The sequence below is a fragment of the Bacillus yunxiaonensis genome (assembly GCF_037104695.1).
GTDB lineage: Bacteria > Bacillota > Bacilli > Bacillales > Bacillaceae_G > Bacillus_A > Bacillus_A yunxiaonensis.
In genome coordinates this window covers 173014-230684 of the sequence record NZ_JBAWSV010000007.1, presented here as the reverse complement: position 1 = coordinate 230684, position 57671 = coordinate 173014, and the positions used below count along the sequence as shown (strand labels likewise).

At 36.0% G+C, this 57671-nt stretch carries 53 protein-coding genes, 3 pseudogenes and 1 riboswitch (2 of these 57 only partly in view); of the genes and pseudogenes, 41 read left to right on the top strand and 15 right to left on the bottom strand.

The features are described 5' to 3' along the window. The 4 genes and pseudogenes from WAX78_RS19700 to WAX78_RS19685 form a co-directional block, all read left to right on the top strand. Positions 1 to 63, top strand: partial view of a methyl-accepting chemotaxis protein gene (locus tag WAX78_RS19700; protein ID WP_336483699.1) — the final stretch only. The gene continues 1920 nt to the left of window position 1, outside the view; 63 of the gene's 1983 nt are visible here — the last part of the coding sequence; the start codon falls outside the window, past its left edge; its stop codon occupies positions 61 to 63. A gap of 412 nt (positions 64 to 475) precedes the next feature. Beyond that, positions 476 to 985 (top strand): MepB family protein, encoded by a 510-nt coding sequence (locus tag WAX78_RS19695; RefSeq protein ID WP_090914631.1) that lies wholly within the window; start codon positions 476 to 478, stop codon positions 983 to 985. 252 nt (positions 986 to 1237) lie between these two features. Beyond that, a pseudogene (locus tag WAX78_RS19690) lies at positions 1238 to 1513 on the top strand (GIY-YIG nuclease family protein); the annotation flags it as partial. Positions 1514 to 1662: 149 nt separating this feature from the next. Next, positions 1663 to 2616, top strand: a complete 954-nt coding sequence (locus tag WAX78_RS19685; RefSeq protein WP_336483698.1) for a TRM11 family SAM-dependent methyltransferase — start codon at positions 1663 to 1665, stop codon at positions 2614 to 2616. 915 nt (positions 2617 to 3531) lie between these two features. On the opposite strand, the gene WAX78_RS19680 is transcribed toward WAX78_RS19685, so the two are convergent. Beyond that, on the bottom strand, positions 3532 to 4563 hold the full coding sequence (locus tag WAX78_RS19680; RefSeq protein ID WP_336483697.1) for a serine hydrolase domain-containing protein: 1032 nt from the start codon (positions 4561 to 4563) through the stop codon (positions 3532 to 3534). Between the two features lie 260 nt (positions 4564 to 4823). Then, positions 4824 to 5306, bottom strand: coding sequence for a CcdC family protein (locus WAX78_RS19675; protein ID WP_336483696.1), 483 nt, complete (start codon positions 5304 to 5306; stop codon positions 4824 to 4826). A gap of 296 nt (positions 5307 to 5602) precedes the next feature. Here WAX78_RS19675 and WAX78_RS19670 point away from each other — a divergent pair, with 296 nt between their 5' ends. The 11 genes and pseudogenes from WAX78_RS19670 to WAX78_RS19630 all read left to right on the top strand — a co-directional run bounded on the left by WAX78_RS19670 (position 5603) and on the right by WAX78_RS19630 (position 16635). Beyond that, on the top strand, positions 5603 to 7186 hold the full coding sequence (locus tag WAX78_RS19670; RefSeq protein WP_336483695.1) for a phospholipase C: 1584 nt from the start codon (positions 5603 to 5605) through the stop codon (positions 7184 to 7186). Positions 7187 to 7597: 411 nt separating this feature from the next. Further along, positions 7598 to 9991: an immune inhibitor A domain-containing protein gene (locus tag WAX78_RS19665; protein WP_336483694.1), complete on the top strand. Its 2394-nt coding sequence runs from the start codon at positions 7598 to 7600 to the stop codon at positions 9989 to 9991. 234 nt (positions 9992 to 10225) lie between these two features. Next, a complete protein-coding gene (locus WAX78_RS19660; protein WP_336483693.1) occupies positions 10226 to 10426 on the top strand; it encodes a sporulation YhaL family protein in 201 nt (66 codons plus the stop codon). Positions 10427 to 10676: 250 nt separating this feature from the next. After that, a pseudogene (locus WAX78_RS25240) lies at positions 10677 to 10832 on the top strand (hypothetical protein); the annotation flags it as partial. A 55-nt stretch (positions 10833 to 10887) separates the two neighbouring features. Continuing rightward, the gene (tnpB, locus tag WAX78_RS19655) at positions 10888 to 11046 is read left to right on the top strand and encodes an IS66 family insertion sequence element accessory protein TnpB (RefSeq protein WP_336483692.1); all 159 of its coding nucleotides are present in this window, start codon (positions 10888 to 10890) and stop codon (positions 11044 to 11046) included. Further along, positions 11018 to 11116, top strand: coding sequence for an IS66 family insertion sequence element accessory protein TnpB (tnpB, locus tag WAX78_RS25235; RefSeq protein ID WP_413789212.1), 99 nt, complete (start codon positions 11018 to 11020; stop codon positions 11114 to 11116). Before tnpB (WAX78_RS19655) ends, tnpB (WAX78_RS25235) begins: the two co-directional genes overlap by 29 nt. A 109-nt stretch (positions 11117 to 11225) precedes the next feature. Next, positions 11226 to 11590 (top strand): annotated as a pseudogene (locus WAX78_RS19650) (IS66 family transposase); the annotation flags it as partial. A 201-nt stretch (positions 11591 to 11791) separates the two neighbouring features. Further along, positions 11792 to 12745, top strand: coding sequence for a phospho-N-acetylmuramoyl-pentapeptide-transferase (mraY, locus tag WAX78_RS19645; RefSeq protein ID WP_336483691.1), 954 nt, complete (start codon positions 11792 to 11794; stop codon positions 12743 to 12745). A 250-nt stretch (positions 12746 to 12995) separates the two neighbouring features. Further along, on the top strand, positions 12996 to 13829 hold the full coding sequence (locus WAX78_RS19640) for a GNAT family N-acetyltransferase (RefSeq protein WP_336483690.1): 834 nt from the start codon (positions 12996 to 12998) through the stop codon (positions 13827 to 13829). A gap of 143 nt (positions 13830 to 13972) precedes the next feature. Beyond that, on the top strand, positions 13973 to 14773 hold the full coding sequence (locus WAX78_RS19635) for an ABC transporter ATP-binding protein (protein ID WP_336483689.1): 801 nt from the start codon (positions 13973 to 13975) through the stop codon (positions 14771 to 14773). Then, complete coding sequence (locus WAX78_RS19630; protein ID WP_336483688.1) at positions 14758 to 16635, top strand: hypothetical protein; 1878 nt, start codon at positions 14758 to 14760, stop codon at positions 16633 to 16635. Before WAX78_RS19635 ends, WAX78_RS19630 begins: the two co-directional genes overlap by 16 nt. A 457-nt stretch (positions 16636 to 17092) precedes the next feature. Here WAX78_RS19630 and WAX78_RS19625 read toward each other — a convergent pair whose 3' ends face one another. Further along, positions 17093 to 17758 carry a DUF1801 domain-containing protein gene (locus tag WAX78_RS19625; protein ID WP_336483687.1) on the bottom strand — a complete coding sequence of 222 codons (666 nt, stop codon included), beginning with the start codon at positions 17756 to 17758 and terminating at the stop codon, positions 17093 to 17095. A 437-nt stretch (positions 17759 to 18195) separates the two neighbouring features. Between WAX78_RS19625 and WAX78_RS19620 the strand changes: the two genes are divergently transcribed. Further along, on the top strand, positions 18196 to 18753 hold the full coding sequence (locus tag WAX78_RS19620) for a cysteine hydrolase family protein (protein ID WP_336483686.1): 558 nt from the start codon (positions 18196 to 18198) through the stop codon (positions 18751 to 18753). Positions 18754 to 18897: 144 nt separating this feature from the next. On the opposite strand, the gene WAX78_RS19615 is transcribed toward WAX78_RS19620, so the two are convergent. Beyond that, positions 18898 to 19257 carry a nuclear transport factor 2 family protein gene (locus WAX78_RS19615; protein ID WP_336483685.1) on the bottom strand — a complete coding sequence of 120 codons (360 nt, stop codon included), beginning with the start codon at positions 19255 to 19257 and terminating at the stop codon, positions 18898 to 18900. Between the two features lie 929 nt (positions 19258 to 20186). On the opposite strand from WAX78_RS19615, the gene WAX78_RS19610 reads away from it, so the two are divergent. Then, positions 20187 to 20714: a GNAT family N-acetyltransferase gene (locus tag WAX78_RS19610; RefSeq protein WP_336483684.1), complete on the top strand. Its 528-nt coding sequence runs from the start codon at positions 20187 to 20189 to the stop codon at positions 20712 to 20714. A 404-nt stretch (positions 20715 to 21118) separates the two neighbouring features. Here the strand turns inward: WAX78_RS19610 and WAX78_RS19605 are convergent, their stop codons facing one another. Continuing rightward, a complete protein-coding gene (locus tag WAX78_RS19605; RefSeq protein ID WP_336483683.1) occupies positions 21119 to 21991 on the bottom strand; it encodes an RNA polymerase sigma-70 factor in 873 nt (290 codons plus the stop codon). A 17-nt stretch (positions 21992 to 22008) separates the two neighbouring features. Then, on the bottom strand, positions 22009 to 23292 hold the full coding sequence (locus tag WAX78_RS19600; RefSeq protein ID WP_336483682.1) for a phytoene desaturase family protein: 1284 nt from the start codon (positions 23290 to 23292) through the stop codon (positions 22009 to 22011). Between the two features lie 507 nt (positions 23293 to 23799). Here WAX78_RS19600 and WAX78_RS19595 point away from each other — a divergent pair. Both WAX78_RS19595 and WAX78_RS19590 read left to right on the top strand, forming a co-directional pair. Then, the gene (locus WAX78_RS19595; RefSeq protein ID WP_336483681.1) at positions 23800 to 25047 is read left to right on the top strand and encodes an esterase-like activity of phytase family protein; all 1248 of its coding nucleotides are present in this window, start codon (positions 23800 to 23802) and stop codon (positions 25045 to 25047) included. A 545-nt stretch (positions 25048 to 25592) separates the two neighbouring features. Continuing rightward, positions 25593 to 26312, top strand: coding sequence for an SDR family NAD(P)-dependent oxidoreductase (locus WAX78_RS19590; protein WP_336483679.1), 720 nt, complete (start codon positions 25593 to 25595; stop codon positions 26310 to 26312). A 351-nt stretch (positions 26313 to 26663) separates the two neighbouring features. Here WAX78_RS19590 and WAX78_RS19585 read toward each other — a convergent pair whose 3' ends face one another. Further along, positions 26664 to 27032 carry a winged helix-turn-helix transcriptional regulator gene (locus WAX78_RS19585; RefSeq protein WP_336483678.1) on the bottom strand — a complete coding sequence of 123 codons (369 nt, stop codon included), beginning with the start codon at positions 27030 to 27032 and terminating at the stop codon, positions 26664 to 26666. A gap of 170 nt (positions 27033 to 27202) precedes the next feature. Between WAX78_RS19585 and WAX78_RS19580 the strand changes: the two genes are divergently transcribed. Together WAX78_RS19580 and WAX78_RS19575 are read left to right on the top strand one after the other, a co-directional pair. Beyond that, a complete protein-coding gene (locus tag WAX78_RS19580; RefSeq protein WP_336483677.1) occupies positions 27203 to 27832 on the top strand; it encodes a hypothetical protein in 630 nt (209 codons plus the stop codon). A 332-nt stretch (positions 27833 to 28164) separates the two neighbouring features. After that, complete coding sequence (locus WAX78_RS19575; RefSeq protein WP_336483676.1) at positions 28165 to 28734, top strand: dihydrofolate reductase family protein; 570 nt, start codon at positions 28165 to 28167, stop codon at positions 28732 to 28734. Between the two features lie 285 nt (positions 28735 to 29019). Here WAX78_RS19575 and WAX78_RS19570 read toward each other — a convergent pair whose 3' ends face one another. After that, a complete protein-coding gene (locus WAX78_RS19570; RefSeq protein ID WP_336483675.1) occupies positions 29020 to 29496 on the bottom strand; it encodes a hypothetical protein in 477 nt (158 codons plus the stop codon). A 348-nt stretch (positions 29497 to 29844) separates the two neighbouring features. On the opposite strand from WAX78_RS19570, the gene WAX78_RS19565 reads away from it, so the two are divergent. Next, complete coding sequence (locus tag WAX78_RS19565) at positions 29845 to 31479, top strand: FAD-dependent oxidoreductase (protein WP_336483674.1); 1635 nt, start codon at positions 29845 to 29847, stop codon at positions 31477 to 31479. Positions 31480 to 31581: 102 nt separating this feature from the next. On the opposite strand, the gene WAX78_RS19560 is transcribed toward WAX78_RS19565, so the two are convergent. After that, on the bottom strand, positions 31582 to 31995 hold the full coding sequence (locus tag WAX78_RS19560) for a VOC family protein (protein WP_336483673.1): 414 nt from the start codon (positions 31993 to 31995) through the stop codon (positions 31582 to 31584). A 280-nt stretch (positions 31996 to 32275) separates the two neighbouring features. On the opposite strand from WAX78_RS19560, the gene WAX78_RS19555 reads away from it, so the two are divergent. From WAX78_RS19555 to WAX78_RS19520, 8 genes are all read left to right on the top strand, one after another. Then, entirely contained in the window at positions 32276 to 32704 is a 429-nt protein-coding gene (locus WAX78_RS19555) for a VOC family protein (RefSeq protein WP_336483672.1), read from the top strand. A gap of 178 nt (positions 32705 to 32882) precedes the next feature. Further along, positions 32883 to 33443 carry a glycerol-3-phosphate responsive antiterminator gene (locus tag WAX78_RS19550; protein WP_336483671.1) on the top strand — a complete coding sequence of 187 codons (561 nt, stop codon included), beginning with the start codon at positions 32883 to 32885 and terminating at the stop codon, positions 33441 to 33443. 219 nt (positions 33444 to 33662) lie between these two features. Next, positions 33663 to 34484, top strand: coding sequence for an MIP/aquaporin family protein (locus WAX78_RS19545; protein WP_336483670.1), 822 nt, complete (start codon positions 33663 to 33665; stop codon positions 34482 to 34484). A 13-nt stretch (positions 34485 to 34497) separates the two neighbouring features. After that, complete coding sequence (gene glpK / locus WAX78_RS19540) at positions 34498 to 35988, top strand: glycerol kinase GlpK (protein WP_336483669.1); 1491 nt, start codon at positions 34498 to 34500, stop codon at positions 35986 to 35988. Positions 35989 to 36121: 133 nt separating this feature from the next. Further along, positions 36122 to 37804: a glycerol-3-phosphate dehydrogenase/oxidase gene (locus tag WAX78_RS19535; protein WP_336483668.1), complete on the top strand. Its 1683-nt coding sequence runs from the start codon at positions 36122 to 36124 to the stop codon at positions 37802 to 37804. A gap of 183 nt (positions 37805 to 37987) precedes the next feature. Next, positions 37988 to 38326 carry a hypothetical protein gene (locus tag WAX78_RS19530; RefSeq protein WP_336483667.1) on the top strand — a complete coding sequence of 113 codons (339 nt, stop codon included), beginning with the start codon at positions 37988 to 37990 and terminating at the stop codon, positions 38324 to 38326. A 202-nt stretch (positions 38327 to 38528) separates the two neighbouring features. Then, entirely contained in the window at positions 38529 to 38993 is a 465-nt protein-coding gene (locus tag WAX78_RS19525; protein ID WP_336483666.1) for a hypothetical protein, read from the top strand. 171 nt (positions 38994 to 39164) lie between these two features. Then, entirely contained in the window at positions 39165 to 40373 is a 1209-nt protein-coding gene (locus tag WAX78_RS19520) for a cytochrome P450 (RefSeq protein WP_336483665.1), read from the top strand. A gap of 93 nt (positions 40374 to 40466) precedes the next feature. Here the strand turns inward: WAX78_RS19520 and WAX78_RS19515 are convergent, their stop codons facing one another. Beyond that, a complete protein-coding gene (locus WAX78_RS19515; RefSeq protein ID WP_336483664.1) occupies positions 40467 to 41276 on the bottom strand; it encodes an N-acyl homoserine lactonase family protein in 810 nt (269 codons plus the stop codon). A 140-nt stretch (positions 41277 to 41416) separates the two neighbouring features. On the opposite strand from WAX78_RS19515, the gene WAX78_RS19510 reads away from it, so the two are divergent. The 7 genes from WAX78_RS19510 to WAX78_RS19480 all read left to right on the top strand — a co-directional run bounded on the left by WAX78_RS19510 (position 41417) and on the right by WAX78_RS19480 (position 46577). Next, a complete protein-coding gene (locus WAX78_RS19510; RefSeq protein ID WP_336483740.1) occupies positions 41417 to 41932 on the top strand; it encodes a hypothetical protein in 516 nt (171 codons plus the stop codon). Between the two features lie 135 nt (positions 41933 to 42067). Beyond that, positions 42068 to 42802: a response regulator transcription factor gene (locus tag WAX78_RS19505; protein ID WP_336483663.1), complete on the top strand. Its 735-nt coding sequence runs from the start codon at positions 42068 to 42070 to the stop codon at positions 42800 to 42802. Beyond that, positions 42802 to 44115, top strand: a complete 1314-nt coding sequence (locus WAX78_RS19500) for a GHKL domain-containing protein (protein WP_336483662.1) — start codon at positions 42802 to 42804, stop codon at positions 44113 to 44115. Before WAX78_RS19505 ends, WAX78_RS19500 begins: the two co-directional genes overlap by 1 nt. A gap of 108 nt (positions 44116 to 44223) precedes the next feature. Beyond that, positions 44224 to 44907, top strand: coding sequence for a YhfC family glutamic-type intramembrane protease (locus tag WAX78_RS19495; RefSeq protein WP_336483661.1), 684 nt, complete (start codon positions 44224 to 44226; stop codon positions 44905 to 44907). After that, positions 44904 to 45290, top strand: a complete 387-nt coding sequence (locus WAX78_RS19490) for a DUF3887 domain-containing protein (RefSeq protein WP_336483660.1) — start codon at positions 44904 to 44906, stop codon at positions 45288 to 45290. Before WAX78_RS19495 ends, WAX78_RS19490 begins: the two co-directional genes overlap by 4 nt. 260 nt (positions 45291 to 45550) lie before the next feature. Further along, positions 45551 to 45886 (top strand): YrdB family protein, encoded by a 336-nt coding sequence (locus tag WAX78_RS19485; RefSeq protein WP_336483659.1) that lies wholly within the window; start codon positions 45551 to 45553, stop codon positions 45884 to 45886. 232 nt (positions 45887 to 46118) lie between these two features. Then, on the top strand, positions 46119 to 46577 hold the full coding sequence (locus tag WAX78_RS19480; protein WP_336483658.1) for a GNAT family N-acetyltransferase: 459 nt from the start codon (positions 46119 to 46121) through the stop codon (positions 46575 to 46577). 112 nt (positions 46578 to 46689) lie between these two features. Here WAX78_RS19480 and WAX78_RS19475 read toward each other — a convergent pair whose 3' ends face one another. Both WAX78_RS19475 and WAX78_RS19470 read right to left on the bottom strand, forming a co-directional pair. After that, positions 46690 to 47037: a VOC family protein gene (locus WAX78_RS19475; protein ID WP_336483657.1), complete on the bottom strand. Its 348-nt coding sequence runs from the start codon at positions 47035 to 47037 to the stop codon at positions 46690 to 46692. Between the two features lie 489 nt (positions 47038 to 47526). Next, a complete protein-coding gene (locus tag WAX78_RS19470; protein ID WP_336483656.1) occupies positions 47527 to 48405 on the bottom strand; it encodes a LysR family transcriptional regulator in 879 nt (292 codons plus the stop codon). 196 nt (positions 48406 to 48601) lie between these two features. Between WAX78_RS19470 and WAX78_RS19465 the strand changes: the two genes are divergently transcribed. The 3 genes from WAX78_RS19465 to WAX78_RS19455 all read left to right on the top strand — a co-directional run bounded on the left by WAX78_RS19465 (position 48602) and on the right by WAX78_RS19455 (position 52468). Beyond that, complete coding sequence (locus WAX78_RS19465; RefSeq protein WP_336483655.1) at positions 48602 to 49810, top strand: MFS transporter; 1209 nt, start codon at positions 48602 to 48604, stop codon at positions 49808 to 49810. A gap of 371 nt (positions 49811 to 50181) precedes the next feature. Beyond that, a complete protein-coding gene (locus tag WAX78_RS19460) occupies positions 50182 to 50826 on the top strand; it encodes a LytTR family DNA-binding domain-containing protein (protein ID WP_336483654.1) in 645 nt (214 codons plus the stop codon). A 127-nt stretch (positions 50827 to 50953) separates the two neighbouring features. Next, complete coding sequence (locus tag WAX78_RS19455; protein WP_336483653.1) at positions 50954 to 52468, top strand: acetyl-CoA hydrolase/transferase family protein; 1515 nt, start codon at positions 50954 to 50956, stop codon at positions 52466 to 52468. A gap of 291 nt (positions 52469 to 52759) precedes the next feature. Here the strand turns inward: WAX78_RS19455 and gntP are convergent, their stop codons facing one another. From gntP to gntR, 3 genes are all read right to left on the bottom strand, one after another. Beyond that, entirely contained in the window at positions 52760 to 54106 is a 1347-nt protein-coding gene (gene gntP, locus WAX78_RS19450; protein WP_336483652.1) for a gluconate permease GntP, read from the bottom strand. A gap of 116 nt (positions 54107 to 54222) precedes the next feature. Continuing rightward, positions 54223 to 55758, bottom strand: a complete 1536-nt coding sequence (gene gntK / locus WAX78_RS19445; protein WP_336483651.1) for a gluconokinase — start codon at positions 55756 to 55758, stop codon at positions 54223 to 54225. After that, the gene (gntR, locus tag WAX78_RS19440) at positions 55751 to 56482 is read right to left on the bottom strand and encodes a gluconate operon transcriptional repressor GntR (protein WP_336483650.1); all 732 of its coding nucleotides are present in this window, start codon (positions 56480 to 56482) and stop codon (positions 55751 to 55753) included. The genes gntK and gntR overlap by 8 nt, the downstream gene beginning before the upstream one ends. 421 nt (positions 56483 to 56903) lie before the next feature. Further along, positions 56904 to 57008, top strand: a riboswitch (SAM riboswitch). Positions 57009 to 57089: 81 nt separating this feature from the next. Between gntR and mmuP the strand changes: the two genes are divergently transcribed. Continuing rightward, a protein-coding gene (gene mmuP / locus WAX78_RS19435) for an S-methylmethionine permease (protein WP_336483649.1) crosses the window boundary here: on the top strand, positions 57090 to 57671 show its 5' end (the start). The gene runs 828 nt beyond the window's last position; 582 of the gene's 1410 nt are visible here — the first part of the coding sequence; the start codon lies at positions 57090 to 57092; the stop codon falls past the right edge of the window.

The window sequence follows — 57671 nt, the reverse complement described above, 5'->3', positions numbered from 1 at the left end:
GCTCAAAATTTAGCGCAAATGTCAGAGGAATTGCAACTTATGATTCAAAATTTTAAATTATAATACACTAGGAGTAAGGTAATTATCATTGCCTTACTTCTTTTTTGTTTTTAGGGATATCGCCACATTGCTATCAAGCTAAGCTTATGCAAAGTCAATTTTAGGCGAGATTGTTTCTTTTTTCTAAAGGGCAAGTGTAGGTGATTGAAAGATTTGCATACGAAATAAACCCTAACGGATTTCACTTTTTTGAATTAAGCGGCTTGATTATCAGACATGGTACAATTGTAAACGACACCTAATATATCAAAGACCGTTTTTTTCTCATATCGATGAGATTTGTTATTATTTCAGTTTTCCTTCTTCCACAAACGGTTAGTTCAATAGCTTTATTTGGGCATTGCGTTCAAATTAAGATAATATTGATTTGAAAGGCGTTGGAATTAGTAGTATAAAAAATAGGGGATGCAAAGCAGTGAATGAATTTTATAATGCGTTAACATATGTAAATAAAATGTTTTATGAACCCAATCACTTAACCATAAAAGCTGTCCGAGAAGAAGCTCAAAATTCAGATTATGGGGCTGGTATATTTCAGCTAAATTCAAAATCGATTAGATTTAGGGTCGCAAAAATAACACCTACCAAGATAGGACAGTTTGTTGCTTTTTGGGAAAAAGATGGGGATAATAAAAACCAAGCCTTTTCATATGAAAAAGCTACTGATTTATTGGTTATCAATACTTTTACTAGAAATAATAATTTTGGACAATTCGTTTTTCCAAAAGAAGTACTTGTAAAACAAAATATCCTTAAAACAGCCACTACAAAAGGAAAAATGGCAATTAGAGTTTACCCTAGTTGGGAAAATCCCACTAGCAAACAAGCTATCGAAACACAGAAATGGCAATTAGAATATTTTGTTGGGATGAACAATACAAATAGTTTACCAATACAAGAACTATTAAAGCTATACTCTAACTAAAATTGGATAGCCCTAAATGTGGTTTTAAAATAAAGTTCGATAATTTAAAACAAAATATTCCATTTCCGTAAACAGGTGCGTTAGTGGAATAAGGAGTATTAAAATAATCAAACTTTTTTATAAAAATTTCATACTTAGTTAAAAAGAGAAACTCCATTTTGATCAATCTTTTTTCAAAATGAAGTTTTTATATTTGCTTTTAAATAAGGATTAAAACACATTTTTTAATCAAACTTTATTGCAAAGCTACAGTTTACTGATTTTCACCTAATTCCTAGAGATAAAGGTGGAATCTTTATGTTTTATAACAACAAGAATGAACTAATGTTTGTTGGTAAGGCAAAAAAGTTAAGACCAAGAAAAAAACATTTTGAAGATACTGTATCAGTAATCAAAGACCATAGAGATGAAGTAATCAAAATTGATGTTTGTCTTGTAGAAAACGCCATGGAAAGAGAAATTTATGAAACATATATCGCTAATAAACAAAAGTCGAAATATAATGTAGACAAAGTGTTCTTTAAATAAGTAAAAGCTCATAAAAAGGACTAATAAAATGAGACAACTTTGCCTCGGCTTATTAGTCCTTTTTTACCGCTTGCAACGTTACGTTGCACAATGATACGGATATCATTTGAGAGAAAGAACAATTTGATACGATAAAGGATGGGAATAGATTGGATAATCATAGCCAAACACCGACGTACATATATACGTATGCATTTCGCGAAGAGGAACGTTCTTTATGTTATATGGAGATGCGCTCACTTTTTGGAACGGAATCGCACTCTAATATATTGAAAAGCACAATCAAAGTTGATCCGAGCCGAAGCCCGTTTATTAAAGAACGGATTGACGTAATGTATGAAGGAGATGAACTGCCAGATATTTTGAAGCAGGTCGAACAGATTGATTTGTCTGGATCCACGTTCAAAGTCATCTTCGTTAAAATTAATGATCTTGATAAATCGAAAAAAATAGAATACGGAGAACGCCGCCTTATTGAGCGAGATATCGGCATGCATATTGAAGGTGAAGCCGATGTGCATCATCCAGAGCGTGTATTTGGCATTGTAATCATTGGCGGACGTTGGTACTTCGGAACATATATGGAAAGCGAGGCTGTTTGGTTCCATCACGTGAAAAAACCACGCAGCTATTCTACGTCACTAAGCACACGTGTAGCGAGAGCTGTTGCGAATATCGCTGTGCCAAATCCTGATGGAGTCAAAGCGATCGATCCATGCTGTGGTATTGGAACGGTAGTGGTAGAAGCACTCTCTATGGGCATTGACATCGTTGGCCGTGATATTAACCCGCTTGTCGTAATCGGATCAAGAGAAAACATCGCGCATTTTGGTTTTGAAGGAGACGTAACGGTAGGACCTATCGAAGACATTCAGACAAACTACGATGTAGCAATTATCGATATGCCGTACAATCTATTTACGTGCGCAACACCAGAAGATCAATTCTCGATTTTAAAACATGCGCGCCGTATTGCAAAAAAAGTAGTAGTTGTAACAAGCGAAACAATGGATCACATGATCGAAGAAATTGGATTTGAAATTACAGACCGCTGCGTAACAAGAAAAGGAAACTTTTCTCGGCAAATTCTTGTTTGTGAATAGGGAAGTAAGGGAAGACCAATGGGTGCATTGGTCTTTTTTGTTTACTTTTCATTTTTAATGGTACAATTTCACTTTGAGGGTAAGGGAGGGATACAGCCGAGATACGTGTAAAATTAGGCTATAGTAATACATTTTTTACCAAACGTTATTTTTCGGTGATATTTGTAACAAAAACATTCATTTTTGTTACGTTGTATATTTGAAAATTAGAAACGCCCTCATCGTTGAATTAGGCCTAGTTCCAGCGTTCCTGTAACCAGGGGCAAAGTATCTATTGAGAACACAGTGTTTTAGTGGTTAGCCCGACTTAATTCGTAGGAAAAACCAATGATTTTACAGTAACAAAAACGATCAGTTTAGATACAGTGTCAATTTGTACAGAATTATCGTTTGGGGGTAGTCCTAAATCCTTAGCTTGATGGGCATGGGATATCGCCACATTGCCATCAAGTTAAGAAATTCGTTGTTCCCTAAAACGAAAAAAATGAACTGAACTCTAAAAATTAGAGAGTTTGTTTTTTGACTACCAAGTTCAATAATCATTTACTTTTTTTTAAAAACTGATAAAACCATTAAAACTGCTACACACAACATACTTATACTCAATAAGGCAGGGTAATATGCAGGTGGTGATTTATCGGGTTGTTGCATACAACTATATGAAACATAAATAAGCATTAATGGAAATATAATACTTATCATCATTACCATCGCTTTTACCTTAGAAAACATTATTAGCACCTGCCTTTTTTTAAAATCATTGAGAGCGCATATAATCATATGTATTCGGAAATTTTGTACCCTAAGCGAATTTCAACCTGAAAAAGTCGAATTCCTGTACGCTAAGGAACTGCCTTTTTTTGATTGGTTTATTCAACTAAAGCTCTCATTGAAGAACAAAACTAGCATCATCTCTCAACTATTTATTTTTTCTAAACAGCCCATAACAGTATCTCCGAATGACCTAACATCAGATAAATAATCGTAACCTTCCGGTGAACCAAAGCTATTAAACATTCGAACTGCAACCAAGTTTTCTTGTGGAATTACTAGTAAAGTTACTCCAGTATAGCCTAGGATTTGAAATGAACCCTTAGGGACTTCTTCACCTATTTCTGTTTTCTTAGCAGGTAAATCTTTTACAAACCACAAAAAACCATTTTGAGGTAAGTCTTCATCTATACTTGTTGGACTCTGAATAGATGTTGCCATCTGTATGATTTCTTTGGGAACAATCTGTTTTCCATTTATATTACCTTCTTTTAGGTGTAAATAACCCCACATAGCTAACTCACGTGCGGACACATACATATTCATCTTGTTGCCTTCTGTACTATCACTTGTTTTCCAATCTTTATCTCCTTCATATCTAAGGATTACATCAACAAGTTTTTCATTTTTGTTGGCATACCAATTTGATTCGGAAAAACCTAATGGCAAAAAAACTTGCTCATGCAGAATATCAGAAATCGTTTTATTAGTTGTTCGTTTTACAATATTAGTTAAAGTCTGTATTCCGACTTGTTTATATGTCCAGCTTTCCCCTACAGGATATTCGCGATATGTAGTTTCTTCCTTTTGGTTTAATCCATGAGTATGAGTTAATAAATGTCTTATTGTTGTATCCTTCCAACTACTCTCTTCAAGCTCTGGTAAATAGGTTAATACAAAGTCATCTATACTTTTTATATAACCATAAAAAACGGCATATGCCACAGCAAATCCAATATAGCTTTTTCTTACTGAAGCTACATGGAACTGAGTATCAGGCTGTACAATCCTTGCATTAGGTTTATCTGACTGCTTTCCTATATATTCTTCTAACACAATAAAATCATTATGAATCACTATAGTTGAGGCCCCCGAACAAATTACTTGGTTAAATGTGTTTAAAACGTGATTTAATATAGGAGAAAAATCTTTATTACTATGATAATTAAGAAACAATTTAAACCCTCCAGAACAGAACTGATTAGATTTAGATGAGTTACAATTCTATAAATCCAGGTAATACTCCTTTTTTATAACCTTGTATATAATCTTCTTCAATATCGGCAATAACTCTTTTAAAATAAGCAAGGCAATCTCTTATAAGAGATTGCCTTGCTGTAAGCTTTATAGAAAAAGCTCAATTATTGTGTACTGCTTTAGATTTAGTTCTTACCGGATGCGTTTTTGCTAGTTGTTTCCCTTATTCTGAATACAGGCTATTGGATACTAATTTGATCCTTCAATTTAAGAATCCTTTTAAATTTTATATAACAAGCGATTCGCCAAGGAATCAAATAACAAATCACAATTAAGAATATTAACATATTGAGTGTACCTGGATTGATGGTAGAGAGGTGTTGACGAAAATAATATCGTAAAGCGATCATAAGTAAAAATGTTACAATAAAAGCTGGACTTTTTTTTGTATAAATGAAACCATCTTCTCGTATTTCATAGTTTGATAACATAATAAGAGGTATTGAGAGAAGAATCCCCAGAAGAATACTTATAAAGATTTGTAGATATGTTGTGTGACCCGGATTAAGAAAAAATACAAGACCTGGAATTAAAAATAAGAGCGGAAAGAGTATTCGTTTTCCATTTCCTTTAGTTGGCTTGTGCATAGATCGGACTCTACGTAATAAAATAAGAGCACCAATAAATAAAAATAAAGAAGTAGCTGGTATTACAGGTTGCATAGATATGTTTCCTCCATAAATTAAATATTATTGAAATTTTTTACTAATTTTCAACAAAAGAACATTTTTATATTAACATAAATAAATAATGTTGTTAAACTCTTGTAAAGTGAATGTATAATTAGCCTAAATTAATATAGATACAATTTCGTTTTAGCTTGATGGCCATGAATTGTGACCTCCAATAGGACCCATGGCGCCACTTTTTACAGAAAATTAATATTATTTCAATCTCTGCTTAACAATGGGAACCTACTATTAACATTGTTAAAAATATTTTAGTGGAGCTGAGAGTAATGAAGAAGAAAACAGTGGCAGGTCTTGTTGCAGGAAGTGTTGTGGCGTTAAGTTCCATTTTTGCAGGATCTACATATTCACTCGCATTTGCTGATCAAAAAAAGAACGATGATACTATAGTTTCGAAAGAAAAGAAATCTGTCGAAACAACAACACCAATTAAACATGTAGTAGTTATTTTTAGCGAGAATGTTTCCTTTGATCATTATTTTGGCACCTATCCAAACGCGAAAAACCCAGCGGGCGAGCCAAAATTCCAAGCAAAGGCTAATACACCTTCCGTCAACGGATTGACGAATGAACTTTTAAATCATAACCCGAACCAGTTTAATCCGAAACGTCTCGATCGTTCTCAAGCAATGACGGATGATATGGACCATGAATACACGGATGAACAAAAAGCGTTTAATAGCGGGAAAATGGATAAGTTTGTAGAGTATACTTCTGGTGGATCAGATAAGTCTTTAGTCATGGATTATTATGATGGAAATACGGTAACTGGGTTATGGAACTACGCCCAAAATTTTGCTATGAGCGATAACTCATTTGGTACAACGTTCGGCCCATCAACTCCAGGTGCACTGAATTTGATTTCTGGACAGACTCATGGAGCAGCAGGATACGAAAACGGCCAAAAATTAGGAGATATTGAGGATAATGTGGTCAATGGAACGATCATAGGTGATCCGGATCCTTACTTTGATAAAGCTTCAAATCCAAAACGTGCCCAAGCTGAACTAGCTGGAAAAAATATTGGGGATTTATTAAATAAAAAAGAATTAACTTGGGGTTGGTTCCAAGGAGGATTTCGCGATACAACTGCACAACATAAGAATATCGCAGGTAAATCCGTCACAGACTATAACCCGCATCACGAACCATTCCAATATTATAAATCTACATCAAACCCAGATCATTTGCCGCCTTCTTCAGTTGCTATGATTGGCCGCACCGATCAGGCGAACCATCAATATGATTTGGATGATTTTTGGAAAGCGGCAGACACTGGAAATCTACCAGCAGTAAGCTATCTGAAAGCAGCAAACTATCAAGATGGACATGCTGGCTATTCTGATCCGTTAGATGAACAACATTTCATAGTGGATACGATCAATCGTATTCAAAGTTTACCAGAATGGAAGGATACAGCAGTTATTATTGCTTATGATGATTCGGACGGTTGGTATGATCATGTGATGCCTCAAATCGTAAATGGATCAAATGATGCTAAAACAGATGCCTTATACGGACCTGGTGACGCTGGGAAACCGAGACTTGGCGAGTATCTAAATCGTGCAGGGTATGGTCCGAGATTACCACTTTTAGTTATTTCTCCTTACGCGAAGAAGAATTTCGTAGACCATACATTGACCGATCAAACCTCTATCTTACGTTTTATTGAGGACAACTGGAACTTAGGGAGAATTGGTGATTACTCTTTTGATGCTGTAGCAGGTACTTTAAACAATATGTTTGATTTTAAACATAAGCCTAACAAGGAGAAGCTATTCTTAGATCCGATCACGGGTGAACGAATCAATCATTATCAATTTGATAAACAACACGATGATAAGCAAAATTGATTTACTCATAAAAATAGACTGCGAATTGATGAATGATTCATATTTAAAGATTAGATGAAAAAAAGACAGTTAAGACTGTCTTTTTTTGTTATTTGTATGTGAATTTCTATTCATTCGTTCACATTGGAAATGGGAAGTTTTCCCTGTTTTGTTGGTTGAGGCACGATTCCCGTCAAGATTTTTTGTAAAAGAAAAAGCCGCCATTAATTTTGAATAACTTTATTATTCATTCCACAGGTGAAGATGATTTGAAACAACCCTCATTTCTTTAGGGATTTTATGATCCTAACATGGAATTTACATATAATTTTCTATATATTACAAAAATATTGAAAATTCCATCAATCGATAATAATATGTAAATATCGACAAAAAAGTCGACAACTTATACACGATAGGGGAGGAACTGCGTTGAGAAAGAACAGAAAATTAAAAACTTTTTCAGTGTTGGCGACAGGGGCTGTGCTAAGTTCTATGTTTGCCTTCGGTGGTCATTCTGCTTATGCTGAATTATCATCAGAGCCATCTAGTTTCATAGATGAGCATTTAATACCGGAGGAACGTTTGGCAAATGCGCTGAAGGAGCGCGGGGTCATTGATCCATCTGCATCACAAGCAGAAACGTCAAAGGCTCTAGAAAAATATGTAGAGAAAAAGAGAGGCGAAAACCCTGGAAAGGAAACAACGCCAGAAGACAGCCTTACTCAGGAAGCTACTGATTTTATGAAAAAAGTAAAAGATGCGAAAATGGAAGAGAAAGAGAACCAGCATCAGTCAAAGAATGGTCCATTAGCTGGGCAAGTGCCTGGATTAAATGGAAAGATACATGGAAATGGTAAAGTGCCGACGTCTTCAGCGCAGCAAGCGCAATATAACGGGTCTGTTCGCAAAGACAAGGTTCTTGTGTTACTTGTAGAATATAGTGATTTTAAACATAACAATATCGATCAAGAACCAGGATATATGTATGCGAATGATTTTAATCGTGAGCATTATCAAAACATGTTATTTGGCGATAAGCCATTTACGTTATTTAATGGTTCGAACATTAAAACATTCAAGCAATATTATGAAGAGCAATCTGGCGGCAGCTATACAGTTGATGGAACTGTAACAGAATGGTTGACTGTTCCGGGTAAAGCTGCAGATTACGGCTCTGATGCTGGAACTGGTCATGATAATAAAGGACCCTTAGGGCCACGTGATTTAGTAAAAGATGCGTTAAAAGCAGCAGTAGCAAAAGGAATTAATTTAGCTGATTTTGATCAATACGATCAATATGATTACAACGGTAACGGTAATAAAAATGAACCAGATGGAATTATTGATCATTTAATGGTTGTTCACGCTGGAGTTGGACAAGAAGCTGGCGGCGGAAAATTGAAAGATAATGCAATTTGGTCTCATCGCTCAAAACTTGGATCAAAGCCATATGCAATTGATGGAACGACAGCATCTGTACCAAACTGGGGCGGAAAGATGGCTGCATACGATTACACAATTGAGCCTGAAGACGGTGCAGTTGGTGTATTTGCTCATGAATTTGGTCATGATTTAGGTTTACCAGATGAGTACGATACAAAGTATTCAGGACAAGGTGAGCCGATTGAAGCTTGGTCTATTATGAGCGGCGGCAGCTGGGCTGGAAGAATTGCAGGAACAGAGCCAACAAGTTTCTCTCCGCAAAACAAAGAGTTTTTCCAAAAGAATATGCAAGGGAACTGGGCGAATATTGCAGAGGTAAACTACGATAAACTTGGCACAGGTATCGGATTTTCGACGTATTTAGATCAAAGTGTTACAAAATCAAAACGCCCAGGAATTATTCGTGTAAATTTACCGGATAAACAGTTGAAAAATATTGAACCTGGTTTTGGAAAGAAATTTTATTATAGTACAAAAGGAAATGATATACATACAACATTAGAGACGCCAGTATTCGATTTAACAAATGCAACGAATGCAAAATTTGATTACAAAGCATTCTACGAACTGGAAGCAAAATATGATTTCCTTGACGTATACGCTATTACGGAAGATGGAACGAAAACAAAGATTGATAGAATGGGTGACAAAGACATAAAGAATGGCATGGACACAACGAATGATAAGTGGATTGACAAGTCTTATGATTTAAGTCAATTCAAAGGGAAGAAAGTAAAACTACAATTTGAATATTTAACAGATGTTGCTGTAGCTTACAGAGGCTTTGCGCTTGATAATGCTACTTTAACAGTAGACAATAAAGTTGTTTTCTCTGATGATGCAGAAGGACAACCAAGCTTTACTTTAAAAGGATTTACTGTTTCTGATGGATTTGAGCAGAAGAAAAATAATTATTATTTAGAGTGGAGAAACTATGCGGGTTCTGACGAAGCGCTGCAATATGGACGCGGTCCAGTTTACAATACAGGACTTGTTGTATGGTATGCAGATCAAAGCTTTACAGATAACTGGGTTGGCGTGCATCCAGGTGAAGGATTCCTTGGGGTAGTAGATTCTCATCCAGAAGCGATTATTGGAACATTAAATGGTCAACCAACTGTGAAGAATAGTACTCGTTATCAAATTGCAGATGCTGCGTTCTCATTTGATCAAACGCCAGCATGGAAAGTAAATTCACCAACGCGCGGAATCTTTGATTATAAAGGATTACCAGGTGTGTCTAAATTTGATGATTCTAAATCATATATTAATAGTGTAATTCCAGATGCAGGACGAAAACTTCCGAATCTTGGAATTAAAATTGAAGTAGTAGGTCAAGCTGATGATAAATCAGCAGGGGCAATTTGGGTTCATCGATAAGTTGAAACTCTCCTTAGAAAGTTATTAGTTTACTATAATTCATATGCAACTTAGAAATAAGAGTAGTTATTTAACTACTCTTATTTCTTTTGTTTTAGTACTTCCAACTAGTTTTATCCCACCTTAGCGGGCGATATATAAGACAATCTAGATTAAATATAGTAGTCATAAAACCTTCCTTTCATTCATACAGTGAAACTAACAAAGCTTGTCTTATGAAAGGAAGGAATTTGAATGGAAACTTTACCATGGTGGATTTATCTTATTATTATCGGTATCGTTGTGAGCGGTTATATGGTCTTATATACGTCGAAAAAAGAGCAAGAAATTGATAATGAGTTTATTGAAAAAGAAGGCGAAATATATATGAGACGTTTAGCAGAAGAACGGGAACGACGCTATCAGGATAAGGATGAGGATTCTGTATTGCTATAATAGTTGTGTGTTAGAGGATGAGTAGCCGAATGGTTGCCATCCTTTTTTTATGGTATATCCGTAAGCGTCAAATATTCCCCGCCTACTATTTGTAAATAACTCATGAGATAATCTCCTTACACACTACATGTGAAGGTTTTTTATGAAAAGACACCGATTAAAGAAAGAATGGGAAACTTATATTTAAGACTATAAAAACAGTGGATTATCCAAATTTGCCTGGTGTCAAAAACAGAACCTACCGGTTTATCGGCTATATTACTGGTTGAAAAAATTATCACCTGAAATTGAAGATCAAAACGAAAATGAGCGTGTGAATTGGATTTCTATGAATGTCCCTGTCGCAGAAGAAAACATACATGCCACGCGATTCGAATTCACATTCAAGAAGCAACCATTGAATTAGATGTACCTTTTACCCCGCAAGTGCTCCTACAAGTGATGCAGGTGGTGAAGCAACAATGATATCAGAAATCGCGATTGAAAAAGTATATCTTGCACAAAGGGCAACAGATTTACGTAAATCAATTGATGGACTAGCGGCTATTGTAAAAGAAGAATGTGAGTTAGACCCCTTTTCTTCTTGTTTATTTGTTTTTTTGCAATCGATCACGCGATAAACTAAACATTCTGGTTTGGGAACATAATGGCTTCTGGTTGCACTATCGCAGATTAGAAAAAGGAATTTGAATGATTTTGCCGAATGGATTTATCTATGAAAACAACACTCTCACATTCAAACCAACCCACAGTTGAATCACTTCAAGCTCAAGTAGAGGAACTCACGGCAAAAGTGACCTTGTATGAAAGGATGAATGAACATCTACTTACTCGAACCATCCTTCATGTAGACGAAACAACTTTCCAAGTTTTAAGCGAACCTGGGCGGGCCGCAACAGCCAAGTCCTATTTGTGGTTATACCGTACAGGAGATATCTCTATCGTTCTCTATGACTATCAACCCACAAGAACAGGGGAACATCCGAAACGTTTTTAACTGGTTTTCAAGGGTATTTACAAGTAGATGGATATAGTGGTTATCATCAAGTGCCGGATGTTACCCTTGTGGGATGTTGGGCGCATGCCAGACGGAAGTTTGATGAAGCATTAAAGGCTTTACCTGATTCACAGAAGGGGAAGAAAGTGAAGGCGAGCGAAGATTTACACTAACTCTACTCGATTTAAACGATAAAGAAGAAATTGATAAAGTCTTGCCGTGGTCAACGGATTTACCGTCTAGATGCAGAGTGCTGAAAAAAAGTGAAGTAAACAAAAAATAACCAAAAAATCAACTTTTATTGTATATTTTGTAGTTGCTTGACATTTACAAATATATTGAAAACGCAAGGAGTTGGTGAATAAATTATGCTAATAGAGCTGAAACTAGTCATACTATCATTTATTTTAGTCGCTATTATTACACCATTTATTCTCTTTATTTTGAAAAAAATCAACTTTACGCAACCCATTCGAAAAGAGTTACCCCCTGACCATCAGACAAAAAAGGGAACTCCTCTAATGCTGGGGATTGTTTTTTACATTGGAGTAATTATTTGTCTATATTATAATCATTCTCCTTTCATGATACTCTTATGTTCTACATTTATACTATTTGGACTTATTGGATTTCTTGATGATTTTTGGAAAGCATATAATCAAGATCCTGGTGGGATATCTAGCAAAACTAAATTAATTTTACAGTTCATGTTTACTAGTTACATTCTTTATACTTTAATAATGAACTTTAATTTTGAATTTAAGATTTCTCTTACTCAAGATAATACTTTTTATTTACCTAGTTTTGTATACATCATTCTTATTACATTATTCATTGTAGGCACAGCCAATGCAATAAACTTCACTGACGGAATGGATGGACTTCTAGCTAATGTCTCCATACCTTCTTTTTTATTTTTTTTCTTAATAAGTGAGCATCAAGAAATAAGGATTTTTTCATTAGTGATGATTGGATGCCTAGTAGGTTTTTTAATTTATAACCTATACCCTGCAAAAGGATTTATGGGTGATACAGGTTCTCTTGCAATTGGTGGAATTTTAACCTTCTTTTCTGTTATTGAACACGTAGAGATTCTAGTACCATTATTATTTATTATTTATTTCGCAGAACAATTCTCAGTAATTATACAAGTCTATTATTTCAAAACAACCGGGTCCAGATTATTTAAAATGACCCCTATACACTATCATTTCGCTTTAAAATATGGTTGGCGCGAAAATCAAATTGTAAGTATATTTGGGGTGATTTCTTGGATAACTATGCTGATTTGCTTTGTTTATTATAAATCATTTTTGATTTGATAAATAAATTTCATAATTCCCCCCTTAACTTTTTGGGGCACGAAAGAGGAGGTATCTTTGGTACCTCCTCTTCCTATTATGCGACAAGGGATGCTTTTTTTCTTATGAAGCGACCTCCACCTTGTTAAGGTTTGTAGTGAAACGGATGTTCTAAGTGCATTTTCATGTCTTTTGTAGGAAATTAAAGTATTCTAGAGAATACTTTAATGTTGGGGAGTGAGACGAAATTTCAATTTGAGGAGAATTTTATATGATAAGGGAATGTAAGTTTGAAGATTTAGAGCAGCTTATAAAAATGAGTAGTATGGAAGTAATAGATTATGATTTGAATAATATGATGAAAATTTTTAGGGGTGCTAAAAATTTTTTAGTGTGGAATGAATTAGGAGTAAAAGGCTTTGCTTATGTGATTATAAGAAATGAAGAGAAAAGAGAGTGGGATATTCAAGTTTATGTAGATCCAAGAGAAAGAAGAAAAGGAATCGGTACGTTACTTCATCAAGAAATTTATAAGATTATAGAAAGTGAAAATCCGAGTATTTTAGTAACCGAAGTGAGAGTAGATAAGGAAAATCCAGCTGCTTTTTACGAAAGGTACGGGTATAAAAAGTGGTTTGGATCACCAAGTATGTGTTATACGGGAGGAGTTCAACCAGAGGTAGATATTGAATTCATTCCCTATGAAGATAAGTTTTACGAACAATATGCCGAGTGCAGGGCAGAATGTTTTTATGAAATGGCTGTGAAAAATGATTTTAAGCCCTATGTAATCCCGCTAAGTGAAGAAGACCAAAAGACGTTATCTAACAAGCCGATATATGTAACGTTACATAATGACCAACTTGTAGGAGCGGTTACTGTTGAAGATGGATATTTAGATCATATTATGGTTTCACCGGCATATCAGGGGAAGGAATATGGCAAAAAAATTACGCAGTTTGGGATAAATAAAGCATTAAGTAAAGGGGCTACTTCCATTCAACTTTGTTATATAGAAGGGAATAGTAAGGCAGAGAATCTGTATAAATTGTTAGGGTTTGAAACTTTTCAAGTTATGCATGTGTATAGGAAATTCATGGATTAATAATGTTTAGAGAGCAAATAGCAAAATGAAGTGCACTTCATTTTGCATAGGTGGGAGTTATTTGACGCTTACGTATATCCACGATTTTTACAATTCTGATACCTGTTCATGCAGGATAAAATCCTGAAGGAGGAACTAAGGTTATGAAAAGCTCTAAATCAATATCATTGGAATCCACATTTGATGAATCCTCTCCAGCAATGCAGCTTCTTAATCTGTATAAACGATTCGGCGATTCAATTGCAGTCAATCATATTGACTTAATGGTACCAAGTGGCTCATTTTACGGAGTGGTTGGACCAAATGGAGCAGGTAAGACTACTTCACTGTCAATGGCTGTAGGATTACTAAGACCGGATGGTGGGGATGCTAAAATTTTTGGTGTCGATGTCTGGAAAAATCCAACGCATGCTAAAATGCTGGTTGGCGTATTGCCAGATGGGCTATCTATGCCAGAAAGGCTTACTGGACGCGAACTATTAACATATATAGGGTTATTGAGAGGAATGGATGTCAAGGAAGTGGCTCATCGTACAGAGGAACTACTGACAGTACTGGAATTGAATCATGCTGAAAAAACGCTAGTTATCAATTACTCTACTGGAATGCGTAAAAAAATCGGGCTAGCTCTTGCACTTCTTCATGCTCCAAAGTTGCTTGTTCTTGACGAACCATTTGAGGCTGTAGACCCCATTTCTGCAGCTACTATTAAAAAGATTTTACAGAGATTTGTTGCTTCAGGTGGTTCTGTAGTATTCTCTAGCCACGTTATGGCGTTGGTTGAACAACTGTGCGACCACGTTGCCGTTATCACCAAAGGGCGTGTGGTTACGTCAGGAACAATGGACGATGTTTGTGGTGAACAAAGTCTTGAAGAAGCGTTCGTTCGGTTAGTAGGCAGTCGTACCGCTCTAGGAGGGGAATTGTCTTGGTTAGTGTATTAGTCCGAATGAAGTTAACGATACTTAGGCATTCGATGAATGGAGGTAGAGCCGTCCTCCTGATTATGGGTGGACTATTTGGCCTATTACTAGCGATTGGAACTGTCCTGCTTTTTGCTTCTACTAATCCTACCGTATCGAAGGATATTCTCTACATTGTCTTTGCAGTATGGACTATCGGCTGGATAATGGGACCGATGCTCACCGGTGGAGACGGGCTATTACGTCCGGAATATTTCATGTTACTCCCACTTAACTCGTATAAACTGGCTAGGGCATTACTTGTTGCAGCTTTTATAGGATTAGGACCACTAATTAGTCTAGTAGCCTTTATGGGTCTTTTATTGTACGCAGCACATCTTAACCTGGGGGCAATTATAGTTGCTGTTCCGGCAATTATTTTACAATTAGTCTTTGTAGTGCTGCTATCAAAAGTAGTGATTAGTATCATGGGCGAGACCATGAAATCTCGGGTCGGTATGGAGATTGGAGCGATGCTCATTGGTTTTGTTATAGCGTTTTTAAACGTGGGTTGGTATGCACTTCCTGCCATCAACTCGATAACAATAAAAAAATTTACTATACTGTACATCTTCCCGTCGAGCTGGGCAATATTTGCTGTAGAGCAGGCTAGTCAATCAAATTGGGTATTAGCTTCTGTTTCTTTACTTGTGCTAACCATACTTTGCGGACTTCTGTTTTACATATGGGCGAAATTATTGACAAGAAGTACAACGACAAATTTTACAAAAATAAAAGGTTGGACTACTGCGAAAAATCATAGGAACGCTCTCCGAATCCTTCCAGAAACTAAAATAGGAGCAATCATGACTAAGGAACTACAATGTTGGGAAAGAGATCCACAGCGTGGTCGTTTCCTCCGGATGGGTCTATGGACAGGGCTGTTCTATGGCTGCCTAGTTACGATTGCTGGTATACCTGGCTTAATGCCGTGGGCAGGAGTCATTATGATTGTTTTTACAAGTATGTTTGCCTGTAATTTATATGGTTTTGATGGGAGTGCATTGTGGCTGACATTGATGACTCCTGGTGCAGAACGGATCGATGTACGCGGTCGACAAGGAGCTTGGTTATTGATTGTCGGTCCAGTTGCTATTGTAGCGACAGTTATTTTCACCACGTCTAGCGGACTCACTTGGGTTTACCCATGGGTGTTCGCATTCATTCCTGCATTACTGGGCGGGGCTGCAGGTCTTATTGTATTGTTATCGGTATTTAACTTAATCCCGATAACAGATCCGCAAAGGCGGGGGCGTAGTACGATTGTATCCGGTGACGATATGAATGCTGGTAAAATGTTTCTAACAACTTGGCTTATGATGGTGATGGTGCTAGCAACTGCTATACCTGCTTTGGTAGTTGTATGGATTGGGACATTGCTTCATTTAAACCTTTTACAATGGATGGGTGTACCTACTGGTATTTGTACTGGAGCATTTTTTGCCTGGTGGTTTGGTCGCATTGCTTATGTAAAGCTTGAATCAAGTGGCCCTGAATTACTAGCTAAAATGAAAAATGGCATGGGAACTCAGCGAGAGGATAGTGAAAAGAAAGTACAAAATAAAGCGACTGAATTACCTAAGAAAAAACTTGCTGTTGTTGCACTTCTTGTATTTATCGGTATCTTTTCTTTAGTTCATCAAAGTATAGTACCATTCGTTTTTGAAATACTTAGTATAGATGAAAAGGTGCGTCTTTTCTTTCTTACGCGTTATCTTCCACATATAGTCCGAATTCCTGTAATCATTGTATTTGCTGTATTAGGTCTAGCTGCTTTGTATAAGGCTATATTAATCAAGAAAAAACATGTAAAAGAACATCAGAAAGTAAACGATGGCATGTAAATTGTGATTTTTATAAATTCATTCAAAGGTGGAAAAAAACGTTATTCTTTCGATGTAAATTCAAAACGAGAGGATGGCGTTTTTGTATGCATTTATCAATTTCTGATGAAAGATAATCTAAAAAATTCAACTACTATTGTTACAATTTTTACTATAATTGCTTGTGAGACTGCATTTGCTTTGTAATAAAGTTTGATTAGAAATCACTCTTAAATCTTGATTTAGTGCATATAAAAAGCCGTTAGGTGAACAAAAGTGTACCTTTCAGCAAAAAGCCAAAGGGTACATTTTTGTGTGCAGTATTTTTCTCTTCTTAGCCGGTAATGCGTAAGCCTGTTACATGTTAGTTTGCTTATACTCTACAAATCACTTTTCCATTTTAAATTATTTGATTGTTACCTGCGATCTAAAAAGGAGTTCGAATGAACGCAAAGTGAGGTAATATCTTAAAATTTGATTAACAGTTTTTCTTATCCAATAACTTGTGTGAGCCGTCACAGTTGGGTTGCTTTTGAGATAGCCCACAAGTACAATCATTTAATCCCTTTCCATCGAGAATTCTCTGGATATATTTTTCAATCCTTGACTCTCGAGTTTTGGATTGTTTGGCCCCCGAAAAATAAAGAATGTATGCTCTTTGCCGTCCCGGTGTTAATGATTCAAAAGCAGTTTTAAAAGTAGGCATTTCATCGAATTTATTTTGAAGTTCTTCAGGAATTATGAATTCTTTATGCTCTTTCTTTTTCACTTTTAAACCGGCTTTTTCAACTTCAATGGCTTCATAAATATAGGACTTCAAGATGGCTTCCATTTCAACTATTTCTTGAACATTGGTGAACCGAATCTGGCGCCCCGCCTGTACATTCTCCGTTTGTTGGATTAGAATCCCATGAGTATCCTGTAACAAGGAACCTTTGTGAAACGAAAGCGCACAATATTCTTTAAATCCATGTATTAAAACTATGTTTTTTTTCTCAAACGTGTAACAAGGATGCATCCATTTAAATTCTTCGGTCAGCTCACAGTCAAGAACGATATTTCTTAACTTCTCATATTCTTCCTTCCACTTTTCGGTTTTACTTAAAAATTCATCAACCTTAGGATTCATTCTACTATTTGTCATCAAGGAACACTCCTCTGCAATTTTTCAATCAGTTGACAGTCAAGAATGATCATTCTCAATTTCTTTGATTCTTGCTGTCACTTTTTAGCTTTACTTGAATATTCATTAACCTTGAATCATTTTCCGTACCCAACTTGACAAGCTTGCTTGATCTTCGGGCAAGAAGGCATCTAAACAGTTAATATAGTTATAGCATAAATATGAAATAAAAAAATCATCTTACCTCTAAGAAACTATTGAGGAGGGATGATTTTAATCATACATTTTAACCATTGATGAATTACCTTGTATGAATGAAAGCTCTTTCAGATTTTTGAGGGGGCTTTTCTGTATTTCTAGATGTACGGGTTATCAAAACATATGTAAGTTAGTTGAATAAAGATATGTACAATATTAAAATAAAGTAATAATTGGAAATTTTCAAAGGGGGAAGTTTCATGAATAATAATAAAGCTTTAATTATTGTAGATGTACAAAAAGCTTTTCATGATAAAAAGTGGGGAGAACGAAATAATTTACATGCAGAGGAAAATATCAATAAAATATTACAGTTGTGGAGAGAAAAAGGATGGACGGTAATATATATACAGCACGAGTCTGATAATCCTAATTCCATATTTTATCCGAAGAATGAAGGATTTGCTATAAAGGAAATAGTTAAACCGATTGATGGGGAAGTAATTATAACAAAGAAAGTAAATAGTAGTTTTATTGGTACTAATTTAGAAGAATTTTTAAAAGAAAATAAAATAACAACAGTCGTCATAACTGGTTTAACTACACCTCATTGTGTATCTACAACAACAAGAATGAGTGGTAATTTAGGTTTTCATACATATTTAATTTCCGATGCAACAGCGGCATTTGGTATGAAAGATCAAAACGATAAATATTATGATGCAGAAACTATACATAATATATCTTTAGCTACATTGCATGATGAATTTGCAACAATACTTACGACAGATGAACTAATAAATGATTTTATCAAATAAGTTTAAGTGGCAAGATACGAATATTATTAATAGACAGACAAAAAGAATGAGCGTATTTTGAAAAAAATTGTTCAAAATACGCTCTTACAATATTTTATGCAAGTATTCTTTTATAAAAACATTGTTTGTTTAATAATACTGTTATTATGATTTTGTTAGAGTTCCTTGATGGAAAAACATTTGCCATCTTCCATCTATCAATTTCCAAATGGAACTACGTAAAGTATTCTGCATTCTGGTTTCATCTTTTACACGATATGTCGCCAACACCGTATCTTCTGATAAAGGGTATATTTCAAAATCAGAAAGAGTCATTTCCCTTACACTAAGTCCTTCTCCACCAACCGCATCCTTTTTATACCAAACATTCCCTGAACTCCCGAATTCAAAAAAAACATCCGCAAGTAACTTGTCTAGTTTTGCTGGTGATGTACGAGTTCCAGATTCTAACAACTGTTGCTCTAGTTCACATAAATGCTCTTTTAATACAAATTGATTTTTCATTTTATCCCCCCTATATGCTCATTATTGTACCAATTTTTTCTTGTTCTCGTTCAACTAAACAACCCTTTAGTGTAATAAGAAAAGAAAAATCCTGCATTTTCAATACAGAATTTTGATCAAAATTTTTTATAAACAATCAGACTTTATTTAATGTACAGATATGTAGGATTATGTTACTTGTAAATATATAAAGTATATATTTTTTAGCTATTAATAAGCTTATATATTAATAATAGTGTAAGAACTGTTCCTGCAAGAAACATATAGTTAGGAAGAAATTTCAATACCCAAAGAGAAGTCATAATTGTAGATACTAATAAAAAAGGTAGCCATTCTTCATGTCTGAACTTTTTTTTGTTAGATAGAACAATTATATATCCTATTAAAGGGATAACTAAGCATATGGTATATAAAAATTTGTCTCGTAAATACCATGGTTTTTGGTTCATATTTTTCTCCTATATAAATTTAATCATATTGTATATATGTGAACCAACAAAGTTAATTGATGTAGAAGTCGCTTTGTTCTAAATAATAATTAGAAATATACCTAAACTTATAATTAGTAAAGATCCTCCAAGTTGAATGATCCAGAATGGCGCAAATGTTGTTTTTATAGATATACCATACTTCGAAAATCTGAAACAAAGACTTTTATACATATTAAAACCACCAATAATAATCAGAAATATACCAAGTATATAAGAAAATGAGTTCATAATTTAGCACTCCTCATTCTGTTTGATATTATGGTTTATTATTAAATTAACATAAATTGTAATTTCTGGGAAGATGTTAAACTGCTGATACATGGTGCTATGTGAACTAAATACATGTGTTATCGCCATGTATTTGTATAATATGATAAAATTTAACTGTTAAGATTTTGATAACTTTTATGTGATTATTATATAAAGGGGTAAACATTTATGAATATTACAATAAACGGACAAGCAATCAGTACAGATCGGCTTTATATGAGACAACTAAGTTTAGAAGATATTGATGATATTTATGAAATTGTTAAAAAAGATGAAGTAGGTAAATGGCTTGCCTCTTCTAAAGAAATGACTAAAGAAGAAACAAAAATTTACGTTGAGAAATTTGTGAATCACTGGAATCAATATGGATTTGGGGTATGGGCAATATTAGATAACGTTACAAAGAAAATTATAGGTCATTGCGGATTAAGGTATATAGATGAAAAAGAAGAAGATATTGAGATTATGTATCTATTAGACCCTGAATGTTGGGGGAAAGGTTATGCAACAGAAGCGGCAAATGCATCTATTCATTATGCTACTCATTCAATGAAAATTAAAAAATTAATTGCCAGAATTAAGGTTGCAAATGCTAAATCAAGTAAAGTATTAGAGACACTTGGATTTGAATTTACTGGTAATAAGGATTACCCAGGAAAACAATTATCACATTATGAAATGAAATTAGGATTGTAAACAATTTTTAAATATAAAAGGTATCGAGTATGATTATCTTTTTCTTCTTTGTTGACTTCAATATATGTAAAATGACAATAAAGTTGTTTAATTTTAAAATCTAAAACACGTATAACCCCGTCTTAATTTTAAGACGGGGTTAAAATAAAGTTGTTTAATTTTTGATGTGAAATACTTCACTGCACTTAAAAATACAACAATAAAGTCGTTTTAAATCTAATTGTTATTGTACAATCGAACCCTTTAATTGAATAAGGATCTTACTGCTAATGCCAATTTTGCTGGATTTGGTACACTATAAGGTTTTGAACACACTTTGCATCTAATAGTAGCTATTTGTTCTCCCGAAGTCATGAAGTAAGTAGACTACAAGGTTGACCCAACATCATTTTTTATTGAACCCTTTAGATATTTTCGTTTAAACGGCTAAGCTTATCAGGATTCGCCACCATGTAAATGGAATTGATTTTCCCTTCTTTAAACTCAAATGAAACTACGTAGGCCAGGTAACCGTTAATCATAATAACAACTCCTGGTCCACCGTTAACCTTTTTAAACTTGAACACTGCATCTTCTGGTAACATTTTAGTTATATTCAAGAATAGGCGTGTGATTCGATCCGCAGTATAAATAGGTTTAAGTGCAGTTGTAACTTTCCCGCCACCATCTGCATAAAAGATTGCGTCTTTCTGCAGCATTTGAATCATTTCTGAAATTTCACCGTTTTGCAATGCCGTAGTGAACCTTTCTACATAGTTACTAAATTGCTGATAATCTTGTTGGTAAACATTCGGTTCATATACAAGGCTTTTCTTTGCTCTATGAAATATTTGCCGACAGTTTGTGCTGCTTTTATCCACCATAGAGGCGATCTCATCATAGTCGTATTGAAAGACTTCTCGTAAAAGAAACACCGCTCTTTCAACTTCAGATAACTGTTGCAACAACATTATATAGGCGGTGGATAAAGATTCCTTCATAAAATATGAATTAGCCGGATCATCAAGGGAATCTTCCACAATCGGTTCAGGAAGCCATGTGCCCACATAAGTTTCTCTCTTGTGGGCAGCAGACCTTAAATGATCAATACAACGATTGGTCGTAATTTTACACAAGTAGGCTTTTACGTTTGTTATAGACTTGGAATCTTTAAGTTTTTCAAAAGTAATGAACGATTCATGAACAATGTCTTCTGCATCCATCACACTCCCTAGCATTCGATATGCTAGGGAAAAAAGCAGTGGCTTGTAATCTTGATAAATTTGTTCTAATTCCATCTTCTTTTTCTTCTGATTCATACTAACACCCAGTCTTTTTTCAATATGTGTAACGCTGCACGTTTCGCGCTTGCAACAGCTGCATCGACCAATAATTCCTCGTCTCCTGCCCAATCACCTGCTATATAAAGGCCCTTTATTTCTGGAACAGCTGGACCTGGTTTTTCCGTTCTACCGGTATGAGGAAAATTATGCACAACGGTTATTTTAGGTAAATATTGCTGTTCGACCACTTCTTGTCGCCAGCCTGGATGAAGCAAATCCATTGTATGTTCCAATTGCTGTTTATCTGTTCGAGAATCTATTGAACTTCTATTCAAATCATGATATTTAACCAAGGAAACTACGGATGTTCCGTCATTACTTAGCTTCGCGGCCCTAGATTGATTTGTAAAGAAGATAGGCTGGTCAAGTCCTAGCACAAATTGATGATTTGTATTTGGTAACGTCTTTAATCCTAAATCGTAGCAGGATGCGGTTACAGGAATCGCTTCCTTCTTCCAACGATATAGCGAGGTTTTTTCAACATGGGGTACAAGGCGACATGCCTCGTTAGGAGGTGTTGCAATGATCACACTTTCTACATCAAACGATTCTCCATTCGTACAATTCACTCGTTCAACCTGCCCATTATGGTCAATACTATTCACATTCATAGATTCAAGAAGTTTAACACCGAAACTGACAGCTTTAGACCTTAATTCGGTTACAATAGATTCCCAGCCATTATCGACATAGAGAACACCTTCTTTCATAACCATCTGGATCTGCCTCAAAACTGGACGAGCTAGCTGTAAACTTGGAGCATATGTTTGAGTGGTTGTTCTACATAATGCATAAAAGAAGTGGCGTACCATTGGATCAATGATTTTTCTTTCTGCCCAAGCTTGCACGCTTTCATTTGAAACCGAATTTACATCCATTTTACTGAGATGAAACATAAGCTTTGCAAGACGGACCTTCCCTAAACCATTAAGAAATTGCGTCGAAAATAAGGAACGTAAACCCAGCGGTGCTTGATAAACCTCATTTTTCCAAATAGCATATGCATCAGCAGACGGTTCATTTCCCTTGATTGTAATCCCGAGTTCATCAAATATCTTCATTGCTTCACCGCCTTTATATAGGGCATGTGCACCTAGGTTCATGAGAACGCCATTTTTATTAATGGTCATTGACCGTCCTCCGTATCGGTCTGATTTCTCAAGCACCACTACTTTCTTACCTTCCTTTGCTAGAAAAAGAGCAGCTGTTAATCCAGCAAACCCACCACCAATAATGGCAACATCAAATTTATTCATTTAAATTCCTCCTATTCTTTTCATTAATCAAGACGGATAGAGGGGTTCAATTGTGACAAAAAAAACTTAATTTATGAAAACCTTTTTTTAGCCGAATATATGAACCAGTTTACCTGTGGGCTATATTCATTATTGGACATATGGTGGCACAATTCGCAGATGCTACCTTTACTGGCGGTTAAATAGTTATTTCACAATCTGGCTCTTTAACGTAATAACATGACTGGCGTTTTTAAACATCTTTATTGCGGATAAAAATAAGGATTCTGTTTTGCTGTAATAATCGTATGTTAGAGGATGAGTAGCCGAATGGTTACCATCCTTTTTTCGTGGTGGTGCCTTGGAAGTAATTCTGCATATTGTAGTTATTTAAAACTTTGACAATGCTTTACATTTTTTTAATAGTCTCTTAAATGGAAATTCATATCTGGGTGTTATTTTAGAGAGGTAATTTTGTATGAAGGAAATAGGGATGTATAAAAATAAGCATGGGAAAGGGAGAGTATTATGAAAAAACTTAAGTTTCCTAAGTATTTTAACGTTTTAAGTGTTGCTGCATTAAGTGCTTGTCTTGCTTTATCACCTATTACTATTTATGCTGCTGAGCAACATGTATCACAGGAAAATGATGACCATTCTAGCAAGAAAAAGGATGGTGTAAACAAAGTAAACGAAAAACATTCCGTTAAGGGTCTAAGGTTTATTGGAGAGAAACAAATCCCGCTCAATGAGAATTTTGAAGGAACTACTGTGGGTGGTCTTTCAGGACTTAGATACGATTCTAAAAGTGACACATGGGTCATGATAAGCGATGACAGATCAAGTTATAATCCTGCGCGTTTTTATAATGCTAGGCTCGACTATAATCTCAAAGATTTTCATTCTGTTCAATTGACCGGAGTGAATTTTTTAAAGCAAGCTGACGGAAGTGTTTATCCGAATCAAACACAATACATTACTCAAGGTGGAGAAGTTCCAGATCTTGAATCCATAAATATTGATCCGTTAGATGGGAGTATTTGGTATGCGAGTGAGGGCGATCGTTCTCTTGGCTTAAATCCGTTCGTGAAGCATGCCACTCGTGATGGACAATACTTGTCTACATTGCCTCTGCCAAAAATATTTAAAGTATCACCAACACAAGAGATTGGATCACGTAATAACTTGAGTTTTGAAGGTTCTACGTTTGCACCTGACGGTAAGTCGTTATGGGTTGCAATGGAAGGTCCATTATATCAGGACGGGCCTATACCTACTACAAACTCTGGGGCACTTTCACGGATTACTCAATACGATCGCAAAGGGAATGTACTAGGACAGTACGCATACCCTGTTGATCCAATTCCAGCAACGCCAGCGCCTGGCAAATACGCAGATAATGGCGTGTCAGAGATTCTTGCGGTAAACAACCACGAGTTATTAACAGTTGAACGTTCTGGTGTACAAGGTGAGGATGGAAGCTTTAAAAACTATATTCGTATTTATGAAGTTGATCTTAACGGAGCTAGTGATATTCGTAATATAGATTCGTTACAAAAAAGTAAATTTAAGCCTGTTAAAAAGCGTCTGATTCTTGATTTGAACACATTAGGTTTATCTAAGCTTGACAATATCGAAGGCATCTCTTGGGGCCCTAAACTCGCAAACGGGAACGACAGCCTTGTACTAGTTTCAGATAATAATTTCAACTCTAGCCAGGTAACACAATTCCTAGCATTTGAAGTATTGTCAAACAAGGCACCTATCAAAAACTGAAGGCTTACATAAAAAGGTGTCGATTTTTTCATCCCCCACTGATGGAAAGCTCTTACCAATCGGGCTTTTACGGGCAGTTATCCCCCACCTCAATTTTCTCTGAATCTTGTGGTGGGGGTCTTACTGTTCCATTAAAAAAATGTATTAGACTGAACTTTATTGATACCATCATATTCTTTTTCCTTTCTTCACCTTAACTCATAAAAGAAAGATTTAGATTCACCCTTATATGTCATGAATGGTGAATGTGTTGTACTAAAATAAAGTATTAGACCAAATAGAGGATATGCGATTTTTATACGGAAAGTATGGACAATTCAGAGAAAGCATTCTTAATAAAAAAGGTATGTATACATTTTTGTATAAAGCTCTCAAAAGAGAAAAAGGCTTAATCCTTGTAAAAAATGGGATTAGCCTCTTTGTTTACTACGTATAATGATATGTTATGTAAATCTCACATAAATATGATATACAACATTGTATTTTACAGACAGTTTAACTTACGTGAAACAGAATTAAATATAATGCTAATAAAGGAGGAAATCATGAGAAATTTTATTATATTTGGAGCAAGCAAAGGATTAGGAGATGCTTTTGTGAAAGGATTACCTGATAGAGGCGATAAGGTGTGGATCGTCTCTAGAAGTCGCCCAGAGAGTTTGAAAATTAATGATGGAATCCATAGAATTTGGATAGATGCTGACTTATCATTACCTACTTCATGCGATAAGATTGCTCGGTTTTTAAATGACGATATCATAGATGTATTAATATATAATGTCGGAATATGGGAGAAAAATGGATTTAGAGATGATTATAATTTTGAGAAAGATGATCCCCAGGAAATTGCAGAAATTATCAATGTTAATGTAACCTCCACAATTACTTGTATACAAAGGCTGTTGCCTAATCTAAAAAAATCAGAAAATGGGAAAATTTTGCTGATAGGTTCAACAGCTGGTCTAGAAAATACTGATTTTACGCAAGTTTCATTTGTGGCTTCAAAATTTGGATTGCGCGGTATCGGCAATTCTTTACGGGAGCATCTAAAGAAGTATAGCATAGGTGTAACATGTATCAATCCAGGTGAAATAGCTACACAAATTCCTTATGAAGACGGTATAGAAAAAGTTATATCGACTTATAATGGCACACAAATTCCACTACAAGATATTGTTTTATTGGTTAGATGTGTAATTAATCTTTCTAAGGCTTCTTGCGTAAAAGAAATTAATATTCCAGCGATGTTTGAAACAAAAGTCTAATGAATCAGTTGAATTCCTTAAAGATCAGATACTTAACTACTGATAACAAGAATTATGTAAATGGAAAATCCCTTTAGATATCCTGAAGGGATTTTTAAAAATTTCACGCTACACAGAAAAAATCTTTTCAGTCTACAACTATTTTTTAATCATCTAATACTTTTTTCTATAGTCTAAAACATTTTTTTAATGAGACAAGAGAAAAGTATCAACTGCTCTTATTGAACTAATCGGCAGATTAGTTCAATAACTTTACGCTGAAGCATACGACCGACAAATAAATATGAAGAAATATACAAAAGCCTGGTGGAAGAAACAATTTTTCAGGAGTAAAAGGGTAAGGGTATTCAATTATGATTCTTTTTGTAATTGCTGAATCCTCTTTTCTCCCCAGGCGTACATCATTTGTAAAATGGGCTGTAAGCTTTCGCCGAGATCTGTTAAAGAATACTCTACTTTAGGCGGGATTTCTGGATAAACTTTTCTTGCGATTACACCATCATCTTCTAATTCGCGTAATTGTTTCGTTAATACTTTATGTGTAATTTTGGGAAATAAATGTTGAATGGCACTAAAGCGCATTGGACCATTTATACCTAATCGATATAAAATGACAATTTTCCATTTTCCACTAATGATGGATAACGTTAATTCTTTCGCACAATTAAATTCTTTATTTTGTATTTTATGTAATACCTCATGACGTAAATCTTGCTCCATGCTTTTCACCTTCCATTCGGTATCCTAGAGGATACTTTCTATCAAAAAAGTGCATTCTTCTCGCGTTTTTATACTACATTTATAATGAAAGATGTAGAGTGGAAGTAATCGCTTTATTCTATATTAACACAATTGGATTAAGAGATAGTTATATAGGGGAGGGATTATATATGCAAGAAATGGGGAAGATGACAAAAGGTTTTATTAGTAGCTCTTTGGCAGAGCAACCAATGACAATAAACAGTCGTTATACATTTAGTTTGCCATTGTACACGATAGGAATATTATTCATTGAATTACTTGAAAAGGGCTATGTACAGTTAAATCAAAATGATGAAATAGAAATAAGAAATAATCAAGGTACAAATCGTGTATACGTGAATCAACTTATATTATGTATACAAAATAACAAAAGACGTACATGTAAAGAATGGATGCACTATTTTGGTGAAAAAAGCAAAGTGACAAATGAAATATTTAAGAGCATAGTAAAAGAAATGAAGCAAGAAGGCACAGTTCGGTATAATTCTAAAAAGAGATTCGCCAATATTTTTACACAAATACAAATTGAATATGTAACGAATGCAAACTCATTTGTAGAGTATATCAAAAAAAATTCGTTGGTTAAAAAAGAAAATAAAATTGAGATGATTATCTTATTATGGAAATACTACTATGCAGCTTATATAAACGAGCAAGAAATAGCTTCTTTACAAAAAGAACAAATGATTTATCGATTTGTAAAACAAATTCAGGAAGGTGTTCTTGAAGGAGCGCAAAGAAATATTTTATTTGTGTAATTGAAAAAGGAAAACTCGAAAACAAAATTTTATTCCGTATGAATAGGCAGTAAGCTCCTAACATTTGTACAGACGTGTAATAAACACGGAAAAATTAAGTTGGTAGTAAAATGAACTGTACTCTATAAAATGGATAGTTTAATAAAAGGACCATGAAAGATTAAGCACTTAAAAGATAGTTTCGGAATTCTTACCGGATCCATCTTTTTTAGTGTCCACTGATAGCGATAATGATTATAATCCTCCATTTTTTACACCAAGCAACTTTTGATAATCCGCTGTTTTTATAGTCTTGAATATAGGCTTCCCATTCTGTAAAAGGAGGAAAAACTATGTCCAATAACAAAAGACCAAGAAGAATAATTTTAGATTTAGCAGTTACTTTAGATGGATTTATTGAAGGGAAAAAAGGGGAAGTAGACTGGTGCATCATGGACTCTGATATGGGGTTCATTGATTTCTTAAATCATATTGATACTATTTTATACGGAAGAAGAAGCTATGATTTATGGGGACAATATACTCCAGAAAATGAAGCTTCTGATACCGAAAAAGAAATTTGGAAATTAGTTCATAGTAAGGAAAAATATATGTTTTCCAGAACGCAAAAAAGGACTGATAATAAAGTAACATTAATAAATGATAATATTTTTGAAGAAGTAAATAAATTAAAGAATAAGCCTGGTAAAGACATCTGGCTTTATGGCGGAGCGAGCCTTATTACAACTTTTATAAATTTAGGGCTTGTTGATGAATTTAGATTATCTGTTCACCCTGTTATTTTAGGAGAAGGAAAACCCTTGTTTATTGACATAAAGCAGAGGGTGAATTTAAAACTGGTTAATACAAAAAGGTTTTCCTCTGGCGTTGTTCAACTATGTTATCATCTTAATGACAAATAATGATATGGAAAATCCAAGGATGTAGGAAAAATGTTGTTATGGTAAATGAGGTCATTTGTTGTACAAAAAAGGATAGATGTAAGCAGGTATTCCTCCTTGTTCATCTATCCTTTCTTTTTACACTATTTAATTTTAAAGATTTCTAATCATTTTCTTGATTTTTAATAAAACATGCTTTTTCTATTTCATCTTCATCACGATTTCCGAGTCCAAATAATAACCTAAATAAATGCACAAGATAGAATCCGGAAATCAGTTTCGGAAATGTAAAAACTTACTAAAATTCTATTTTTTGCTCACGTTACCATTTAGAATGCTCTGGCATTTCCTAATTTTTTGTTTGATTTGCCGATTTTCAAAAAAATAAACTTCTGTACCTGCCCAAATAAAAACCCAACACACAATGCTTAATACTCCTGCAGTATAAGCATGAGTGCTTGAAAGCTTCAAGTATATCAACCCAACAATAATACCAAGCACAAACAAAACAATAGCCTTTTTGACATTTCTAGCATATGTATATTCCTCTTCGTTCAAGAGGTTAGAAAAAGTGTTACATGTGGCAGTCTTCAATGACTTTTCGTCAAAATCATTCTGACCTAAAAAAAATATGTCTACTTCTTTTCTTTTGCCGCTGTGTAGCTTTGACAAAAGAAAATCTTCAAGGTCAGAGCTTAGGTGAACATCATCTGAGCTATAATATCTTGAAAACGGAGTATCAGTTTCATCTAAATAGATATTTATACTTAACTCATCTTTCATGTTAACCCTCCTTTAACTCCAATTTACTAGTTGAAAGTCAACCTTTTACCAGTATAGTATGGTCAAGATAGCAGCAATTCTTACGAAAACAGCGTTATAAAAAGGAAAAGCTGAAATATCTTATTTTAATCAAAATAAGATATTTCAGCTTTTCTTTTTGGATGTTCAGTTTGAAGAACTTTTACGAATGCTCTTCTTACATATATATAAATGTATTTTGGGGCGTACTCTATCTATATGATAAATAATTTTGAAAAATAAGTCTATATTTTTCTTAATTTTCTTATTATATTTAGGCTACTGAACTCAGTGAAATTTATGTAAGTACTATATGAAAGGGGCATATACATGAGATCTAATCACGTTCCAGTTTTAATTATCGGAGGAGGTTTGACAGGTCTAACTTCTGCATTATTTCTTGCGCATCATAAAGTTGATTATTTACTTATTGAAAGGCATGCTACGACTGCTATTCATCCGAAGGCAGGGGGTATTACTTTTCGTACGATGGAATTATTCCGAGAATTAGGGTTAGAAAAAAACATTCGCGCCGCAGGAAAGTCACTGGAGAACTGCCGCGGAAGGATTGCTGTAAATACAATGGCTGAAGCAGACCCTGAAGAGTTAAAAAGGGCTAGAATAGCTCAGGCCGAAAGTGATGAAAGTATGTCCGGAATCATTAGAAAGATTAGTCCGTCAAAGGTAACAGCTTGTTATCAAATTGATTTAGAACCGATGTTGCTGCAAGAGGCCCAAAAATTAGGCGGGAAGCTGTGGTTTAATCATGAACTTGTTTCTTACAAGCAAGATGATATAGGAGTAACCGCTATTGTACGAGATCGTGAAACTAAGGAAGAACAGATGATTCATAGCGATTATTTAATTGCAGCAGATGGAGCCAAAAGTTCTATACGTAAACATGCAGGTATTCCAACTACTGGTCGCGGTAATATCGGAGGGCATTATATAAACATTTACTTTGAAGCGGATTTGAGCGATCTCATAAAAGGAGATGCCTTTGGTTTCTCGATGATTTTACACCCTGAAGTTTTAGGTGCACTTATTCCAGTCAATAATAACGATCGGTGGATTTATCATGTTACGTATCATCCTTTAAAAGGGGAAACACCAGAAGATTTTTCTGCAGAGCGTTGTCAAAAAATTGTTCAAAAAGCCATTGGGATGCCAAATCTGAATGTGAAAATACTAAGCATTTCACCTTGGGAAGCGACAGAAAGTACAGCGGTACGTTTTCAGGATAATCGTGTTTTTTTAGCTGGTGATGCTGCTCATCTTATGCCGCCTACGGGAGGATTTGGTTCAAATACAGGTATTCAGGATGCTCACAATTTAGCTTGGAAATTAGCTGCTGTTATACATGATCAAGCGAATCCGAAATTACTGGAAACCTACCATGAGGAGAGGCATCCCGTTGTACGATTAACTACGGATTACGCAAGCAGTATATTGTTCCGTGCTGCGAATAAAGAAGAGGATAATCTGAATAACATGGATAGCCTAGCTGTTACTGTAGGTTACAAATACTGTTCGGCAGCAATTATCGATCAAGATGCAACTCCACATAGGATGGATCTTTTAGAGCTCAGCGGAAGACCAGGAACACGCGCTCCGCATATGTGGGGTACTTATGAAGGAAAGCGTATTTCCATACTTGATTTACTGGGTAAAAACTTTGTGCTATTTATTGGTTCAGAACATAACTCTTGGTCAACTGCGGCACATACTGTTGCTTCTCATTTAGGAATAAGCATAAATGTGTACCGTGTTTGTCCAACAGGAGATTTTGTTGATCAGGACAATGTTTTTGGGATGTTATATGGAGTAAATCCTGAAGGGGCTGTGCTCGTAAGACCAGATGGATTCATTGGATGGCGTACAAAAGAAGAAGTATTAAACCCTGACTTAATACTGGAAGAGGTGATGAATTGCATATTATGCAATTCATCTGTAAATGAGAAATAATTTTGAGGACTGTATTTAAAGTTTTTAGATATACTGCTGAGTTAGTAGAGGCTCTTTACATTTAGAGAGCCTTTTTTTACATAATAAAAGTTAAAAGTAGGACTATTTTGCAACATTAAGTTTTGAGATTCTTTTACCATCTTTATAGTCAAGACAAGAAACTTCAATTAACAATCCATTAAATACTGTAAAGTAGAAGCCGTAACTACTACCTCTCATCTTGTAAGGTTCTTTATCTATTTCAATACCGCCTTCTATTAAGCGATTATATACTTGATCAACTTTATTTGGTTCTTCTACTAAGAAACCAATATGAAAAGCTTCTGGGTATGTCGCATCTTTTCCCCCTTTAAACGCTTTTGGATCACTTAATACAAGAATAAATCCATCATTATCACTCATCACTACAAGAGCTTTTCCTTTCTCTTCTAAACATTGAAAATCAAAAAATGTTTCAAAAAAAGCTCTCGCTGCCGATAAATCATCAACACATAAATTTAAATGATTCAGTTTCATCTATTCATCTCCTTTTCATTATATTTCTATTTCATTCAGGCGTTTCCTTCTTTAGAACACTTTCGTGTGTAAGCGAAAGGCTGTCATATTTCAAGAATCATTTTGCGAATTTTGCACGTTAAGGCTAAATCCCTCATAGGAAATGTCGATTTTTTTTATTGCACAAATGAAGTAAAAGAGTTCCGTAAACAAGTAATATGTGATAAAATGAAACAGAAACATATGTTCTGTTTTGTTTTGTGGTTACATATGTTAAACATTTTAGAAAGAGGTGCTTGTGATGATCTTAAGTATTAACCCGTATTTAGTGACGAATGGTAATGGGCAAGAAGCGGTTAAGTTTTATGAAAATGCATTGGATGCAAAGGTTGAAATGCTTCAAACGTTTGGAGAAATGCCAGAAAATCCGGAACATCCGGTTCCTGCTGAGGCGAAGGACCTTGTTTTACATGCACATTTAAAAGTTGGTAATACGGATCTTATGATTTCTGATACGTTCCCAGGTCAGTCACACGAAATTGGATCACACTTGACTATAGCAATTCACATACAAGGTGCAGAAAAAGCAGAAGAGGTATTTGCAAAATTACAGGACGGCGGTCAAGTCATAATGCCCCTTCAAGAAACTTTCTGGAGTCCGTTATACGGCCAAGTACAAGATAAATTCGGTGTACAATGGCAAGTTTCAACGGCTGCTTGCCAACAATAATTCATATAAGAAGGGAGCTGACTGCAAAAAAGTCAGCTCCTTTTATTTTTTGATATTATCCAGTTGCAGTGCTCCGATTATTTGCATATGAAAGTTTCACTTTAACGTACTATCTTTTCTTTTTCCTTAATTTGTGTACTATTAAGAAATAGGAAGACACAAAGAAGGGGATTTTCGAATGGAATTTCATGAACAAAAAATACTACCAGCTGTTCGGCAAGTAAAAGATTTAGAGAAATTACTACATAGTTCTTATGAATATATTGTCATTCTTGATATTCATGTTGCCCAGTTGAAAAGTGTCATTGCTCTTGCGAAGCAGCATGGTAAGAAAGTCTTTTTACATGTTGATTTAATTCATGGCTTGCAAAGTGATGGGTATGCAACGGAGTATGTCTGCCAAGAGTTTCGTCCATATGGTTTGTTATCTACGAAATCAAGTGTGATTATGAAAGCGAAGCAAAAAGGTGTCGTTGCGATTCAACGCATTTTCTTAATTGACTCTAGTGCAATGGAGAAAAGTTGTGCTCTTTTAGAAAAGACAAAGCCAGATTACATTGAAGTGTTGCCAGGGGCTTTAACGGACGTAATTACGGAAATGAAGGAACGGACCGGATTATCTATTTTAGCAGGTGGATTTATCCGTACGGTTGATGATGTAGAAAGGGCGTTAGAGGCTGGTGCGACAGCGATTACAACGTCGAAAAAAGAATTATGGAAACATTTTCATAAAAAATGACGAAAATGTGAAAAAATTTAATTGACACCGCTTTCATTTACGTTTAACATTATAAACAAGTTAATAAACGTGACGGAGAAAAGAAGAGATCCACATTTCATTGTTTCTATGTTTCTATAGAAACGTGCATTTGTGGATTTTTTCTTTTAAAAAAAATGAATGGCCATTCAATTTGTCTCTTTCACTGTAAGCGTTTTAATTTGATTATGGAGGGATCATATGTCACCATTTTTAGGGGAGTTAATAGGGACAGCATTACTAATCATTCTTGGCGGCGGCGTTTGTGCTGGTGTAAGTTTAAAGAAATCGTTTGCGCAAAATTCAGGATGGATTGTTATTACGATGGGATGGGGCTTAGCGGTTTCAGTAGCTGCTTATGCAGTTGGATCAATTAGCGGAGCACATTTAAATCCAGCGGTAACAATTGGACTTGCTTTTAAAGGAGCATTTCCTTGGAGCGACGTACCAGGTTATATCGCAGCACAAATGATTGGGGCAATGATTGGAGCAATTATCGTATATTTACATTACTTACCACATTGGAAAGAAACAGAAGATGCAGGCACAAAATTAGGCGTATTTGCAACAGGACCGGCAATTCCAAATACATTTGCAAACCTTTTAAGTGAAATTATTGGAACTTTTATTTTAGTACTTGGTATTTTAGCAATTGGAGCAAATAAATTTGCAGATGGTTTAAATCCGTTTGTTGTTGGTTTCTTAATTGTAAGTATTGGTTTATCATTAGGAGGAACAACTGGTTACGCAATCAATCCAGCACGTGACTTAGGGCCTCGTATTGCACACTTCCTTCTACCGATTCCGGGAAAAGGCGGATCGAACTGGAAATATGCATGGATTCCGGTTGTAGGACCGATTTTAGGCGGATCATTAGCAGGGTTATTCCATCAAGTTGTATTTGAAGGAAAGCAAAACTCAGCACTTATGTATGTAACAATTGCAACGGTGATTGTTCTAGCAATCTCTTATATGACAAGCAAACAGAGCGGAAAAAATACAAATAGTAGAAAAGTAGCATAAGGGGGAAATAGATATGGAGAAATTTATTCTTTCATTAGACCAAGGAACAACAAGTTCACGTGCGATTCTTTTTAATAAAGAAGGTAAAATTGTACATGTTGCGCAAAAAGAATTTACGCAACATTTTCCAAAGCCAGGTTGGGTTGAGCATAACCCGCAAGAAATTTGGGGATCGATTTTAGCGGTTATTGCAAGTTGTTTAAGTGAAGCAAACGTAAAACCAGAGCAAATTGCGAGTATCGGGATTACAAACCAACGTGAAACAACAGTTGTATGGGAAAAAGAAACAGGAAAACCTGTATACAACGCAATCGTATGGCAATCTCGTCAAACAGCTGAAATTTGTGACGAACTAAAAGAAAAAGGCTATAACGATATGGTTCGCGAAAAAACAGGCCTTTTAATTGATGCATACTTCTCTGGAACAAAAGTAAAATGGATTTTGGATAACGTAGAAGGTGCAAGAGAGAAAGCAGAGCGCGGTGAATTATTATTCGGAACAATTGATACGTGGCTTGTATGGAAACTATCTGGTGGTAACGTTCACGTAACAGATTATTCCAATGCATCTCGTACATTAATGTATAACATTCATGAATTAAAATGGGACGAAGAGCTTCTTGAAATGCTAACAGTACCAGCAAGCATGCTTCCTGAAGTACGTCCATCTTCTGAAGTATACGGTCATACAGTTGATTATCATTTCTTTGGTCAAAATGTACCGATTGCAGGTATTGCAGGTGACCAACAAGCGGCATTATTCGGCCAAGCTTGCTTCGGTGAAGGTATGGCGAAAAATACGTATGGAACAGGCTGCTTTATGTTAATGAACACAGGTGAAAAAGCAGTAGCATCTGAGCACGGCCTATTAACAACAATTGCATGGGGCTTAAACGGAAAAGTAGAATACGCATTAGAAGGTAGTATTTTCGTGGCAGGTTCTGCAATTCAGTGGCTTCGTGACGGACTGCGTATGTTCCAAGATGCAAGTGAAAGTGAAGTGTATGCATCTCGTGTTGCGTCAACTGATGGTGTATATGTTGTACCAGCATTTGTTGGACTTGGAACGCCGTACTGGGATAGTGAAGTACGCGGCGCTGTATTCGGTTTAACACGCGGTACGACGAAAGAGCACTTTGTACGTGCAACGCTTGAATCGTTAGCATATCAAACAAAAGATGTATTATGTGCGATGGAAGCTGATTCTGGTATTGAATTAAAAACATTACGAGTTGATGGCGGCGCAGTGAAAAATAACTTCTTAATGCAGTTCCAAGGCGACATTTTAGGCGTGCCAGTAGAGCGTCCAGAAGTAAATGAAACAACAGCTTTAGGAGCAGCATACTTAGCAGGTCTTGCGGTTGGGTATTGGAAAGATCAAGAGGAAATTGCAGCACAGTGGAATATGGATAAGAGCTTTGCACCAGCGATGGAAGCGGGTACAAGTGAAGAGCTATATGCTGGCTGGAAAAAAGCAATTGAAGCAACGAAAGCTTTTAAATAACGATAAACAGTGTTATAATGATGATAAGTTAATAATTCGGTAGGAGATTTGGAGAGACCACAGCACGCTATAGAAGCAATTCTATGGTGATGTTTGTGGTCTCTTTTTTTCGTAATTAAAAGGAGGAATTACCATGAAATTCTCAAGTAAACAACGTCAAAATGTTTTAAATGAAGTAAATAAACAAGAGTTAGATATCATTGTTATCGGCGGCGGAATCACAGGGTCTGGTATTGCATTAGACGGAGCAAAACGCGGATTATCAACAGTCGTGTTTGAAATGCAAGACTTTGCAGCAGGTACATCAAGTCGTTCCACGAAGCTTGTTCACGGCGGTTTACGTTATTTAAAACAGTTTGAAGTGAAGATGGTGGCTGAAGTTGGAAAGGAACGTGCAATTGTATATGAGAACGGTCCCCACGTAACAACACCAGAGTGGATGCTGCTTCCGTTCCATAAAGGCGGTACGTTTGGTTCATTTAGTACATCAATTGGTCTTCGCGTATATGACTTTTTAGCAGGTGTTAAGAGAAGTGAGCGCAGAAAGATGTTTAGCCGCGAAGAAACGATGAAGAGAGAACCGCTTGTGAAACAAGATGGATTAAAAGGCGGCGGTTACTACGTAGAATATCGTACAGATGATGCACGTTTAACAATCGAAGTCATGAAAGAAGCGATTAAGCATGGTGCAAAAGCAGTCAACTATGCAAAAGTAGACGGCTTCTTATACAAAGATGGAAAAGTATGCGGCGTACGTGTAGTCGACTTATTAGACGGAAACGTATATGAAGTGTACGGTAAAAAAATTGTTAACGCGTCAGGCCCTTGGGTAGACACGCTTCGTGAGAAAGATAATTCGAAAAAAGGGAAAGTATTGCAGTTATCAAAAGGTGTTCACCTTGTCATTGATCAAAAACGTTTCCCACTAGGGCAAGCAATCTATTTTGATACACCAGATGGACGTATGGTATTTGCGATTCCGCGCGGAGGTAAAACATACGTAGGAACAACAGATACATTTTATGATAAAGACGCGGCAGTTCCAAAAATGACAACAGAAGATCGTACGTATATTATTAACGCGATTAACTACATGTTCCCAACTGTAAACATTACAGAGAAGGATATTGAATCAAGCTGGGCAGGCGTTCGTCCATTAATTTATGAAGAAGGAAAGAATGCATCTGAAATTTCTCGAAAAGATGAAATTTGGACTTCTGAATCTGGCTTAATCACAATTGCCGGTGGAAAGTTAACAGGATACCGCAAAATGGCAGAGATGGTTGTAGACTATGTGACATCTCTAATGCAAAAAGAAGGTCACGGTTCATACCCTGTAAGCTCAACGAAGCATATGCCAATCTCTGGCGGACATGTTGGCGGTTCTAAAAACTTCCCAACATTCATAGCGAAAAAAGCACAAGAAGGAAAGAAATACGGTTTAACAGTAGAGCAAGCAGAACAATTTGCGAAGTTCTACGGTTCAAACGTTGATGTACTCTTTGAATTAGCGAAAGAATACAAAGGAGATGCAGAGCGCTATCATCTGCCGCTTGACGTACTTCTGCCACTCGTATACGCGATGGAATTTGAAATGGCAACAACGCCAGTTGATTTCTTCGTACGCCGTATGGGTGCAGTGTTCTTTAACATTCACTGGGTATATAAATGGAAAGATGCCGTAATCAATTACATGGCAGCGACATTAAACTGGAGCGGGGAAGAGAAGCTGAAGTATGCAGCTGAATTAGACACAGCATTAACAGACGCTGTCGTTCCGGTTGATCAGCAAGAGCATGCATCTGCGTTAGCATAAAAAGCATCTCTAATTAGTGAATTAAATATACACGTTTTTTTGAACTGAAACCCGAATTGTGGAGTACACAATTCGGGTTTTTTATTGGTAAAATGGTACCGAAATCGACATATACACGAATCACATATGATATTTTTTTACAAAGTACACGTGTACAAACAGCTTGTCCCTTTCTTGCATAGGATGATAGTACATTATGTAGGAAAGGATGTGACATTTTTGATAATGGGAATGATTAATGAATTGACAGGATTTTTAACAGGACTTTTACTTAGCTTCTTTTTTTTTACAATTCTTGTTGTTGTAGCCGGAATCACAGTGAAAAATTGGAAATCATTCCTTAAGTGGATGAACTGGTTAATCTTATATCATGCTTTTATTTATGTGAGCGTTCGACCGTTTATTTATAAGACGAAGTTTCCACCTGTTGAGCAAACCATTTGGGGATTTGCAATTGTATATCTTCTTATCAATGCTGTCATTCTATTTATTAAGTCATTGGAACACGGTAAAAAAGATTGATGGAAAGCTCTCACCAATCGGGCTCTTACGGGCAGTTATCCCTCGCATATCTTCTTCGTTTTCTCTGAATCTTGAGGTGTGGTCTTACTGCCCACGAGTAGCGGGATAAATTCATTTAAATAACAAAACAAATGGAACAGAATGCAAATTCTTTTCTTCAAATGTATAAAAGAGCAACTTTATTGTAGATAAGGAGTGATAAATGATAAGACGCTTTAATGCATGGCTTGGTGACAAACTAGCCTTATGGCTTTCTACAATGGCCTGTTTCTACATCGTTTTTGGGCTTGTGATTGTGCCGCTTTTCTTTCAGCATCCAAATAATCTTGTAGAATGGGTACAGTACATGATACAGACCATCTTTCAAGGTGTTGCCTTGCCTGTCATAGGATATGTGGCAAGGATCGCCGGAGAAAAAGATGAAAAAATTATAAGTGAGACTCATGATGCGGTGATGGAGGAATTGGGTTTAGTAAAGGAAGAATTAGCGCTGGCACGAGAACAGTACGATACTTTACAAAAAGTAGAAAAGGTTATAAGTGAGACTCATGATACAGTGATGGAAGAATTAACTTTAGTAAAGGAAGAATTGGTACTAGCACGAGAACAGCACGTTGTTTTACAAAAAGTCATAGACGAATTACAACAGCATCTGAAAGAGAAATAGACTTTAACGATCCCGCAACGCGGATCGTTTTTTTTGTGCCAAAAACATTTTCTCAACCTTCCAAAAATAAACATTCCCTTCTCGCATGTTAGAATAAAGTATGTTAGTCTATGCAACTTAGAAAAACTTAATTGTTACTTTGTATTTTGAAGAAAGAGGGAGGAGATATTTATGAAGTCACCTGGGAGTGTAATTTTAGTTCATGAAATTTCCAAACTAAAAACAAAAGACGAGCTTTGGAATCCATATTCTTGGTATCAGTATATGAGAGAGAATCATCCTGTCCATTATGATGCAGATCAAGATGTATGGAATGTATTTTTGTATGATGATGTGAACCGTGTTTTATCTGACTATCGTTTATTTTCAAGTAGAAGAGAGCGTCAGCAATTTTCATTTCCGCAACGAGAAACGAGAATGAATATAAATTCTTCTGATCCTCCTGAACACCGCAATGTTCGTTCTATCGTTTCAAAAGCATTTACACCGCGCAGTTTAACTGAGTGGAAACCACATATACAATCACTTGCAAATGAAATGATAGAAAAGCTAAAAAATCGTGATGAAATTGATATTGTAGAAGATTTAGCAGCCCCATTCCCTGTAACTGTCATTTCTAATTTATTAGGTGTCCCTACAACAGATTTAAAAAAGGTTAAACGATGGTCCGATATTTTATTCATGCCATATAGTCGAGAGAAATTTTCTGGTTTAGATCAACAAAAAGCAATCGCTATGAAAGAATTTAAAACGTATCTTCTTCCCATTGTCCAAGAAAAACGATACCACTTAACAGACGACATTATTTCAGATTTAATAAGAGCTGAATATGAGGGAGAGAGATTGACAGATGAAGAGATTGTAGATTTTTCACTTGGCTTGCTGGCAGCTGGCAATGAAACAACGACAAATTTAATCATAAATAGTTTTTATAGTTTTTTAGTTGATAAACCAGGGACGTATAACGAACTACGTGAAAATCCAGAGTATATTCCGCAAGCAATTGAAGAGGTTTTACGCTATCGTTTTCCAGTCGTATTGGCACGTAGAATAACGGAGGATACAAATATATTTGGACCAAACATGAAAAAGGGACAAATGATTGTTGCGTGGGTAAGTGCCGCAAACTTAGATGAGAAACAGTTCCCTAAAGCTAGCTGTTTTGACATACATCGACCAGGTAATGACAAGCATATGACATTTGGAAAAGGGCCGCACTTTTGCTTAGGTGCCCCACTCGCACGATTAGAAGCTACAATCGCTCTAACAACCTTCATTAAACAACATAAAGAAATAAAACTTTCACCATCTTTTCAGCTAGAGAATTGTCTATTAGAGAATGAACAAACCTTAAAACGTTTACCAATCCTTTTAAAGTAAAAGTGTTATAGAGAGAGCGCTTCATGACTATCGTTTTCTGTTCATAAAAGTGAAAAACACACCTCTTCAAAGATTTAGAGAGGTGTGTTTTTTCTATTCAATAATTTGTTCCCCAATAGCTGGATCATGGTTTGCCATCACTTGTACGCAATCGTCTCTCTTTCTAAATTCTCCCACCCAATCTAAAGATTTCTGAGCAGCAACCTTATCAACGGTCACTCCAGGTAATATATTTTGTTCCCAGGACCGGTTTGAATAGCCGACATCACTAGCTAATAATACCCAACCTCTATTCGTTTGTACTAATACAGAAAATAGTCCTTTACTATGTCCAGGGGTATGTACCATATAGAGAGAACCATCTTGGAATAAATCATATCCTAGCTGATAGGGGCCGTGCGGAATTCTTTGTAATTCAAAAGTATTGATGTTTACACCCTCCCACATGGGCCGAATATATCCAACACCTTTTTGGGCGGCGTCCCATTCTAATTTACTTGTTAAAATATGTTTTGCATCTGCCACGTGCTTTACTCCGCTTACGTGATCTGAGTGAAGATGAGTGAGTAATACATAATCAATATCCTTATGGTCAATTCCCTTCGCTTGAAGTCTTTCCGCAATAGACTGTCCTTTTGGTAAAGTGCCTTTAAACATAGTAGAAGTAAGCCATCCTAAATGTTTTCTCTGATTTGTTCTTATATCTTCATGCCATCCTGTGTCGACTAAAACCAATCCCTTTGGATGCTCAATCAAGTACGCGGAGACAGGTACCCATCTTTGTTTAGCGGAACTTCTTAGCCAGCCAGTATAAGGCATAGGGTGCAAAGTTTTTTCCTGAAATGCCATTGCTTGATCGATGTATACTTGCCCTGTATGCCATACATGTATTTTACTATTCATGATTCAATCACCTCTGGAGAAAAATGAATTGAAGGATAGTTTTATATTTTTTGGAAAAATTACAATTTATGTATTTTCAAGGTTCAGTTCTTTGTGATAGCGAATTAGTTAGAGATTATGCTGAATATGGGGTGAATAGAATGCAATTGGTTTTTAAAATTACATATCATCGTATGTACGACCATTATCTACCTAAATTACTTCAAACAATTCAAGTTTTACATACTGAAGAATTGTGGGAACAAGAAAAGGGAATGAATTCAATCGGTGGAATCGTCTTACACATTTGTGAACATATAAAAAGGAATACAGCTCGGTACGCGAATCCGGATATAAAGTTTGAAGAAGGGATTGAAGAGTATTTTCCTCATTTAGACATATCATCAAATCCTTTATGTTCAATTATTGAAGAGACCTTTGCTAACTGGAAAAGAGCGTTTGCGAAAGCCGTAAATAGTAAAAATAAGATAGAGATTGATATACATAGTCTCTTTCATCTTGTTGAACATACTGGGTATCATTTAGGTCAAGTGGTAGATCGAGTAAAAAGAATAAGAGGAACGAAATTTGATTTTTGTCAAAAGGGACTAAATGAAAGGAATTTGAAAGATATGATTGAAAATGATAGTGATTTATCTCGTATTAACGGGCAGTAAGACCCCTATTGATGGAAGTTTCACTTTATTTTACCCGTTTCTATACATTGAAAAACGATTAGGGAAGTATTGTTCAACGAATGAGAGTAATCGTGTTATTCTATTTATAGGATTATTTTGAAGTGAGTGATAAGTATGAGTATTTTTATTTTGGAAGATGATGTGGTTCAAGCTCAGCATGTGAAGCGGCTGGTGGAGGGAATTTGTGAGAAATATATGTTGCCGTACGATTTTATCGAAGTGACAAGTAAGAGTGAGCACATTATTGAAAAAATTCCGTTGACGACTTATGTACCGATTTATTTTTTAGATATTGAGATTAAGAGTGAGGAGCGTAAAGGGTTACAAGTCGCTCAAGAGATTCGCAAATATGATGCGCAAGGCATTATTGTGTTTGTGACGACGCATTCCGAATTTGCGCCAATCTCGTATCAATACATGGTATCGGCTTTAACATTTATTGATAAAGGCTTGCCTTATGATGAACGCTGCAGCGTGTTTGAACAATGTTTACTTCAATATCAAGCGCGCAACATGGCTGTTATTCCTGCTGATGATTTTATTGTGGAAAACACGAATGCGACTGTACGTGTGCCGTTTGCAACGGTGGAATATATTATGACTGATGAGCCGCATCGTTTAGCTTTAGTGACGACAGACCGTATCGTTTATTTTTATGGCACATTAAGAGAAATTGAAACAGTAGATGAACGTTTACTTCGCTGTCATCAATCGTATATCGTGAATACAGGACAAATGTCTTCCTATGATGCGGTGCAAAAAATGATTATTTTAAAAAGTGGCAAACGCATTCCGGTATCACGCCGTTTAGTGCGCAAAGTACGTCAGCTGTTAAAGGGTGAGTTGTAATGTATGTTTATGATATAGTCGCGTTTGGGTTGATTGGTATTAGCCATGTCTTATTATACATTCAATTAATTCGTTACAATCGCCTGTCCTATACAATGGTAATCGCTTTAAGCATTGTCTTTATGATTTTACTTGGGATCGTTGTGACAGTAACAGGTTATCCAGAATTTAATATTATTATGTTGTTGCTGTTTCTATTAAGTTTAGGTTTGATACAGGACGAATTAACATTTATGCAAAACTTATACTTTGCATTAGTCAGTATGGTAAGCATTACATTAGTAAAAATGGTGTTACTGGATTTGGGGATGAAGCTGTTTATGTTAACACCATATAATTTGTATTTATGGACAGGCAGCGTAATTCATCTCATCGCTTCGATTGTCATCGTCATTGGCATTGCACTGTGGTATAAGCGGATTCAAAAGATTGCTCAGTTTATTGTAGCTAGCCCCCTTTATTATGTAAGCTATGGTCTTCTTGTTATAGGGCTCATCATAGAGCTAATTTTGACTGCGCCTTCCACCAATTTATTGGCTACATTATATCAACAGTATGGAGAAATAAGTTATATTGCAGCAATCATATTATTTTTTGTGTTGCTGTTGATTGTGTTAATAAGCTCGCATTTGACAAAAGAAAAGATATTGGAAGAACATCAGGAACGTTTAGATAAGGAACTACTGGATTATGTAGAGAAGTTAGAACTCATGCATGATGAATTGGCCAGCTTCCGTCATGATTATATGAATGTGTTATTGGCGTTAGAGGAAGGCGTGCGCACGAAAAATGTAACGCAAATTGAACACGTTTATTATGATGTAATCGCTCCTACCTCAAAACTGATAAACAATCGCGAGTTGGATATTGTGAAATTATCCCGGGTCAATATCCCCGAAGTGAAAAGTGTGTTGAGTGTAAAAGTGGTTACTTCTCAGCAACAACAAGTGAACGTGATGATCGATATCCCACAAACGATTGAAACGATTGCAATGCCTGTTGTTACTTTTATTCGTGCCATTTCAATTTTATTGGATAATGCGATTGAAGAAACGGTTCGTAGTAAGGATAAAATGTTGCAAATTGCCTTCTTTGAAATGGAGGAACGCCAATATTTTATTGTGCGCAATAGTTGTAAGCATGAAGAGATTGATTTACAGCAAATATACGAGAAGCGCTATTCTAGTAAAGAAGGAAACCGGGGGTATGGACTGTTTTCGTTAAAGCGTATGATTGATAAAACAGATCATGCAACGTTAGAAACAACTTTTGCAGCTCCTTATTTTACTCAAACTTTCATACTAAAAAAATAGTAATGCGAAAGCGTCATGACCATTTATGATGAAAAATGAACCGAGTATGACAAAACTACATACTTTATACGCTGTCTTTTATACACTTCAATCAAGGGGTGGAACGAGATGGCTAGTATTATTTTTGCTGCGATTATAAGCATAGGATTACCGCTGACTGCACTGCTATATGCATGTTCCAAGAAACGATATATTCCATTTGTATTAGGGGGACTGGCATTTGTTGTATCGCAAGTTTTGATCCGCGTACCAATACTAAAATATTTAGGAGAGCATAGCACAGCCTATTCAATGTTTAGCGCCATGCAACCTGTTTTATTTGCTATAGTTATCGGTTTAACGGCAGGTATTTTTGAAGAACTGGCTCGTTTTATCGCTATGCGCTTTTTTATGAAGCAACGGGATTGGCAGTCCGGATTTTTATTCGGTGCAGGGCATGGTGGCATCGAAGCGGTGTTATTTCTCGGTAGTAGTGCGGTGTTCTTATTGTTCTCACCAACTGCTATCGCAAACAGTGATACCTATTTTATCGGTGGTATTGAACGTTTCTTTGCGATGTTATTGCATATAGGCCTTTCGATTATTGTATTACAAGGCGTTGTGCGAAAGAGGTTTCTTTATGTTGTGCTCGCAATTATGATCCATGGGATTGTAGATGCACTGGTTGGTATTTTACCGTTATATGTGCCGAAAGAAAGTAGTCTGCTTATTGTGGAAGTTACGCTAGCGGTTATTGCGGTAGCTGTTTTCAATTATAGTTTATGGATAAAAAGAAAGGGAGTATTGCGATGAAGAGAATTTTATTATCTATTTTGAGCGCTATGATAGTGTTTGCACTTGTAGCATGTGGTGGCAATAAAGTGGATGACTCCGCTTCAAAAAAATATATCACGAAGGCTGAAAAAATTGTGTCATTATTAAATGAAGGTAAGTATAAAGAAGTACACGAAATGTTTGATAATAAAATGAAAGCAGGATTACCAGAAGATCAAATGACAAAGCTTACTCCTATTATCGAGAAATCTGGTACTTTCGAAAAAATCGATAAATCTTCAGTTGAAGAAAAAGATGGTCTGTATGTCGTTATTCTTGTTGCGAAATACAGTAAAGAAAATCGCGTTTTCACAGTGACCTTTAACGATAAAGAAGAAGTGGCAGGGTTATTCATTAAATAGGCTATGTTATGAAGTTAACAATTCGTTCTAATATAGACTTTTAGCTAATAGTTTATGAATAATCGTACTTAAACATTAGAGTGCATTTTCTTAAGTCTATTAAAAATCAATAGATCCCACCTTTTCATGTGGAAAGGTGGGATTTATTTTTATCCCGCTATTCGCGGACAGTAAGACTCCAACCTCAAAATTCAGCGAAAGCAAAGAAGGAAGAACTGGGATATATCAAAAAGACATGTTTTTCAAAGGAGTGGTCTTTCATGTTCATAAAATCTGTAAATTTAGCTGTTCGTTTTCTGCTAGAGTTATGTGCCCTTGCATCGCTAGGTTATTGGGGCTTTCAAGTCGGGAAAAGTGCGTATACAAAATTTGTTTTTGGTATTGGCTCACCACTACTTTTGGCGATATTATGGGGGACTTTCATTGCACCTAAAGCATCATTGAAACTGCCAGAACCGTACAGATTTATGCTGGAATTCGTAATCTTCGGAGCTGCCTCATTCGCTCTGCATTTTGTTGATAAAACAATCTTAGCCATTATTCTTGGAATGGTATTCATAATTAACCGCATTTTACTCATTATTTGGAAACAATAATTAGAAATATCAACTAGTTCAGCACAAGTAATAGGTTGATGCCACGCATTACTTCTTGTTTTTTTATAAGAAAATTAACAGAGCCATTTAATTAACGAGGCAGGGTAATTGAATAAGAGGTTGTTAGATTGATAAGTATCTCTTATATGTATCCTAAAGTTTTGGATCATTTTACCGGAATAAAAGATATTGTACGATGAAATTAAGCGTGAAGTGAAAGGAAATGATGCTAATGCTTACGTTTCGTCATGTCGATGTAGAAAAAGATAAACAGACGATCATTAAATTTTTTACAGATACAGATGAAGAACTGGAGTTTAATGAGAATGAATATATAAAGTATGCAAAGCAAAAGCAATTGAATTTTCCTGAGGGATTCGTTCTATTGGAAAATGATCAACAGGCAGTTGGGGAATTAGTTCTTAGGTATGATAACTATGAAGGACGAGAGATTGGCTATGTAAGTTTTGTGTATGTAATTCCCGAAGGCCGCGGGAAGGGGTATAGTAATCTAATTTTTCAATATGCTGAGAATCAGTTTAAAAAACGTAATGTATTTGAATATCATCTCCGCGTTGCACAGTCCAATGTAAGAGCGATTAAATTCTATGAAAAGCAAGGACTCGAAATAATAGGAGAAGAGCGTAATTCTTACAATCAACGTTGTTGGAGAATGGGGAAGAAGATGTAGGTAGGCAAAGAAAATGTATATATAGTAATTAGGGGAACCTTCATTCGTCGAGGTTCCCCATTCTTGTTCAACTAACGCCTCGTTAGCTCAATAGCAAATGAATTACAACTCGTTATTTCTCCCAAAGCTCGATCAGTCGACCTTCAGGATCTTCAATCCAAATAAACTTTCCAAATTCACTAATCTCTTTTTTCTTTGCAAGAGGTACACCAATATGTTCAAGATGCTTAATAGTCTCGTTTAGATTATGTACTTGGAAATTTAACATCACTTGTTGTTCTGTTGGAAAATAACTGTCATTCTCGGTAAAGAAAGAAAAGATAGTCTCATTTCCTAATTGGGGTTTTATCACAGTCCCATTCCAATTTTCTATTTCAATCTTCAACACGTCACTGTACCATTTTTTTGTAACTTCAAGATTCTTAGTTCTCCAAAATATTCCTCCGACACCTTTTATCATCGTATCTAACTCCTGTCTATCATCAAATTTTTAGCTATCCGATTATATTGTGTTTGAATAAATTGCTAAACGCCTTATCTATTCTTATAACCTTCCCCCGAATGCTTGTTCCTATATTAATTATATAAGGGTAACGGTGACGTTTCAATTATCAACATTTATCTTTAACACACCCAATAATAAAGAAGGTGGTCTCCTTGGAATTCATTTGGATCACCTTCTTTATTTAATTAAAAATCAACATTGTAGGGAAACTTGCGAAGTTTGGTGCATAACTAAAGGCGAGTAAGCAGGAGTATCTCGAATGACTCTGTATCGAAAAGCAAAGTTAAATATGTAAATCACAAATCCAGGGTCACTTCACAAAACGGACAAAATCGTACGTTAAGATTCTCACTTATTAGGTTGGGTCACAGACGTTCCGACCATGGCAGAGGAATAAATGAACCATCATTTAGTGAAAATTTATAACTTGCTTGAGGGGCTTAACTAAAATAGTTCGATGAATTTACGTGCTGCTTTGGAAAGATATCGTTGTTTAAGCCAAACTAATGCTATCTCTGATTGAAGAGAGGAATCTAAGATATCCAACACTCTAATTTCAATATTACGAAATCCAGATATTGACGATTTAGGAAGTATACTTGCTCCAATTCCAGCTTCAACTAAAGAAAGAAGTATATTCATATCTGGGCATTCGCACAAAATATTTGGTTGGAATTCGAATCGTTCACATTCTTCTACAACTCTTTCATACAGCCCTTCTCCCTTCATTCTGTGGACTAGCAATAAAGGTACATCTTCAATCTCTTTCATGTGAATAGCTTCTTTTGAATGGAAATTTTCCCAATCTTTCGGTACCACCAAAACAAATGATTCCGTTTCCAAAGGGATCATAGAAAGATCTTCTATTTCTAAAGGAAGACGAACAATGGCAAGTTCGATATTGCGGTTTTCCAACTGTTTACTCAATTCAAATGGATCTCCTCCCCATAGTTTAAATGAAATCATTGGATAGTTTTCATGGAAATATTGAATTCTTTTAGGAAGATAAGAAACACATGAGGAGCCTATACCAATGGATAGAGAACCTCTGATTCCTTCACCAGCTTCTTTTACTTCTAATATCGATTCCTCAAATAAATTTAAAATATTCTGGGCTTTTTTATATAAAATTTTACCTGCCTCAGTGAGTTCCATAGTCTTACCATTTCTTTTTCGTTCTAATAGTACGGTACCAATCTCTTCTTCCATAAGTCGAAGTTGCTGGCTTAATGGGGGTTGTGCCATGTGAAGTTTTTTGGCAGCACGAGAAATTTGCCCTTCTTCAGCAATAGTAAGAAAGTAGCGCAATTGTCTTATATCCATCATTTTCCTCCATAATATATACGATTTTGATATATATAAGTAACATTATAGATATTTTTCGTATAAATATACAAATGATAATATAGATAAGCAAATACAATAGAATGAAAATAACGTAAGCATGGCTCTTCATGCTTATCTGATGAGAAAGACCAAACGTAGGAACTTAATATTAATTATAGGGGAGGTAGAAATATTGGATAAACCCAAATTATGGACAAGGGATTTTATCGGTATTGCCATTACTAATTTTCTTGTGTTTACAACATTTTATTATTTATTGGTTACACTGCCGATATATGCTTTACAAGAATTGCACGGTGCCGAATCTGAAGCAGGACTTATTACTACAGTTTTTTTGATTGCATCCATCCTAACACGACCATTTGCAGGTAAATGGATCGAAAAGTCAGGAAAGTATATCGCTTTTATAACTTCCCTTCTTGTTCTTTCCGCAGCCTCAATTTTCTATTTTATTCCACAATCTATTAGTGGTTTGCTAATTCTTCGCTTTTTTCATGGAATTGGCTTTGGAATGGCGACAACGGCCATTGGAGCAATTGTTGCCGATCTCATCCCGGATTCTCGCAAAGGAGAGGGGATGGGGTACTATGGACTAACGCTAAATCTTGGTATGGCTCTTGGTCCCCTTTTTGGTTTGACTGTTATGCATCAGGCAGGGACACATGTCATGTTTATCATAAATGCATTATGTTCTCTCTTTGCACTCGTTGCAGGATTATTTGTTAAATTACCTAAGAAAACTATTATGTCAGAACGAACAATTGAACGAAGAACAGGTATGAAAATTGGAGGATATTTAGAGAATTCCGCCATTCCTGTATCGCTGGTTGCAGCTTTCTTTGCACTCATTTATTCGGGAATTGTTTCCTTCGTATCCATATATGCTAAAGAGCATAGTTTAATGGAAGTTGCTGGTTATTTCTTTGTTGTGTACGCGGTGGTCCTTTTAATTTCCCGTCCTTTTACTGGAAAATGGTTTGATGTATTCGGGGCAAATACTATAATTTATCCCGCTATTGTATGCTTTGCAGTCGGTACGTTCTTATTGAGTGTATCGAATACGTCCTTGTTATTTCTTTCATCAGCAGCCCTTATTGGATTGGGTTGGGGAACCGCGTTTCCTAGTCTTCAAACCATTGCCATTCAAGTAGCACCTCCTGAAAAGAGGGCATTGGCTACGGCTACATTCTATTCTATATTCGATTTAGGGTTCGGCATTGGATCATTTACCTTTGGTATTGTAGCATCTAAAGTTGATCATGGCTCAATATATTTTTATTGTTCATTCCTTATATTAATCGGAATTGGAGTTTACTATTTATTGCATGACAGAATATCTTCACGTTCTATTGTGAAAAAGATAGAGAAAAAGATTTCTTAAGGTATTTCAAATTTATTGAATATAATGGATTATTAATAAAAGAATTTAGTGCGATAAGATGCTGACATAGAGAGGACCGGAATTCCTTGTGAAATAGAATCCGGTTTTTTCTGTTTCGTGACGTGACTCCAACCCCGTTGATATCTAATGGGGTTTTACTTTTATTAGAAATAATCCTGCGAACTAGAGCAGCTACCCTGTCACTACCCCTTAAAGGTGTTAGTCAGAACCGTACCATAAGTAAATGAGATTTAAAAATAAATACCTGATCCCTATTACAGTGAAGCAGTATTATGTAATGGGGTGAGATGTAAATATAAAAAGCTTGGTGTTAATAATAGTAGTATAATAGTCAATGAGGTGTTAATAGTATGGAAGATATAACCTTAGGCTTACTACTAGATGTTGTTGGTGAAGTATTTTCAGATGAAATTTCAATTGCCGTTTCGAATACGAAAGAATATATCTACTATCGGCCAAGTAAACGAATTGATTTAAAAATTAGCGTCGGGGACCCTATAAAGGAAGGGACGATTGCCCATAAAGCAATCGTGACGAAGCAAAAGGTTTCTGAGTTTATTAACCGGGATGTTTTTGGTATTCCTTATCATGGAATGGCTGTACCACTTTTTAATAATGGAGAGCTTGAGGGGTGCGTGACGGCAATTTATCCAGCTTTAACGGATGGAAAGTCTGTTGTTACCTTAAAAACGACGGACGGCTGGGTTCCGATTCCTTTTTCAAAGGTTATTTATTTAGAGGCAAAAGATAAAAAGACGTATGTGAATGCAGAAGAGTTATCCGGAACACATAAATACTCTCTGCAAGAATTCGAATATTTGCTTCCGAGGGATTCGTTTATTAGATGCCACCGGTCATTTATTGTAAATGTTAATCATATTAAAGCGATTTATCCTGATACTCATTCTACTTTTTTACTTTCGATGGATAATGGTGAGAGGGTACCAGTTAGTCAATCATACGCCAGTTATTTTCGAAAGCTTCTAGGATTTTAAGTTTCTCTGCTTTAGAGCCTAGATTCGCTATTTTATCTGAATTTTCGGTATCGTATACTAAAATCCCTATTTTGATAGTGTTAATGTGTAAAATAATTATGAATATTCATTAAGAGAGGGATTACATATGGAGAATAATTTGGAGAGAATCAGGGACCATCGTCTAAAGAACCGAGTAGTTACACCTGAAGAAGCGGCTTCCTGGATTCAAAGTGGAATGACATTAGGTTTAAGTGGGTTTACACGTGCAGGTGATGTGAAGGCAGTCCCATTTGCGCTGGTGAACCGCGTTAAGGATGATAAATCTTTTAAAGTAAATGTTTATACCGGAGCTTCTTTAGGTTCGGATGTAGATAAATTATTTGCTGAGGCAGGAATTTTAGGAAAGAGATTGCCTTTCCAAGCCGATGCAACTATGCGAAAAGGAATTAATAATGGAGACTTTTTATTTGTGGATCAGCACTTATCTCATACAGCAGAGCTGCTCCGTGCTGACGTTATGGATATAGATGTTGCTATTTTGGAAGCGGTTGCAATAACTGAGGACGGAATGCTTATTCCAACCACTTCAATTGGAAATTCCTTAGCGTTTTCCCTAAATGCAAAGTCCATTATTATTGAAATGAATATGGCTCAATCTACACAACTAGAGGGGCTGCATGATTTATATGAACCTGGGAAACAAGGGGAAAGGCTTCCAATTCCGCTCGCTAAATCGGATGATCGAATTGGAACGATCGGTATTCCGATTGATGTTGAAAAAGTGAAGGGTATTGTGTTTACGAACCAACTTGATTCGCCATCGACGATTGTTCCTCCAGATGAAGAAACTGTTATCATGGCACAGCATTTAATAGAGTTCCTTCGAAAAGAAGTAAAAGTAGGCAGATTAACGAATCGTTTAGCGCCATTACAATCGGGAATTGGTTCAGTGGCCAATGCAGTGCTGCATGGAATGTTAGATTCGGAGTTTGAAGATTTAGAAGTGTATTCTGAGGTATTACAGGATGCGGTCTTTGATCTTATGGATGCTGGGAAAGTCCATTTTGCTTCCTGCTGCTCCATCACGCTTTCCGAAGAGAAAATGCAACAGGTATTTTCTAACTTTGAAAAATATCGCGATAAATTAATGATGCGCCCGCAAGAGATTTCTAATCATCCTGAAATCATTCGTCGCCTTGGATTAATCTCGATTAATACTGCTTTAGAATTAGACATATACGGAAATGTTAACTCTACTCATGTTTTAGGTACAAAGATGATGAACGGTATTGGTGGTTCTGGTGATTTTGCAAGAAATGCACGCCTAGCTATCTTTGTTACGAAATCGATTGCGAAAGGCGGTAACATTTCAAGCATCGTTCCTTTCGTCTCTCATGTAGACCATACTGAACACGATGTAGATGTGATTGTCACTGAACAGGGATATGCTGACTTAAGGGGACTAGCGCCAAGGGAAAGAGTGGAACTGATTATTGAGAATTGCGCACATCCAATGTATCGTGACCAGCTGCGAGCTTATTACCAAGAAGCGCAAACAAGGGGTGGACAAACTCCTCATGTTTTAGAAAAAGCTTTTTCTTGGCATACGAATTATGCTAAAAATGGAACAATGCTTGAAGCGGTAGTAGAAACTGTATAGGTGCGTATCACAAGTAGCCGCTTAAATTTTTTATGGTGTATCCAATGAATCACTATATTCGCATTATTTAAATACCTTGTGAATCTGTCTATAATTAGTATTACTATTACGGAGAAAGCAAAGAATATCATGAAGAGTCGTGGTGGTAAGCCAAATTGAGTTCAATCATCTAGAAATTTATTTCATATAGATTCATAAAGGTGAACCGCACCATAAGTAAATGATATTTTTTTTAAGATGAATAGACAGCAAAACCCTCACTTAAGTGAGGGTTTTGCTGTCTAGAAAGGTTTATACAAATAAGCTTAGTAATAACGTAAATCCTAATCCAGATACGGAAATAATAGTTTCAAGTAAGGTCCATGTTGCAAATGTTTCTTTCATGCTTAAACCAAAGTATTCTTTGAACATCCAGAAACCAGCATCGTTCACGTGTGAAGCTATTAAGCTACCAGCTCCTGTTGCAAGGACAACTAAAGAGAGGTTAACGTCAGAGTGACCTAACATCGGAATTACTAAACCGACAGTTGTTAATGAAGCAACCGTAGCAGATCCTAAGGAAATACGTAAGATGGCAGCGATGATCCAAGCAAGTAAGATTGGTGATAATGAAGTTCCTTTAAATAATTCGGCTACATAGTTACCTACACCGCCATCAATTAATACTTGTTTGAAGGCTCCGCCTCCACCAATGATTAAGAGCATCATCCCGATATTTGAAATCGCTGTTGTACAAGATTCCATTACGTTTTTGATTGGGATATTTCTTGAGAGTCCCATTGTATAAATCGCAACTAATAAGGAAATCAACATGGCAGTATCCGCATTCCCAATAAACTGGATCGCTGCTAGTAAACTATTATCTTTAAATCCCATTGTTTTTTGCAACAAGGTAATAATCGTAGCGATTGCCATTAAAATAACAGGCAGTAAAGCGGTAAAAACACTGATACCAAAACTAGGTGTGTCTTCAAGTTTAAATACTTTCTGCTCACCTAAAGATTTTATATTACCAGTTTTCGTGAATGCTTCAGGTACTAGCTTTTTCGCAATTTTAGTAAATACAGGTCCAGCTAAAATAACTGTTGGAACCGCTATCATAAAACCGTAAAGTAATACTTCACCAATGTTTGCATGCAATTCACCCGCAATAGCAGTTGGTCCTGGGTGTGGCGGTAAAAATCCGTGTGTCACAGATAGAGCTGCTGCCATCGGAATACCGAGATATAAGATAGAAACTTTTAATTCTCTTGAAATAGCAAATACAATCGGAATTAATAATACTAATCCTACTTCAAAAAATAATGCAATACCGATAATAAATGAGGCAGTCACGACAGCCCATTGAATGTTCTTTTTACCAAATTTGTTCACAAGAGTCATGGCAATGCGTTGTGCGCCCCCAGAATCTGAGAGCAACTTGCCTAACATCGCACCAAGTCCAAAAACGAGTGCCAAATGACCGAGTGTTCCGCCTAATCCTGCTTCAATGGTTTTAACAATTTTTTCTGGCGGCATTCCAAGTGCTAAAGCAACACCAAATGATACAATGATTAATGAAATAAAAGTGTTTAATTTAAAGCGCATGATCAGTAAAAGTAATGCTAAAATCCCAATTGCTACAATGACTAATGGCATCGTAATTTCCCCCTAATATTAGCTGTATTTGTTTTTTATCCCCTGTTTTTTGGAAGTAGGCCCCCAACCTCAAAGTTCAAAAAGAGACGAGGAGTGGGGGACTACTAATGAAAGTTTCACTTTATTAAACTTCTTTGATAATCGGCAATTCGTGTATAATCTTCTTCTAATGCTCTTGATAGGTTAATAAATATCGGCAGTAATTGTCTGTATTCTTTTGTTGCTTCTTCTTTCGGTGTGTGTTTGTAGGTACTGCCAACCATTTCGGAAACGATTTCAAAAGAATCGATTTTTCCTGTCGCATAGAGACCTAATATACATGCACCTAGACAGGAGCTTTCGTAGCTTTTTGGAACAACGACTTCAGATGCGAAAATATCGGACATCATTTGTCGCCAAACGTCAGACCTTGCGAAGCCTCCTGTTGCTTGAATACGGGTCACAGGACTGTCCATGCATTCAGTTAATGCTAAAAATACGGTGTATAAATTATAAATAACGCCTTCTAAGGCTGCACGAATCATATGTTCCTTCTTATGTGACATCGTTAAACCGAAGAATGAGCCGCGTACATCTGGATTCCATAATGGCGCACGTTCACCTGCGAGGTATGGATGGAATAATAATCCGTCTGCACCAGGTCTTACACGTTCAGCAATTTTCGTTAATACATCGTATGGATCAATTCCTAGTCTTTTTGCAGTTTCTACTTCTGATGAAGCAAGTTCATCGCGAATCCAGCGAAGGACCATTCCGCCATTGTTTACCGGTCCACCAATTACCCAATGCTTTTCCGTTAGGGCATAACAGAATATTCTTCCTTTTTTATCTGTTTGCGGCTTGTCAATGATGGTTCGAATAGCACCACTTGTCCCAATTGTGACTGCAATCTCGCCTTTTCTAATTGCATTCACACCTAGATTCGAAAGCACGCCATCACTGGCACCAATGACAAACGGTGTTTGTGGATCGATTCCAATCTTCTTAGCTAAATCTGGATTGCAGTTGCGATATATCGTAGTGGTTGGTACGAGCTCAGACAATTGAGCAGGTGTTATACCAGCAATTTTTAAAGCTTCTTCATCCCAATCTAGTGTGTTTAGATTCATCATACCCATGCATGAAGCGAGGGAATGATCAACAACATATTGATCAAAGAATTGTTTAAAGATATATTCTTTGATTCCGATATATTTTTTCGTTTTAACAGCGATTTCAGGATGGTCATTCACAATCCAAGTAATTTTACTTAATGGTGACATGGGATGAATAGGTGTTCCTGTTCGTCTATAAACTTCATGGCCATTCAGTTCATCTTTGATCTTATGTGCCCATGTCTCACTGCGATTATCTGCCCAAGTGATACAAGGTGTCAGCGGCTCGTCATTTTCATCCATGGCAATGACACTATGCATGGCGCTGCTAAATGAAATAAACGATGGTTGTTTATCTGAATGATGTTTTGTTATATTTGAAATCGCCTGCAAAACGGCCTGAAAAATCTCTTCTGGATCTTGTTCCGCTGTGGAAATATCCGGTGTGCGAAGTGGGTAACCAATATTCTCTGTTTGAATGACTTCGCCTTTTTCAGTAAATAATACTGCTTTGGTACTTGTAGTACCGATATCTATACCTAACATATAGCTACTCATGTTCTTGCTCTACTCCTTTAGATAACATTTGTTGTGACATCCAGAGGTCTTCAACTTTCCCTTGCACATCATCAAAGTTTTGATGTAAGGCTTTAATCATGAGGGCTCGATCCTTTGATTCGATTGCTTTTATATAAAGCTCATGATTTTTAATAATCCGTTCAAAGTCTTCGTACTTTTCCTTGAAACGGGTACGCATTGATAAAAGGATTAAGCTTTCCATAACAGGCTTTAAATTATTCCAAATCATGAGGATATGGGAATGCTCAATGGTGCGAATAATCGTTTCATGGAATAAGAGATCTTGATAAGAAAATTCATCAGCATCATGATATTTGATGGCGATTTTCATCATTTCCATAATTTTATTTAGTTCTCTTACTAACTCATTTGTGTCCATCTTTACAAGTCGCTCAAAGATAAACGTTTCTATAAGTAAACGAACATCATATATTTCTTCGATTTCTTTTTCGGTTAAACCAATGACAACTGCGCCCATTCTTTCTAAGCGAATGATATTTTCAGATGCTAGTACTTTTAATGCTTCACGAACGGGTGACCGACTTACAGAAAAATCGGCAGCTAATTTATTTTCAGATAGAATGGTACCGCTTTCAATTTTACCTGCAATAATACGCATTCTCAGTTCGCTCGCAACACGATCACCAGTAGAAGCTTTTGAAAGCCACTTTTCAGGATAAAGAAATTCCCTTGATTCCGTCATAATTCCACCTCATGTTAATCAAGTATACTTGTATACAAGTATTATAACTTAGATTTTTAATTATGCAAGCGCTTTTATGTTGTTTCGTCTAGATGCCCTTCAATACTTGTTCAAGTTTGATGAGAGTTTAAAATAATAAGGAATGATAAACAAACTCTATTTTCCAATTTATATACGGAAAATAAATACTTTTTATTAAGTGAATCTTTCATCAGTGGGGGCATCTCCTACTAATGGTTAGTTGAACTGATTGGGCACATGCCAGCGGTTATCCTCTACCTATCTTCTTTATTCCTTTTTGAATAAGGGGTTTTACTGCCAGCGAATAGCAGGATAAACGAGTAAATAAATTAGGCGGTATTTATAAGTACAGAAACACGTTGACAATTTTTAAATAGATTGATAAGGTTATAAAAAAATATTCTTATCCAGAGAGGTGGAGGGACTGGCCCTACGAAACCTCAGCAACAGGTCTGCTTAAGATACTGTGCTAATTCCAGCGGGTGATGAACCTGATAGATAGGAGGGTACGTTTTTATTTGTCAGCCACGCACTCTTTTATAGAGTGCGTTTTTGTTTTCTCTGGATAGTAGGAAGGAGAGTAAGAATGGAGAACAAAAATAGGAAAGAATTTCAAAGGAAAATGCAAGCACGTCATTTAGTTATGTTATCACTTGGTGGAGTGATTGGAACTGGATTATTTCTAAGTTCAGGTTACACGATTCAACAAGCTGGTCCATTTGGTACAATTCTTTCCTACCTGATTGGTGCACTAGTGGTTTATCTAGTTATGCTGTGTTTAGGTGAGCTTTCCGTACATATGCCTGAAACGGGTGCATTTCATAGTTATGCATCTAAATACATTGGACCAGGGACAGGGTATACCGTAGCTTGGTTGTACTGGTTAACTTGGACTGTTGCTTTAGGCTCTGAATTTACTGCTGCAGGGTTGCTTATGCAGAGATGGTTTCCATCCATCAATGTCTGGATATGGAGTGCCCTTTTTGCCATTTTAATCTTTGGATTAAATGTACTGACAGTTAAATTTTTTGCTGAATCTGAATTTTTATTTGCCTCTATAAAGGTAATAGCTATTGTAATATTTATTGTTTTAGGAGCAGCGGCAATAGTAGGTTTTGTTCCGATGGCTCATTCAAAGTCAGCGCCATTCTTTTCTAACTTTACAAGT

Coding starts and splice junctions, on each gene's coding strand:
- WAX78_RS19675 (WP_336483696.1), bottom strand. CDS start 5,306: ATGCAACCTGTAATACCAGCTACTTCTTTATTTTTATTTATTGGTGCT.
- WAX78_RS19670 (WP_336483695.1), top strand. CDS start 5,603: ATGAAGAAGAAAACAGTGGCAGGTCTTGTTGCAGGAAGTGTTGTGGCG.
- WAX78_RS19660 (WP_336483693.1), top strand. CDS start 10,226: ATGGAAACTTTACCATGGTGGATTTATCTTATTATTATCGGTATCGTT.
- tnpB (WP_336483692.1), top strand. CDS start 10,888: ATGATATCAGAAATCGCGATTGAAAAAGTATATCTTGCACAAAGGGCA.
- mraY (WP_336483691.1), top strand. CDS start 11,792: ATGCTAATAGAGCTGAAACTAGTCATACTATCATTTATTTTAGTCGCT.
- WAX78_RS19640 (WP_336483690.1), top strand. CDS start 12,996: ATGATAAGGGAATGTAAGTTTGAAGATTTAGAGCAGCTTATAAAAATG.
- WAX78_RS19635 (WP_336483689.1), top strand. CDS start 13,973: ATGAAAAGCTCTAAATCAATATCATTGGAATCCACATTTGATGAATCC.
- WAX78_RS19625 (WP_336483687.1), bottom strand. CDS start 17,758: ATGACAAATAGTAGAATGAATCCTAAGGTTGATGAATTTTTAAGTAAA.
- WAX78_RS19620 (WP_336483686.1), top strand. CDS start 18,196: ATGAATAATAATAAAGCTTTAATTATTGTAGATGTACAAAAAGCTTTT.
- WAX78_RS19615 (WP_336483685.1), bottom strand. CDS start 19,257: ATGAAAAATCAATTTGTATTAAAAGAGCATTTATGTGAACTAGAGCAA.
- WAX78_RS19610 (WP_336483684.1), top strand. CDS start 20,187: ATGAATATTACAATAAACGGACAAGCAATCAGTACAGATCGGCTTTAT.
- WAX78_RS19605 (WP_336483683.1), bottom strand. CDS start 21,991: ATGGAATTAGAACAAATTTATCAAGATTACAAGCCACTGCTTTTTTCC.
- WAX78_RS19600 (WP_336483682.1), bottom strand. CDS start 23,292: ATGAATAAATTTGATGTTGCCATTATTGGTGGTGGGTTTGCTGGATTA.
- WAX78_RS19595 (WP_336483681.1), top strand. CDS start 23,800: ATGAAAAAACTTAAGTTTCCTAAGTATTTTAACGTTTTAAGTGTTGCT.
- WAX78_RS19590 (WP_336483679.1), top strand. CDS start 25,593: ATGAGAAATTTTATTATATTTGGAGCAAGCAAAGGATTAGGAGATGCT.
- WAX78_RS19585 (WP_336483678.1), bottom strand. CDS start 27,032: ATGGAGCAAGATTTACGTCATGAGGTATTACATAAAATACAAAATAAA.
- WAX78_RS19580 (WP_336483677.1), top strand. CDS start 27,203: ATGCAAGAAATGGGGAAGATGACAAAAGGTTTTATTAGTAGCTCTTTG.
- WAX78_RS19575 (WP_336483676.1), top strand. CDS start 28,165: ATGTCCAATAACAAAAGACCAAGAAGAATAATTTTAGATTTAGCAGTT.
- WAX78_RS19570 (WP_336483675.1), bottom strand. CDS start 29,496: ATGAAAGATGAGTTAAGTATAAATATCTATTTAGATGAAACTGATACT.
- WAX78_RS19565 (WP_336483674.1), top strand. CDS start 29,845: ATGAGATCTAATCACGTTCCAGTTTTAATTATCGGAGGAGGTTTGACA.
- WAX78_RS19560 (WP_336483673.1), bottom strand. CDS start 31,995: ATGAAACTGAATCATTTAAATTTATGTGTTGATGATTTATCGGCAGCG.
- WAX78_RS19555 (WP_336483672.1), top strand. CDS start 32,276: ATGATCTTAAGTATTAACCCGTATTTAGTGACGAATGGTAATGGGCAA.
- WAX78_RS19550 (WP_336483671.1), top strand. CDS start 32,883: ATGGAATTTCATGAACAAAAAATACTACCAGCTGTTCGGCAAGTAAAA.
- WAX78_RS19545 (WP_336483670.1), top strand. CDS start 33,663: ATGTCACCATTTTTAGGGGAGTTAATAGGGACAGCATTACTAATCATT.
- glpK (WP_336483669.1), top strand. CDS start 34,498: ATGGAGAAATTTATTCTTTCATTAGACCAAGGAACAACAAGTTCACGT.
- WAX78_RS19535 (WP_336483668.1), top strand. CDS start 36,122: ATGAAATTCTCAAGTAAACAACGTCAAAATGTTTTAAATGAAGTAAAT.
- WAX78_RS19530 (WP_336483667.1), top strand. CDS start 37,988: ATGATAGTACATTATGTAGGAAAGGATGTGACATTTTTGATAATGGGA.
- WAX78_RS19525 (WP_336483666.1), top strand. CDS start 38,529: ATGATAAGACGCTTTAATGCATGGCTTGGTGACAAACTAGCCTTATGG.
- WAX78_RS19520 (WP_336483665.1), top strand. CDS start 39,165: ATGAAGTCACCTGGGAGTGTAATTTTAGTTCATGAAATTTCCAAACTA.
- WAX78_RS19515 (WP_336483664.1), bottom strand. CDS start 41,276: ATGAATAGTAAAATACATGTATGGCATACAGGGCAAGTATACATCGAT.
- WAX78_RS19510 (WP_336483740.1), top strand. CDS start 41,417: ATGCAATTGGTTTTTAAAATTACATATCATCGTATGTACGACCATTAT.
- WAX78_RS19505 (WP_336483663.1), top strand. CDS start 42,068: ATGAGTATTTTTATTTTGGAAGATGATGTGGTTCAAGCTCAGCATGTG.
- WAX78_RS19500 (WP_336483662.1), top strand. CDS start 42,802: ATGTATGTTTATGATATAGTCGCGTTTGGGTTGATTGGTATTAGCCAT.
- WAX78_RS19495 (WP_336483661.1), top strand. CDS start 44,224: ATGGCTAGTATTATTTTTGCTGCGATTATAAGCATAGGATTACCGCTG.
- WAX78_RS19490 (WP_336483660.1), top strand. CDS start 44,904: ATGAAGAGAATTTTATTATCTATTTTGAGCGCTATGATAGTGTTTGCA.
- WAX78_RS19485 (WP_336483659.1), top strand. CDS start 45,551: ATGTTCATAAAATCTGTAAATTTAGCTGTTCGTTTTCTGCTAGAGTTA.
- WAX78_RS19480 (WP_336483658.1), top strand. CDS start 46,119: ATGCTTACGTTTCGTCATGTCGATGTAGAAAAAGATAAACAGACGATC.
- WAX78_RS19475 (WP_336483657.1), bottom strand. CDS start 47,037: ATGATAAAAGGTGTCGGAGGAATATTTTGGAGAACTAAGAATCTTGAA.
- WAX78_RS19470 (WP_336483656.1), bottom strand. CDS start 48,405: ATGGATATAAGACAATTGCGCTACTTTCTTACTATTGCTGAAGAAGGG.
- WAX78_RS19460 (WP_336483654.1), top strand. CDS start 50,182: ATGGAAGATATAACCTTAGGCTTACTACTAGATGTTGTTGGTGAAGTA.
- WAX78_RS19455 (WP_336483653.1), top strand. CDS start 50,954: ATGGAGAATAATTTGGAGAGAATCAGGGACCATCGTCTAAAGAACCGA.
- gntP (WP_336483652.1), bottom strand. CDS start 54,106: ATGCCATTAGTCATTGTAGCAATTGGGATTTTAGCATTACTTTTACTG.
- gntK (WP_336483651.1), bottom strand. CDS start 55,758: ATGAGTAGCTATATGTTAGGTATAGATATCGGTACTACAAGTACCAAA.
- gntR (WP_336483650.1), bottom strand. CDS start 56,482: ATGACGGAATCAAGGGAATTTCTTTATCCTGAAAAGTGGCTTTCAAAA.